Source organism: Brevibacillus daliensis (genome assembly GCF_021245735.1).
Taxonomy (GTDB): Bacteria; Bacillota; Bacilli; order Brevibacillales; family Brevibacillaceae; genus Brevibacillus_B; species Brevibacillus_B daliensis.
Genome location: NZ_JAJISB010000005.1, coordinates 1 through 48,277, shown reverse-complemented (window position 1 = coordinate 48,277; position 48,277 = coordinate 1). Strand labels below are relative to the sequence as shown.

Annotated in this window: 44 protein-coding genes and 1 pseudogene; 11 read left to right on the top strand and 34 right to left on the bottom strand. The window is 40.6% G+C overall.

Annotated features, from left to right (window positions below):
- Positions 1–301: 301 nt before the first annotated feature.
- Both LM917_RS07665 and LM917_RS07660 read right to left on the bottom strand, forming a co-directional pair.
- Entirely contained in the window at positions 302–1,189 is an 888-nt protein-coding gene (locus LM917_RS07665) for a GNAT family N-acetyltransferase (protein WP_232696912.1), read from the bottom strand.
- Between the two features lie 5 nt (positions 1,190–1,194).
- Complete coding sequence (locus LM917_RS07660) at positions 1,195–2,832, bottom strand: long-chain fatty acid--CoA ligase (protein ID WP_232696911.1); 1,638 nt, start codon at positions 2,830–2,832, stop codon at positions 1,195–1,197.
- Positions 2,833–3,141: 309 nt separating this feature from the next.
- Between LM917_RS07660 and LM917_RS07655 the strand changes: the two genes are divergently transcribed.
- The 3 genes from LM917_RS07655 to LM917_RS07645 all read left to right on the top strand — a co-directional run bounded on the left by LM917_RS07655 (position 3,142) and on the right by LM917_RS07645 (position 7,773).
- Positions 3,142–3,489: a DUF952 domain-containing protein gene (locus LM917_RS07655; protein ID WP_232696910.1), complete on the top strand. Its 348-nt coding sequence runs from the start codon at positions 3,142–3,144 to the stop codon at positions 3,487–3,489.
- A 96-nt stretch (positions 3,490–3,585) separates the two neighbouring features.
- Positions 3,586–5,760, top strand: a complete 2,175-nt coding sequence (locus LM917_RS07650; protein ID WP_232696909.1) for a PAS domain S-box protein — start codon at positions 3,586–3,588, stop codon at positions 5,758–5,760.
- 201 nt (positions 5,761–5,961) lie between these two features.
- Positions 5,962–7,773, top strand: coding sequence for a PAS domain-containing protein (locus tag LM917_RS07645; RefSeq protein ID WP_232696908.1), 1,812 nt, complete (start codon positions 5,962–5,964; stop codon positions 7,771–7,773).
- A gap of 78 nt (positions 7,774–7,851) precedes the next feature.
- On the opposite strand, the gene LM917_RS07640 is transcribed toward LM917_RS07645, so the two are convergent.
- Both LM917_RS07640 and LM917_RS07635 read right to left on the bottom strand, forming a co-directional pair.
- Positions 7,852–8,490, bottom strand: a complete 639-nt coding sequence (locus LM917_RS07640; protein ID WP_232696907.1) for a SurA N-terminal domain-containing protein — start codon at positions 8,488–8,490, stop codon at positions 7,852–7,854.
- A 79-nt stretch (positions 8,491–8,569) separates the two neighbouring features.
- Positions 8,570–8,749, bottom strand: coding sequence for an aspartyl-phosphate phosphatase Spo0E family protein (locus LM917_RS07635; protein ID WP_232696906.1), 180 nt, complete (start codon positions 8,747–8,749; stop codon positions 8,570–8,572).
- Positions 8,750–9,092: 343 nt separating this feature from the next.
- Here LM917_RS07635 and LM917_RS07630 point away from each other — a divergent pair, with 343 nt between their 5' ends.
- Positions 9,093–9,950, top strand: a complete 858-nt coding sequence (locus LM917_RS07630; protein WP_232696905.1) for a hypothetical protein — start codon at positions 9,093–9,095, stop codon at positions 9,948–9,950.
- A 673-nt stretch (positions 9,951–10,623) separates the two neighbouring features.
- On the opposite strand, the gene LM917_RS07625 is transcribed toward LM917_RS07630, so the two are convergent.
- The 9 genes from LM917_RS07625 to LM917_RS07585 all read right to left on the bottom strand — a co-directional run bounded on the left by LM917_RS07625 (position 10,624) and on the right by LM917_RS07585 (position 18,837).
- On the bottom strand, positions 10,624–11,748 hold the full coding sequence (locus LM917_RS07625; RefSeq protein WP_232696904.1) for a DHA2 family efflux MFS transporter permease subunit: 1,125 nt from the start codon (positions 11,746–11,748) through the stop codon (positions 10,624–10,626).
- A 15-nt stretch (positions 11,749–11,763) separates the two neighbouring features.
- Complete coding sequence (locus tag LM917_RS07620) at positions 11,764–11,922, bottom strand: hypothetical protein (RefSeq protein ID WP_232696903.1); 159 nt, start codon at positions 11,920–11,922, stop codon at positions 11,764–11,766.
- Between the two features lie 22 nt (positions 11,923–11,944).
- A complete protein-coding gene (locus tag LM917_RS07615; protein ID WP_232696902.1) occupies positions 11,945–12,532 on the bottom strand; it encodes a TetR/AcrR family transcriptional regulator in 588 nt (195 codons plus the stop codon).
- Between the two features lie 127 nt (positions 12,533–12,659).
- Positions 12,660–13,622: an ABC transporter ATP-binding protein gene (locus LM917_RS07610; RefSeq protein WP_304502585.1), complete on the bottom strand. Its 963-nt coding sequence runs from the start codon at positions 13,620–13,622 to the stop codon at positions 12,660–12,662.
- A 132-nt stretch (positions 13,623–13,754) separates the two neighbouring features.
- Positions 13,755–15,386, bottom strand: coding sequence for a peptide ABC transporter substrate-binding protein (locus LM917_RS07605; protein ID WP_232696900.1), 1,632 nt, complete (start codon positions 15,384–15,386; stop codon positions 13,755–13,757).
- 89 nt (positions 15,387–15,475) lie between these two features.
- Positions 15,476–16,492: an ABC transporter ATP-binding protein gene (locus LM917_RS07600; RefSeq protein WP_232696899.1), complete on the bottom strand. Its 1,017-nt coding sequence runs from the start codon at positions 16,490–16,492 to the stop codon at positions 15,476–15,478.
- A gap of 6 nt (positions 16,493–16,498) precedes the next feature.
- On the bottom strand, positions 16,499–17,386 hold the full coding sequence (locus tag LM917_RS07595; protein WP_232696914.1) for an ABC transporter permease: 888 nt from the start codon (positions 17,384–17,386) through the stop codon (positions 16,499–16,501).
- A gap of 32 nt (positions 17,387–17,418) precedes the next feature.
- Positions 17,419–18,351: an ABC transporter permease gene (locus tag LM917_RS07590; protein ID WP_232696898.1), complete on the bottom strand. Its 933-nt coding sequence runs from the start codon at positions 18,349–18,351 to the stop codon at positions 17,419–17,421.
- A gap of 150 nt (positions 18,352–18,501) precedes the next feature.
- Positions 18,502–18,837, bottom strand: a complete 336-nt coding sequence (locus LM917_RS07585; protein WP_232696897.1) for a DUF3870 domain-containing protein — start codon at positions 18,835–18,837, stop codon at positions 18,502–18,504.
- Between the two features lie 244 nt (positions 18,838–19,081).
- Between LM917_RS07585 and LM917_RS07580 the strand changes: the two genes are divergently transcribed.
- Genes LM917_RS07580 through LM917_RS07570 form a run of 3 tightly spaced genes read left to right on the top strand, consistent with a single transcriptional unit; the run spans position 19,082 to position 20,939 of the window.
- Positions 19,082–19,456 (top strand): GntR family transcriptional regulator, encoded by a 375-nt coding sequence (locus LM917_RS07580; protein ID WP_232696896.1) that lies wholly within the window; start codon positions 19,082–19,084, stop codon positions 19,454–19,456.
- Between the two features lie 2 nt (positions 19,457–19,458).
- Complete coding sequence (locus LM917_RS07575) at positions 19,459–20,319, top strand: ABC transporter ATP-binding protein (RefSeq protein WP_232696895.1); 861 nt, start codon at positions 19,459–19,461, stop codon at positions 20,317–20,319.
- Positions 20,316–20,939 carry an ABC-2 transporter permease gene (locus LM917_RS07570; RefSeq protein ID WP_232696894.1) on the top strand — a complete coding sequence of 208 codons (624 nt, stop codon included), beginning with the start codon at positions 20,316–20,318 and terminating at the stop codon, positions 20,937–20,939. Before LM917_RS07575 ends, LM917_RS07570 begins: the two co-directional genes overlap by 4 nt.
- A 109-nt stretch (positions 20,940–21,048) precedes the next feature.
- Here LM917_RS07570 and LM917_RS07565 read toward each other — a convergent pair whose 3' ends face one another.
- The 3 genes from LM917_RS07565 to LM917_RS07555 all read right to left on the bottom strand — a co-directional run bounded on the left by LM917_RS07565 (position 21,049) and on the right by LM917_RS07555 (position 24,060).
- A complete protein-coding gene (locus LM917_RS07565) occupies positions 21,049–22,047 on the bottom strand; it encodes a YutH/CotS family kinase-like spore coat protein (RefSeq protein WP_232696913.1) in 999 nt (332 codons plus the stop codon).
- Positions 22,048–22,140: 93 nt separating this feature from the next.
- The gene (locus LM917_RS07560; protein ID WP_232696893.1) at positions 22,141–23,136 is read right to left on the bottom strand and encodes an aromatic acid exporter family protein; all 996 of its coding nucleotides are present in this window, start codon (positions 23,134–23,136) and stop codon (positions 22,141–22,143) included.
- Between the two features lie 168 nt (positions 23,137–23,304).
- A complete protein-coding gene (locus LM917_RS07555) occupies positions 23,305–24,060 on the bottom strand; it encodes an SIMPL domain-containing protein (protein ID WP_232696892.1) in 756 nt (251 codons plus the stop codon).
- 287 nt (positions 24,061–24,347) lie between these two features.
- Between LM917_RS07555 and LM917_RS07550 the strand changes: the two genes are divergently transcribed.
- Positions 24,348–25,118 (top strand): Cof-type HAD-IIB family hydrolase, encoded by a 771-nt coding sequence (locus LM917_RS07550; RefSeq protein ID WP_232696891.1) that lies wholly within the window; start codon positions 24,348–24,350, stop codon positions 25,116–25,118.
- Between the two features lie 44 nt (positions 25,119–25,162).
- Here the strand turns inward: LM917_RS07550 and LM917_RS07545 are convergent, their stop codons facing one another.
- The gene (locus LM917_RS07545; RefSeq protein WP_232696890.1) at positions 25,163–25,699 is read right to left on the bottom strand and encodes a hypothetical protein; all 537 of its coding nucleotides are present in this window, start codon (positions 25,697–25,699) and stop codon (positions 25,163–25,165) included.
- Positions 25,700–25,843: 144 nt separating this feature from the next.
- Here LM917_RS07545 and LM917_RS07540 point away from each other — a divergent pair, with 144 nt between their 5' ends.
- Positions 25,844–26,938, top strand: a complete 1,095-nt coding sequence (locus LM917_RS07540) for a carbohydrate kinase (RefSeq protein ID WP_232696889.1) — start codon at positions 25,844–25,846, stop codon at positions 26,936–26,938.
- Complete coding sequence (locus LM917_RS07535) at positions 26,935–27,855, top strand: pseudouridine-5'-phosphate glycosidase (protein WP_232696888.1); 921 nt, start codon at positions 26,935–26,937, stop codon at positions 27,853–27,855. Before LM917_RS07540 ends, LM917_RS07535 begins: the two co-directional genes overlap by 4 nt.
- Positions 27,856–27,979: 124 nt before the next feature.
- Here the strand turns inward: LM917_RS07535 and LM917_RS07530 are convergent, their stop codons facing one another.
- From LM917_RS07530 to coaA, 16 genes and pseudogenes are all read right to left on the bottom strand, one after another.
- A complete protein-coding gene (locus tag LM917_RS07530; RefSeq protein WP_232696887.1) occupies positions 27,980–29,389 on the bottom strand; it encodes a YfcC family protein in 1,410 nt (469 codons plus the stop codon).
- 184 nt (positions 29,390–29,573) lie between these two features.
- Positions 29,574–30,785, bottom strand: coding sequence for an acyltransferase family protein (locus tag LM917_RS07525; protein WP_232696886.1), 1,212 nt, complete (start codon positions 30,783–30,785; stop codon positions 29,574–29,576).
- 236 nt (positions 30,786–31,021) lie between these two features.
- On the bottom strand, positions 31,022–31,345 hold the full coding sequence (gene lpdD / locus LM917_RS07520; RefSeq protein ID WP_232696885.1) for a prenylated flavin chaperone LpdD: 324 nt from the start codon (positions 31,343–31,345) through the stop codon (positions 31,022–31,024).
- A gap of 14 nt (positions 31,346–31,359) precedes the next feature.
- A complete protein-coding gene (locus tag LM917_RS07515; RefSeq protein WP_232696884.1) occupies positions 31,360–32,046 on the bottom strand; it encodes a copper homeostasis protein CutC in 687 nt (228 codons plus the stop codon).
- 159 nt (positions 32,047–32,205) lie between these two features.
- Entirely contained in the window at positions 32,206–33,657 is a 1,452-nt protein-coding gene (locus tag LM917_RS07510; RefSeq protein WP_232696883.1) for a PTS transporter subunit EIIC, read from the bottom strand.
- Positions 33,658–33,795: 138 nt separating this feature from the next.
- The gene (gene nagB, locus LM917_RS07505) at positions 33,796–34,560 is read right to left on the bottom strand and encodes a glucosamine-6-phosphate deaminase (protein WP_232696882.1); all 765 of its coding nucleotides are present in this window, start codon (positions 34,558–34,560) and stop codon (positions 33,796–33,798) included.
- Positions 34,561–34,596: 36 nt separating this feature from the next.
- Positions 34,597–35,094, bottom strand: coding sequence for a PTS sugar transporter subunit IIA (locus LM917_RS07500; RefSeq protein ID WP_232696881.1), 498 nt, complete (start codon positions 35,092–35,094; stop codon positions 34,597–34,599).
- 245 nt (positions 35,095–35,339) lie between these two features.
- A complete protein-coding gene (locus LM917_RS24620) occupies positions 35,340–36,197 on the bottom strand; it encodes a PRD domain-containing protein (RefSeq protein ID WP_232696880.1) in 858 nt (285 codons plus the stop codon).
- A 314-nt stretch (positions 36,198–36,511) separates the two neighbouring features.
- Positions 36,512–37,798, bottom strand: a complete 1,287-nt coding sequence (hutI, locus tag LM917_RS07490) for an imidazolonepropionase (RefSeq protein ID WP_232696879.1) — start codon at positions 37,796–37,798, stop codon at positions 36,512–36,514.
- 61 nt (positions 37,799–37,859) lie between these two features.
- On the bottom strand, positions 37,860–39,524 hold the full coding sequence (gene hutU, locus LM917_RS07485) for a urocanate hydratase (protein ID WP_232696878.1): 1,665 nt from the start codon (positions 39,522–39,524) through the stop codon (positions 37,860–37,862).
- Between the two features lie 62 nt (positions 39,525–39,586).
- Positions 39,587–40,561 carry an agmatinase family protein gene (locus LM917_RS07480; protein WP_232696877.1) on the bottom strand — a complete coding sequence of 325 codons (975 nt, stop codon included), beginning with the start codon at positions 40,559–40,561 and terminating at the stop codon, positions 39,587–39,589.
- A 343-nt stretch (positions 40,562–40,904) separates the two neighbouring features.
- Entirely contained in the window at positions 40,905–41,450 is a 546-nt protein-coding gene (locus LM917_RS07475; protein ID WP_232696876.1) for a glutathione peroxidase, read from the bottom strand.
- A 152-nt stretch (positions 41,451–41,602) separates the two neighbouring features.
- Positions 41,603–41,740: pseudogene (locus LM917_RS07470) on the bottom strand (amino-acid racemase); the annotation flags it as partial.
- Positions 41,741–41,820: 80 nt separating this feature from the next.
- Positions 41,821–43,248, bottom strand: coding sequence for an aspartate ammonia-lyase (gene aspA / locus LM917_RS07465; protein ID WP_232696875.1), 1,428 nt, complete (start codon positions 43,246–43,248; stop codon positions 41,821–41,823).
- A gap of 344 nt (positions 43,249–43,592) precedes the next feature.
- Complete coding sequence (gene hemQ, locus LM917_RS07460; protein WP_232696874.1) at positions 43,593–44,345, bottom strand: hydrogen peroxide-dependent heme synthase; 753 nt, start codon at positions 44,343–44,345, stop codon at positions 43,593–43,595.
- Between the two features lie 113 nt (positions 44,346–44,458).
- Positions 44,459–45,412, bottom strand: a complete 954-nt coding sequence (gene coaA, locus LM917_RS07455; protein WP_232696873.1) for a type I pantothenate kinase — start codon at positions 45,410–45,412, stop codon at positions 44,459–44,461.
- A gap of 403 nt (positions 45,413–45,815) precedes the next feature.
- On the opposite strand from coaA, the gene LM917_RS07450 reads away from it, so the two are divergent.
- A complete protein-coding gene (locus LM917_RS07450) occupies positions 45,816–47,453 on the top strand; it encodes a peptide ABC transporter substrate-binding protein (protein ID WP_232696872.1) in 1,638 nt (545 codons plus the stop codon).
- An 83-nt stretch (positions 47,454–47,536) separates the two neighbouring features.
- Here the strand turns inward: LM917_RS07450 and LM917_RS07445 are convergent, their stop codons facing one another.
- Positions 47,537–48,220 (bottom strand): NUDIX hydrolase, encoded by a 684-nt coding sequence (locus LM917_RS07445; RefSeq protein ID WP_232696871.1) that lies wholly within the window; start codon positions 48,218–48,220, stop codon positions 47,537–47,539.
- Positions 48,221–48,277 lie beyond the last annotated feature (57 nt).

Below are 48,277 nucleotides of genomic sequence, written 5' to 3'. Positions count from 1 at the left end.
CTATTGATTCATTCAAACATTTCACTGTTCAGTTTTCAAAGTACAAATCTTGAATTTCTTTCACTCTCAGTCAGCTTCGTTCGCTGCCGACAAGAATTAATTCTAGCAGATTTCGTTTTCAGAGTCAACATCTTTTTTTGAAAAAGTTAGTTAGAAACTCTTTAACATTTTTAACTTTCACCGCCCGTTTTGAGGCGACTTAAGCATCTTACCACGCCACGCAAACTAGATGCAACCTGAAAAATTTTCCATTTAACTCATTTGGGGAGATGCAGAAAAATCCCTCATCTCCCCAATCCATTTATTTGGTTATAGGATACTCCATACATACTTGTTCTAGCCGTATCCGAAACCCTGATTGCCTTGCCAACTCATTTGCAATCGCTTCTTCCTCAACAAAGGAGAGAATGCCTCTCTCTATATCCTTTTCACTCCACATGAAAACTTGTTGAAACAGTTCCTTCCCTGCTAGTAGTGCAGTCTCTTTGTCACACTCGGAATTGGTCCGACATTGTAGTAACGTTATCCCGACTGTTTTTCCTGTTCCATCGAATCTTCTACGGAACAAAGCGTATCCGATCCATTTTCCTTCAGGGGATTCAAGAATAATTGATTCACCATCAGTTAACCCCACAGATTGCAACTGCCATGGAGAGCATTCTTGATATCCATTTAGGTGAAGCACCTCTTTTGCAAGACCTCGTCTACAGATAAAATCGGTCAAGCTAGCTTCTTCAGATAGATCTTGCCACTCTTTATGCTCGTAGATTACCATCCTTCCGAAATGCTTATATCCCATTTTTTCATAAAGACGAATCGCAGCATCATTTCCCACTATTGCCTCAAGTGTAGCATGATCCGCTTCCAATTTCTTATAGATTGCAACCATTTCTTTAATTAATTCTTTTCCTACCCCTTTGCCTCTCCACTCAGGCTTGATTGCTGTTCCTGCATTCCAGACATTTGTCTTACCTTGGATAGTACGAATCCCTGTAGCAACAAAACCAATCGGCTCATCATTCGCATAAGCAACTATTGAATGTGGAAGCGACATATCTTCTCTTGCAAGCCTCTTAACAAAAATCTCTACATCCATTTTTATATTCACTATATATCCACTAAAACACTCGTTCCAGATTTGTACGACCTCTTCTAGTGGTATCTGGTGCATTCTTTTGTACGTGAACATTCTAATTACTCCTTTGTACCTTGAGGTTTTTTTGCATAATATTCGGTCACTTGATCTCGTAATGCCCGTTTTAAGAACTTACCCACTGATGTCTTCGGAATTTCCTCCATAAACAAGACATCATCGGGTAACCACCATTTTGCAAATTGCGGTTCAAGAAAAGCTAGTAACTCTTCTTTCGTAACTATGCCATCATACCCCTCTTTAACAACCACGCAAGCTACAGGTCTCTCACCCCATTCAGGATGTGGAACAGCTACACAAGAAGCTTCTAAAATAGCTTCGTGACCCATCAAGGCGTTTTCCAGATCAACAGAAGAGATCCACTCCCCACCACTCTTGATTAGATCTTTCGTTCGGTCCACTAGTTTGACATACCCTTCTTCATCAATCGTAACTACGTCTCCTGTATATAACCATCCATCCTTAAATGCTTCTTCCGTTCGTTCATCCTTATAGTAACTATCAGCAATCCAAGGACCTCGAATTAGCAGTTCGCCCATTTCTTCTCCATCTGCTTTTACTTCACCATTCGGCCCAAGAATTTTAATTTCCAAACCTGGTACGACCCAGCCCTGCTTTTCTAAGTAATGTAATTGCTCTTCATCAGAAAGCGTCTCTTCCATATGACCTTTCAATTTCGAGCAAGTGACAAGTGGGCTTGTTTCCGTCATACCGTAAGCAACATAAAACGGAATGTTATGTTTTTGACGATAAGCAGCAATCAAACTGCGAGGGGATGGAGAACCTCCACTAACGACAGCTCGCAGGCTGGAGGTGTTATATCGACCTTTATTCAGTTCTTGAAGCAGTCCTAACCAAATCGTAGGAACTCCTGCTGTTATCGTAACTTTTTCAGTTTCAATTAGTTCAGCCAAAATCTGCGGAGTAAATCGAGGCCCCGGTAATACCTGTGTGCATCCAAACCATGTCGCAGCAAAAGGAAATCCCCAGGCATTTACATGAAACATGGGTACAACAGGTAATGCTGTATCTTTTTCAGACAGGCCCAATGTATCTGCAAGTCCTGCTGCCATTGAATGAAGAACAATGCCTCTATGCGTGTACACAACGCCTTTTGGATTTCCTGTAGTTGCAGACGTATAGCACATACCTGCCGGATCTGTTTCTAAAATGTCATCAGGATACTGGAAATTTGGGTCTGCTTCTTGAAGTAGTTTTTCATAAGAGTGGAGGTTCTCTACAGAGGTTGGGGGTAATTCTTCATGGTCTGTCATCATGACAAAAGCACGAACGGTGGGAAGATGAGCTTTCAATTTTTCGACAAAAGGTAAAAATTCTTCATCAAACAGCAGAACCTGATCCTCCGCATGGTTAATGATATAGAGAAGATGCTCAGGTGATAGACGGATATTAATCGTATGAAGTACAGCACCTATGCTTGGTATAGCAAAGTAAGCTTCCAAATGACGATGATCGTTCCAGGCAAGTGTTCCTACCCTATCTCCTCGCTTGACTCCAAGCTTATCCAGTGCACTGGCCAATCGACGTGTCCGATTACCGATTTCCTGATAGGTGAAGCGATAGATGCCTGTTGCAGTCCGTGAGATTACTTGTTTCTTACTAAATAATCTTTCTGCTCGCTCCATCATTGGTCTTAGCGTTAACTGAGTGTTCATCATGGTACATTCCTCCTGCGAAATATATTTCAATCTCGGACCGGAGTTGTTCATGCTGACCATACCGCCTTTTCGAAAACGCTTTCTTGATCTCTATTATTTCTATATATATGATCTCTTCTCCTTTTCTAACCAACTGGATAATTCCATTTTACATGCAATTAATAATAGTCACTTTTTATAAGTAAGTATGGTAATATGAATACACCTATCATTTTATTAAATGAGAATACTTTTCGATCACCTCAGCAATAGAGTAGCTTCCCAATATAGAAGCTTTTTTCTAATTACAACAACAAGGGGATAAATCAGATGACTACCATTGTAAAAATCTCCACAAATGATATGTGGAATGAAGCAGAAAAAGCAGGCGTACTTCTCCATCCTTCCTTGGTAGAAGAAGGGTTTATTCATTGTTCTACTATTGAACAAGTAACAGCAGTAGCTAATCGTCTGTACAAAGGGCATAAAGAGTTATTACTCCTTGTTATTGACCCAGACAAACTAGAGGCAGAACTAAAATATGAACCTGCAAAAAATGGACAGCTCTACCCTCATATTTACGGACCATTGAACCTAAACGCTGTTATAAAAAAAGTCCCCTTTCTTGCTGATAATAAAGGAGAATTTTCACTTCCTCTCGAAATATCTAACTTATAACTTTTTTTTATGTATCTACATAAAAATTTTTTATAATGCACCATCCAGAAATTACAGATGACATGAATACCTAAAGCGAGGCAGGTCATTCATCCTATGAGAAATTTTTCTTTTTCTAATGATTCTTCTGTATTTCAATCGCTTGTAAATCAAGCACCGCTGGGAATTCTAAGCGCCACTGTCTCTGGCCATATAGTCAGCTCTAACCAAGCAGCTTGTAACATGTTTGGCTATTCGGAAGATGAGATTATAGGTAAGGATATCCCGCTGCTATTCCCAGCCATCCATGGCTCATCCTTTGAAGCTTTATTCCACAGTTCTGCGACACCAATTGAATATGGTCATGCTCAAATCAAGAATGTGGAATGGATTGGGTTACATCGAGATGGTAAAAGCTTTCCTGTGCAGATTCAAACCATTTCTCTTTTGGGTTGTAATCCCCAGCTTCTATATTTATATATTGAGAATAAGCAGGGGAAAGCAAATGATGCTTATCAATCCTTATTTGAACAAAATCCATTTGTTGTGTTTTCAACTGACTTGCATGGTCGTATCAACAATGTAAATCCATCTGCCGAGCTTGTACTCGGATATACGAAAGAAGAATTAATAGGCCGCCCTTATACCTCACTCCTTCACCTTGAAGAAAAAGATGAGGCAGAAGCTGAAAAACTGCGATTTCGAAGAATCTTACACGGAGGCCATTATCGATTAGAAACGTCTTTTTGCCCTAAAGATAGTCGGAAAATTCAGCTTTATTTAGCTGTATTCCCAAAAATCTTCGACAATCAGATTATGGGCGCTTACTTTCTCGGTGATGACAATACTGAACAAAAGCAGACAGAACATGCACTCTTATTGGCACAACAAGATCTCAAGATCACCTTGCAAGAACAAGAAGGAATGACCTTCAAGTTTAAGAAGATCAAAGATGAATTTATCTACACAATGGCAAGCGGTGAATTACTGTATCGACTTGGGTTAACTCCAGAATACATGATAGGAAGACGAAGTCACGATTTACTCCCCTACATGTCGAACAAACGCCAGTATTACGAAAAAGCATGGCAAGGAGAAAACGTCACGTACGAAGCAAATGCCATGGGGGTTTGCTACGTCGCATCACTACGACCAATCACCAAGCATAATGAGGTCGTGGAAGTTGTCGGTTCTTGCGTAGATATTACAGAGCGAAAGAAAGCAGAAGAAGAATTACGTGCTACCAAAGACCTCTTAGAATCCTTGTTTACTAACACAAATGATGCCATATATGTTATTGACTTGAAGGGAACAATTCTCCGAATAAATAAAGCATTTAAATCGATATATGGATGGTCAGAGGAAGAAGTAATTGGACGACCCCTGTATGAATTTTTCTCGAATGCTTTTCAACAGATGATTCATGTTAATCACGACAGACAAATTAAGGATCTGATTACCTCATATGAAACGATCCAGGAAAGAAAAGATGGTAGTAAAATCTATGTCAGCATCAGTATTTCACATATTCATGATGCAATAGGAAATATCGTGGGACTAGCCACAATCGCCAGGGATATAACGGAAAGAAAAGAAACAGAACAATTATTACTTAATTCAGAAAAATTATCAGCTATCGGTCAACTAGCTGCTGGGGTCGCTCATGAAATTCGTAACCCCCTTGCTGCCTTACGTGGTTTTGTCCAATTACTTCGTTCTTCCATTAATGATTACCAGCCTTATTTTCAAATCATGCTAACTGAATTGGATCGAATCAACCTAATCGTAAGTGAATTATTAGTTCTGTCCAAACCACAAGCACTTAGTCTTCAACCCAGAAACCTGGAACACCTGTTAGACAGTGTCGTCATGTTGCTCCAAACACAGGCAATCATTAAAAACTTACAGGTTACGCTCTCTTTTCCAGAGCATGATATCTACATAAATTGTGAAGAAAACCAGCTTAAACAAGTTTTTATCAATTTATTAAAAAACGCATTGGAAGCAATGGAAGATGGCGGAACTATTTGTATCGAGGTGAAGCTGCTTAAGGAGCATGTCGTGATTCAAGTGATTGACCAGGGGTGTGGAATATCAGAAGAGCTAATCCCTCAATTAGGCCAACCTTTTGTAACAACAAAGAATAAAGGAACAGGACTTGGTCTCATGATCACCTACAAAATAATAAAAGAACATCATGGCAATATGATCATCGAGAGCCAGGTAGGAAAAGGTACTACAATTACGATTCAACTTCCTGTCGCTAATGGATCTTCCCTTATAATTGAATAAAAGCCTGTATCCTGAATTTTCACGGGAAGCAGGCTGCTTTTGTTATCGTTACAAACGTTAACCTATTCTCATACACTATATTTCATGAAAAAGAGGATTGTTTTCCACTTAGCAATGTTTTACCATTAAGATAAACTTTTCCATTTTGTGATTTGTATTAATAACATTCTAAAGCTAGCTAAAAAGGCAGGGGTGGTGTTAATGAAAAAAATAAAATCACTTTCCGTTTTTCGCTCGGTATCGGACCATGAAATATTAAATCATCTGCCTACTGAAATCATCCAGATTGATGAAAATGGGACAATTGGTTATGTAAATAGTTCTTGCGAAAATTTGCTATCCATGTCTGCTGAGGATTTACTTGGAAAACCGCTTTATCGATTATTCCCATCCTTCTCTTTACAAGAATGCCTCGACTCCCATTCACTTATGAAAGAGAAAAGTCGAGGGGAACAGTATCTCTACACATGGACAAAAGATCATCACTATCTCTATGTAAAGGCAGTCATTACGCCATACACGCGTAAGGAGAAAACCTACTTTCTACTTACACTCTCTCCCACAGGAAAAAAGAAGCGATGGAGACGAGTCTTTGAACAATTCCGCCGTGAACATGCTCCTCTACTAGCTAACACACCAGACGCCTTTTTTTGCCTAGATTTGAACGGATATTTTCGTACAACAAATCACGTCTGTACCACACTGCTAGGTTACACCAAAGTAGAACTCTTACAAAAAAACATTTTCGATCTGATTGGATCTGACCAACGCTGTGATGTAGCACTCTTCTATGAACAAATCAAGAAAAAAGAACCTTGTTCTGCTTCTCTTACTGTCTTTCATCAAGATGGAACCCCCTTGTTATTACATATCATGCTATGTCCGTTGTTATCTCATAACAAAGTAATTGGTTTATACGGTATAGCTCGCGAACAGATAACAGAGCAACAATTGGAAGATGAACTGTGGGAAGCACAGGTGAAATATGATATTCTCGCCAAACATTCATCTGATCTTATTGTTTTTTTAGATGCCCGTGGAAAAATCGTGTTTGTCTCTCCATCTCATGAAGATGCTTTAGGGTACCCCGTTGACACTTTTTATAAAAAGAATATTCTTGGGTTCATACATCCTGAAGATATTCCTCGTATGGAAAAATGGTTTTTCTCTGCATACGGTGAGGTGACTGCATCGGAAGCTGTGGAGTTTCGTGCCTTACACGCAGATGGACGATATCTTTATATTCGACTCACCTGCGTACCTATGCATGGGAAGGATGGAGTACTGCTTGGGTATATTGTTATTGGTCAAAATATAAATGACCAGCGTCTAGCAGAAGAGCTCCTGCGCAGATCTGAAACATTGTCTGTTCTGGGAGAATTAGCAGCCGGAATAGCTCATGAGATTCGGAACCCGCTTACAGCTCTTCGTGGCTTTACCCAGTTATTACAATCGCAGTCGGATGTCAGTCAAAAATATGCAAGCATCATGCTAAATGAACTTGATCGAATACATTTTATTGTTAATGAACTGTTAATGCTAGCCAAGCCACAATCATATCAATTAAATCGAAGAGATATCGTTAGCTTACTTCAAGATGTTATTACCTTATTAGAATCCCAGGCTCTATTAGCCAATGTATCCATTTCTAGCAATTGGGATCAACACATGTTCCCGATTCTTTGTGAAGAGCGCCAGTTAAAACAGGTCTTTATCAATATTATGAAAAACAGTGTAGAAGCAATGCCTAATGGAGGCACAATTTATATAGAAGGAAAACAGCTAGAAAACAATACGATCTTGCTGCGCTTTACAGATGAGGGAAATGGAATGGATGCAAAATTACTGGAACAAGTGGGCAAACCGTTTTATACTACCAAGGAAACAGGTACCGGTCTTGGATTAATGATTAGTACCAAGATTATCCGTGAACATAGTGGTTCCCTTACGCTATCTAGTGCCCCTGGAAAAGGAACCATTGTAGAGATTATTTTGCCGGCTTCCGTAGTTTGATAGGCAAAAAGATTAAGAAACTAAAAATGACAAAGGCCCTCGCTTTCTCAAAAGATAGGGTCTTTTGTTTTTGGATTATTACGTACCTCGTGATACTGTCTCTTTGTATTCTAATTGATTAGTGAAATGTATGTCCGCATTATTTATCAAGGTTTGTAGCCAGTCCTTATAATACTGTTCTCTGTGCTGAATCGTTGCTTTTGTTTTAACACTTTCTTTTACTTCATCATAGGACTTGCCAGAGGGGAACTCATCCCTGTGCTTGTTGAAATAAGCTTGATATTCCTCTTCCTTGATAGGAATTGCTTGTAAAAAAGTCTCATTAGCAAGTAATTCAAAATATATTCTTTTTTTAATCTCTTCCTCAGTAGTCTTTTGTCTTTTCAAATACTGATCAAAAAAATGCTGACCACCCATACTATTTTTACGGATTTCCAATTGTTCACTCACTACAGCTGCATCAATGCGAATTCCCCTTTTTTCTGCTTCCTGTTCAATAGCAATTTGTTCGATCAAAGACAACATGACTTTTTGCTGAATGGGTGATTGGATCTCCCCAAGTAATTGTGAGGTAGTGATAGCTTGTCCATTTACAGTAGCAATTGCCTTCTCATTAGCTTCTTCTTTCTCTGCTTCTTCTTTCTCTACAACTCCCAATATCACAATCGCTAGCAACAAAATCGAAATAGTCAGCATTGAGAGATCGAATTTTTTCATAGCGTGCTCTCCTTTTATTAGATACTGAAAAAGAAGAACAACCTCTTATTTCAGGTTGTTCCTCTTATATTCTTTACGTTTACAGGCACACACCTGTTTTTTTCTGTTTTAACAGGAGCTGTGATTGCAGAATGTAAGTATCCAATTTTTGACTTAATGCTACAACCCGGGAATCTACAAAATTCCCTTTTTCCTTATAAGTTCTCTCCATATCCGCTCTTAAATGCTCAATCTTCGAATGCAATATTACTTCTTCCATAACAACCTCCACATGTAATTCTTCCCTTAGTATAGGAAGATTTGTCGTTTTTTACTAGTAAAATGTTTCGACTTATCATGTAGCATTATAGGGAGGTTTGTCGGTAGTTCAATCGAGTTGATTCTCCGTTTTTTTTGCTAAATGCAAGCAGTATATTTCCTCGGTTTGAGAGTTTTACCTGGTTTCTAGCGTTCTCTTTCACAATATATGATAGTTTCCATCATTCTATACCTCGACGTATGGGTTGCAATCAAAATAGCATTACTTTTTCGTTTTTTGCGTCCAAGGATTTTATCTGGATATACTAAAAAATATGGACAGACGCACAAAGGATGTTTGTGAATTGATCATACGAAACAGCAAGACAAAAAAAATAAAAGGTTTGCGAATAGCCTTATTACTTATTTGTTGCCTCATTCTTTCAATATTTATCATACAAAACAATAAAAGTAGCGATCTACACTATGAAAAAATAGATATAAGCCCACTATTACAAAAAGAGATATTACAAGAGGATGACTACACAACATTGTTTTATCAGACTGGCTTAGGTAAAAGTGCAATTGATACGATACGTAAGCAAGAAAATGCAGATCAAGCCATGTATCAATATCAGAAGAATTTCTTCCATCCCCCAAAAAGTATAAGTAAAAAATTAAACCCGATCACGAAACAGGATGTATTTGTAGACAAAGACGAAAATACGGTTTTTGGGTTTACTCTAGCTCCTATTGAAGAAGGCTACATTTTGCTAACGAAATCTACATATACCTTAACCTATCGTCACGGACATGCCGCAATTGTTGTCGATAAGGAAAAAGGACTAATACTAGAAGCCTTTTCGATGGGAGAAAACTCCGGAATGAACCATATAAACAATTGGACCCAATACGATAGTTTTATGATGCTAAAGTTAAAAGATACTTCCGTTCAGGCTGCACGACAAATTGCTACTTACGCAAAAGAGAATCTCATGAATCTCCCTTACAATCTTTTTACTGGGCTTATCAAAAAGTTCCCACCTATCGATCGACTACAATCGACACACTGTTCCCAGCTAGTCTGGTATCCATTTATGGCTTATGGATATGATATTGATTCAACAGGAGGTAATATCGTTACTCCTAGAGATATTGCCAATAGCCCCTTGTTCGAAATCGTACAAATATATGGCTTTCATCCCTCTACTTTGTGGAAGTGAATTTTTTCGCTACTTTTAGTGAAAAAAAGATCTTCTTCCTACCATAGTGGAGAAAACCAGCTTCTTTTTTCACATTTCGCTAAAAGTCTTCGCCCCCAAGAGGTTAAACTGTCCGCTCCGCACTATTCACCGGGGAAGCTCAAAACGACGTATTCACTGTAAGACTTGCTTTCTTCTCGCTTCTTTCTCCCGATGAATAGCGCTCCGCTGGGTCAGGCTTCGCCAAGTCGCTCTATGTGAAAAGAGAATCTGGTTTTTCATGTTTTTGGTTTTGTTTGTGTTTTTGATTTTATTTTTCCACTGAAGCTCTTTGCAGAAGAAGCACATTTTTTGTCCAGAACTATTTAAGGTCCTACCTAGCTTCTGGGAAAAGAGTGCGGATTAAAAAGTGCAACCTATGAGATACTCCGTAGCATTCTCCTCCTTTTGCACTTTCCGCACTCTTTACCCAGTAGCGGTCCAACCAAGAGATAATCGGCTTTTTGCTAGTAATTTGTTTGTAGTAGTCGAAGTGAGTCTAATGATAAGTCATAATGTAACTTATTCTCCTTCAACATATTGATCCTTTTTCTTTAAAGTTAACGCCAGTACAAAAGAAATTATAGCAAATGCTAATGCTACATAGAATGCAGTCTGGACACCTTGCGTTAAGGCTTCTGTTTGTAATAGCGCTTCATTCGTTAGATGCCTGAATAAAACGTTGTGATGCCATTGTCATAATACTTGTATATAGAGCTGGACCAATTGCACCTGCTATTTGATTAAATGTATTAAAAATAGCAGACCCATGAGCATATAGTGGTTTGGGAAGTTGATTTAATGCAAGGGTCATGATTGGCCCTAGAGCAAGTCCCGCTCCGATAGTGAAAATTGCATATAAGATCATTGCTGTTGTAATTGTTGTTTCAGTTGAAATTGTTGTGAATAAACATACAACAATGGTTACAATAACTAACCCTGATAAAACTAATGGTTTAAACCCTATTTTATCAAATAATTTTCCTGCTACTAGACCCATAAAAGCGAGTATTAAGCTCCCAGGAAGCATCAATAATCCTGTTTCCATAGGAGACATATTTAATGCCATTTGAAAGTAAAGTGGCAAAATTAGCATCATAGCAAATAGGATCATCATAGTGAAAAACATTAATAAAGTAGATTTAGAAAATACAGGTAACGTAAATGGCTTCATATTCAGCATCGGTGAATCCATCTTATTCTGTTGTCTTACAAATAGAATAAGAGCAACGATCCCTATAGCAAGTGAAACCCATACGATTGGATTTCCCCATCCTGCTTCTTTACCAGCTGTACTAAAACCATAGACAAGTCCACCAAAACCAATCGTAGAAAGGATAATAGATGGAATATGAATTTTAACTTTCTTCGTTTCAGTAATATTGCGCAGTTTAAAGGATGCAATTAATAAAACAATTAATCCTAATGCTAAAAGGATAAGGAAGATGGTTCTCCATGAATAATATTGAAGAATAAAACCGGAAACTACGGGTCCTAAAGCTGGCGCGAGCATAATTACAACAGTTACAAGACCCATCATTGTTCCACGTTTACTAACAGGTACTACTAATAAAACCACATTCATTATTAGAGGCATAATCATCCCTGTTCCTAACGCTTGGATGATTCGTCCAATAAGGAGTAATGAAAAAGCTGGAGTAATAAATGCAATCAATGAGCCTATACTAAAAAAACTTATTCCTGTGATAAAAAGTTGTCGTAATGTAAATCTTTGTATTAAGAAAGCTGAAACTGGAATGGATATTCCAATAACAAGCATATAACCGGAAGTTAACTATTGGGCTGTACTTGTGCTTACACTAAATTCTGAAATAATACTTGGCAAGGCCACATTCATGACCGTTTCGCTAATTAAGGATACAAAATTTCCTAAAATTAAAATCATAAGAATTAACTTATTCTGGCTGCTTATCTTTTCTTCTAGTTGTCTCATAAAGTTACTCCTTATCTTTCTGTTAATCGTTTTTAGTAAGTAATTTTAAAATTTGTTCACTGACTGCGAGTATAGGTGAAATGTCTTTTTTAGACAGAGAAAGGACATAAGCCCCTTCAGTCCAGGCTTGAATAGCTACTCCTAATCGTTTCGCCTCTTCTGGGTCGTATCCAGAACTCACTAATTTATCAGCGTATACTTGTTCCCATTCTTCATAAACTTCCTCACAAGCTTGTCGCAATAACTCGTTTGAAGACCACACTTCACTAGACATTGCTGCTAATGAGATATCTGTATTATCTGTATTGCCATTCAGCATTTTGCTCTCCATTTTGATAGCTGCTGTTTTAATATGATTATGAATAGCTAAAGCAGCATCTTCTTTTAATGCTAACGATTCTTCCATATAACTTTTTATTTTTTCACCTGTTTTTTTAATTGCCTCTCTCGCTAATTGCTCCTTCCCCTCTGGAAAGTAATAATAAATAGAACCACGTGGCGCGTTACTCTCCTTTGTGATCTGACTTAAACTTGTCGAATAATAGCCTTGCGTACTAAATAATTTAGAAGCTGCGTTTAGCAGCTTGTCTTTGGTATTTATTTGCTCCATCAAAGATTCTCCTTTTAACTAACTGATAATTATGTTGACCGATCGGTCGACATAATCGATTCCATTATTATAAAAAAAGAAAAACCCCTACCAAGCCAAAAGGGCTTAGACGTAGAGGAAATGCAACTTATTGCTTATATAAATGACAGGCTGTGTAGTGATTTGACTCTATTTCTTGCCATATAGGAACTTCTTCGGCACATTTTTGCATAGCTGCTGGACAGCGTGTACGAAAAACACAGCCACTAGGTGGATTCATCGGGCTTGGTACTTCCCCTTCCAATATAATTCTCTCACGGGTATGTTCCACATCCGGATCTGGAACAGGAATAGCAGACAGAAGCGCTTGGGTATAGGGGTGTTTTGGGTTAGCGTATAGCTGTTCACTGGAGGTTAGCTCTACCAGATTGCCCAAATACATGACACCAATACGATCACTGATATGCTTGACCATTGCTAAATCGTGCGCGATAAATAAGTAGGTTAATTGTTTTTCCCGTTGGAGTTTTTTCATCAGATTAACGACTTGTGCCTGTACGGAGACATCCAGGGCAGAGATTGGTTCATCCGCAATAATAAACTCTGGCTCAACTGCAAGTGCACGTGCAATTCCGATTCGTTGCCGTTGACCACCGCTGAATTCATGCGGAAAGCGTTCGGCATGTTCTCGCCTCAGCCCTACGGTTTCTAGCAGTTCTATCACCTTTTCATACCGTTCCTTAGCTGATCCCATGCTATTTAAGTACAAACCCTCCGCAATGATTTCACCAACGGTCATGCGCGGATTGAGAGAAGCATATGGGTCCTGAAAAATCATTTGCATCCGCTTGGTTAACTCTTGTTTTTGTTTTCCTTTAGCAGTATGCACATTGGTCCCATCAAAAACTACTTCTCCTTCTGATGGCTGATACAAACCAATGATGGTGCGACCTGTAGTGGACTTTCCACAGCCTGATTCGCCCACTAGACCTAGTGTTTCTCCCTGATATATTTCGAAGGACACATCATCTGTCGCCTTCAGGTAGGTTTTACCTCCAATGCGAAAATGCTTTTTCAGCCTCTTTACTTCAAGTAGTTTCTTTCTCATCAACCTCTACTCCTCCTTCTGGCTGCTCCCCCAAATGCTTTATTGATTTTGAAAAAAGGGGGAGGCACGCGACTGCCTGCGAGCTCTCCCCTTATCCATTTTCGTACTACTTTACTCATCAACTAGATGAATCGTTTATTTCTTGTTAACACCCTTCAATTCAAGATATCCAAGCGGGCGAACCGAATAGCCCTCAATATTATCTTGGGTCATAAAAATGTTGTTATAGAAATAAAGCGGTGTGAATGGAGCTTCATCCATCAACAATTTTTCAGCTTGGTACATCAGATCATAACGTTTTGTTTCGTCTGTTTCTTTGTAGATATCCTGAATCAGCTTATCATAATCAGCATTTTTCCAACCTGTACGGTTAAATGTGTTGTTTGACAAGAATCCATCCAGATAGTTAATGGGATCTCCGAAGTCTGGCAAGAAGGAAGAACGGGATAGTTGTAGCTCCAGCCCTTTTTGTTTGGCACCAAACACCTTGCTATCCATAACCTCTAGTTTCACTTCTACACCCAGATTTTCTTTCAACATTTCTTGAAGCGCTTGTGCAATTTTTTGATGAGATGTACTTGTGCTATAGCTGAGCGTTACTTCAGGAAGTGTCGTATATCCTGCTTCTTTCATACCTTCCGCCAGCAATTCTTTTGCTTTTGCAGCATCGAATTTCACTAGTTCACCAGAAGCTTCACGGAAATCTTTTCCGCTAGGATCTTTGAAACCGGGATTTACATAACCGGTAGCCGGTTTTTCTTTGCGCTTGTTAACGAAGTCTACGATCTTTTGACGATCGATTGCAAGCCCGAATGCCTGACGAATTTTCTTATTGTTAAATGGCTCTTTCGTAACATTGAAACGATAGAAATAAGTTCCTGCACCATCAGAAACTTTCAATTTGTTCTCAGCAAAAAGCTGGTCAAGCATGTCAGCAGGAGGCATTCCAATCAAGTCTAATTCCCCTGTCTGATACAATTGGTACATAGTATTTGCATCATCTACCATCTTGAACGTAGCACCAGCTAGTTTAATATTGGCAGCATCCCAATAATCTTCATTCTTCACAACCGTCAATTGGTTGTCATGTTTCCATTCAGAAATTTTGAACGGACCATTCCCTACAAATGTTGTTGCCTCTTTTGCCCAGTTTGCATCTTTCTCAACTGTTGCCTGATGAACCGGGAAGTAAGCAGGGTTGGAAATCATGAGCAGGAAGTATGGCGCCGGAGCACGTAGCTTTACTTCCAGGGTTTTCTCATCAAGTGCCTTGATTGCTACCTTGTCTTTAGATCCTTTTCCATTGAGAAAATCTTCTGCTCCTTCAATCGCTACAGCCAATTGTCCTGCTGGTGAAGCTGTTGCTGGATCAATAAGACGCTTCCAGGCATATTCGAAATCAGATGCTTTTACCGGATCACCATTCGTCCATTTTGCATCCCGCAGTGTAAATTTATAAGTCAGTTTATCATCGGAGATTTCCCATTTTTCCGCCATCGCTGCTTCCGGTTGCTGATCATTGCTTAAGCGTGTCATCCCTTCCATGATATTGTTCAGGATGTCATACGAAACCTGATCAAATCCAATAGGTGGATCTAAAGAAGTTGGTTCCACACCGTTGTTAACATTAAACATTTTGGCTTCTACTGTAGGCGGTGGTGTATCTTTTCCAGGTTCTGCTGTAGGTGCCCCACCAGATGAACAGCCAGCAAGCAATAACGCTAAGGATAATACGGCACTGCCAACAATCGTACTTGCCTTTTTCATTACTTCTCCCCCTTACAAGTATTTATCTATTGATCCATCTGCCATTTGCACAGCTATTGTACAAATGCAGAATGAATGCCGGATACCAATTATGTTCCTGTAGCTTCAGCAAGATCAGGATAAACCTGCTTGGCACGCGGATCTTGCAGCCAACAAGCTACGATATGTTGTGAATCAACTACCGTTTCTTCAGGCTGATGTTCTCGACAAACCTCCAATGCGTATGGACAACGGGCTGCAAAAGCACAGCCTGCCGGCGGAGCAAATAAATCTGGCGGTGTGCCTGGTATTGGAGTAAGCGGAATGCTACGGTCACCATCCAGTCGAGGCATAGATGCTAGTAAACCCTTGGTATAGGGGTGTTGTGGTCGATAAAAAATATCTCGGACAGGACCAGATTCCACTACTTTTCCCGCGTACATGACAGCAATTTTGTCTGCAATCTTGGCAACCACACCCAGATCATGGGTGATGATGATGATAGATACGCCTGTCTTCCACTGGATATCTTTAAACAACTGGATAATCTGAGCCTGAATCGTTACATCGAGAGCAGTTGTTGGTTCATCTGCCACAATAACGGAAGGCTGACATACCAATGCAATGGCAATCATAATCCGTTGTCTCATTCCACCACTAAATTCATGTAAATACTGCTTTAATCGTCTTTCCGGATTAGAGATTCCCACGAGAGTAAGCATCTCAATCGCCTGTTTTTTGGCTTCACTTCTAGAAATCTTACGGTGTCTTATGATTCCTTCTTTTATCTGCTCCCCTATGGAGATGGTAGGGTTAAGTGCAGTCATCGCATCCTGAAATATCATGGCAATGCGTGATCCACGTATCTCCCTCATCTGCTTTTCCGTTAGGTTTAGTAGTTCTTTTCCTTCTAGCTTGATGCTACCTTGCGAGATTTTACCTGAATGTTCTGGAATTAGTCGCATGATACTGCGAGCAGTTACGCTTTTTCCACAACCGGATTCACCTACGATTGCCAGCGTCTCCCCTTTATTCAGCGTAAAATCAACCCCACGCACTGCCTGTACCGTGCCACCAGTCGTTTGAAACGTAACGTGCACATTTTGAAGTTGTAATAATGGGTCCATTTTTCTCTACCTCCTCTGCTTTGGATCGAGTGCATCACGCAACCCATCGCCCAGCATATTAAAGGCAAGCATCGTTATTGAAATAAAGAAGGCAGGATAAAACAGTCGCCACCAATGCCCCGAAAGGATCGTAGACAAGCCATCATTTGCCATTACACCCCAACTTGCCAACGGTGGTTGTACACCTAGACCTAGAAAACTGAGGAATGCTTCAGCAAAAATTGCTGACGGAACAGAGAACGTAAGATGTACGATGATAATACCTAGCGTGTTAGGAAGAAGATGACGCCAGATAATATAGCCCGCTTTTGCTCCCATTGTACGAGCTGCCAGAACGTATTCTGAGGTTTTAAGCGATAACACCTGTCCGCGAACAGTCCTCGCCATACCAATCCAACCTGTAGCACTTAAGGCAACGATAATCGTAAGAAGACCTGGCCCCATTACAACCATCAGTAGAATGACCATTAATAGATAAGGAATTCCATACAGAATCTCAACAATCCTCATCATGAAATTATCGATGCGTCCTCCCAGATAACCGGCAAAACCGCCATAAATGATGCCAATTACTACGTCAATTAACGTTGCCACCAAGCCGATAAATAATGAGATCTTCGCTCCTGCCCAAATCCGGGCGAACATATCTCTCCCCAAATCATCCGTACCGAACCAATGCTCGGCACTAGGTGCCTGATTGGAGTTTATGAGCGCTTGTTTAGAATAGGAATAATCGGTCATAAAAGGCCCAACCATAGAGCCTAGAGCCATCAAAAGAATAATGATCAAACCGGCCATTGCTAACTTGTTTTTCTTCAATCTTCTCCATGCTTCCTGACCAAAAGAAAGTTTAGGACGAACGATTTCATCCGTATGTACGCCCTCTTTTTTCATTGGGACAAATAAATCATTTGCAACCGCCACCCTTATCCCTCCTTCTTGTGCAGCTTGATCCGCGGGTCGACGATGCCATATAAGACATCAACCACGAACATCATAAAGATCAAGAGCATGCTGTAAAAAACGGTTGTTCCCATGATTACGGTATAGTCACGATTATTAATGCTATCAACGAAATATTTCCCCATACCTGGTATGGCAAAAATCTTCTCGATAACAAAACTACCTGTTAGAACGTTAGCTACCAACGCTCCAATCAAGGTGATGACAGGTAACAACGCATTGCGCAAAGCATGTTTGACCACGATAACAAATGGCGATAACCCTTTTGCCCTCGCTGTCTCAATATAATCCTGCGTCAGTACCTCCAGCATATTGGAACGGGTAAGACGTGCAATAATAGCAGTTGGTCCAAAGGAGAGTGCTAATGCTGGAAGTATTATGTGCTTCCATGTTCCCCATGTTGCTGGAGGCAACAACTGCCATTCAACAGCTACGTACTTGATCAAAACTGTTGCCATAACAAAGTTGGGAACAGCTAAACCCAATACGGCAAAAAACATCGCAAAATAATCAATCGCTTTATTGTGGCGAAGGGCAGCTACGACCCCAAGTCCGATACCGCAAATTATAGAAATAAAAATGGCAACGAATCCAAGCTGAGCAGATACAGGGAATGCTCGCTCAATCATCGTGTTCACCGTTTGAGGCGAATAAAAAATGGATGGGCCCAAATCAAACTGAACTAAGGAAGTTAAATATGAAAAATATTGAATATGTATGGGTTCGTCCAGATGATACAAAGCATTCAGATTATGCAAGACCGCTTCACTCATCTTCGTCCCATCTCGGTCAAAAGGTGAACCTGGAACAGCATGCATGAGAAAAAACGTAACCGTAGTAATGACCCAAAGTGTAATGATCATCGATAAAAAACGTTTTAAAATATAAACTCCCAATATTTTTGCCCCCTCTCGTTGTATCTTTCAAATTTTTTCTTTATACGAAAAAAACCAGTAAATGACCCTAAGGATTCTCCATAGTTCATTTGCTGGATTTTACTTACGTGTATGGTAACCATACGAATAAATAAAGCAGCTTCTCAAAGCTCAATTTTGTAGTTGTCCTCTTGTTTGTAGAGCCCCCTTATATTTTTTTTGGGCATCTTTAAATGCAACCACTAAGGCTTTTTGGGATGAACCAAAATAACGTAACCGTATTTCATTCTCAATGGTCTCGTTGTCGAACATGTTGTGATTGAGGAATAAACTCTTTACAAAATCAGAGGTTATCAAAATTGTGGCTGAACATCCGGCATCGATGATCTTATGGTTAGTGGTATCGATCACCAAGCCGATGAAGAATGAATTGAATTGTTGCGTGATAGGATTATTGTTGGACGCCTGGGCATCACCAATGATATAAACGGTATCTGTGTTAAACAAATGTCTAACCTCACTTCACTTGCGTAATAGACCGAGCTACACGAGATATAAAAAGGGAAGCTTTTTATGATCGTAGGCTCGTTTACGATTGATTCCATATTACCAGAATTAAAAGTATATTGTAAATAATCTGAATAAAAAGGGGAAATGTTTTTTCTCCTTGTGTTACATTGACTAGAAATTATCAACCTGATATATTGTATATATAGTATATATACAATATAATGACCTGAGAGGTATTTCCATGGATATCATTATCAGTAATTCAAGCGGTAAACCAATATATGAACAAATATCATCTCAAATAAAAAATCATATTATCTCTGGAACACTCCTGGAAGGAGCTGCTCTTCCCTCCATGCGCCTGTTAGCAAAAGAACTGCGGGTAAGCGTAATAACCACGAAGCGTGCCTATGAAGATTTAGAAAGAGATGGCTTTATTGAAACCGTAATGGGAAAAGGAAGCTTCGTAGCTAATAGAAACATGGAATTGATCAAGGAAGAACAGCTGCGAATAACAGAAGAACATCTGCAAAAGGCTGTCCATGTTGCAAAAAGTAGCGGCATTACCCTTTTGGATCTACACGAGATGTTATCGATGCTTTATGAGGAGGAGTAAAAATGGAAACAGTCCTGGAAGTAAACCACCTATCTAAACAATTTGATACCTTTTCTCTTGAAGATGTTAGCTTTCAATTGCCCAAAGGAAGCATTATGGGATTCGTAGGGGAAAATGGAGCAGGAAAAACAACCACAATTAAGTTAATATTGAACCTCATTAATAAGAATAGTGGGCAAGTTAAAATGTTTGGGCTTGACCACATGAAAGATGAAAAACAGATCAAAGAACAAATCGGTGTCGTTTTTGATAATAGCCATTTCCATGATCATTTGCGTCCTGATGATATCGCAAAAATCATGCGTAACATCTTTCAAAATTGGGACGATGCTCTCTTTACCAACTATCTCAAAACATTTAAGCTACCACTTAATAAAACAGTAAAAGAATATTCAAAGGGCATGAAAATGAAGTTATCCATTGCTACTGCCCTCTCCCATCATCCCAAGTTATTACTATTAGATGAGGCAACGAGTGGGCTCGATCCTATTGTTCGAAATGAAATCCTGGATATTCTCCTTGATTTTATTCAAGATGAAGAACGGTCCATTCTTCTTTCGTCCCATATAACGAGCGATCTGGAAAAGATTGCAGATTATATTACTTTCATTCATGACGGAAAGATTGTATTCAGTGAGTCTAAGGATGAGCTGATCTATGAGTATGGGATTATGAAGTGCGGCATTGAGGATTTCAAAAAGATTAGCAAGTCAGATATAGTCGGATACCGAAAGGGTCAGTTTGGTTACGAGGTTCTTGTGAGAGACAAGAAAGAGATGGAAAAGAAATACCGTGGCTTTGTCATTGACCACACAAACATCGAGGAAATTATATTATTTCATGTAAGAGGTGAGGAACAATGAAAGGTCTTTTGATCAAGGACATTTTAAACTTGCGTAAGACGTTTCGCACGACCCTATTTATTTTAGTCTTTTATGGATTGCTGGCATACAGCATGGTGGATCCCAGTTTTCTCAGTGGTATGGTTGTTTTACTCTTTACTATGGTGAGCATTACCTCATTCTCCTACGACGATTTGGCAAAATGGGATACCTTTGCCCTATCCATGCCTGTTACCAAGAAAGAGATGGTCGTAAGCAAATATTTGTTATCCATACTCTTAGCTGTTATGGGTACGCTTTTCTCTGTGGTATTTGGTGCTCTTATGGTACTCTTCAAAGATACCAGCTCCATCAGTGAACAGCTCCTTGTCTCCTACGTCTTATTTGGAATAGCGATTCTCTTTGTTTGTATCATGCTCCCATTGGTTTATAAGTTCGGAGTTGAGAGAAGTAGAGTCATGATGATTGCCATATTTGCCATTCCTACTTTTATCGCATTTGTCCTAAATCGGTTTGGGGTTCCGATGCCTACAGAAGAACAGTTCTTTCTTTTGGTAAAACTATCACCTCTATTCCTTGTACTTTGCATCGTTCTCTCTTATCTTATTTCGTATAAAATCTATAGGAACAAGGATATGTAGAAAAGTGATGGGAATAAAATAGCGTGCAGGAAGCTCCATTCAGTTCCTGTACGCTATTTTATATTTTCCAGATACTTTTCATAGCGATCTGTTCTTCCATTCCCTCTACCTACATATGAAGTAGCTGTTCACTTCGTTCGTACTCTCGTTCCAATAATTTTTCAATCTGTGAAGCAGACATTTTTCGATATAAATTGTGCTTTAGCAAGCGTCGCACCCCATGTGGAAATGTCAGGTCTTGATAAAGTAACCAGCGTTCTTCACCCTTTAGTGGATTATGATTTAAATAGGAGTGAATTAACTGATCAAAGGCCTTATTGTTCCAGGTATTCAGCTTTTTTACCATCAGGTTAACCAGACGCTCCACATCACGGGATGGAAAGTCATGTCTAGTAAACTCCCAATCGATCACCCAATATTGAGAGTTACGTTTCCACACATTTCCCCGGTGATAATCCCCATGACAAACCCATTGCTCTGAAAGCGGTCTGTATTTCCAGCTTTGATAATAGCTTGAAGCGTTCAATACCTTTTGGACCAGTTTGCCTACGCCTTGAAAATAAGGCAAGTACTCACATATTATTTGTTTTTGCTCTGAAGAACTCTTACTATTCTGTTCCATCCATTTTTTTAGATATCGCACCCATGACTCGTATTGATCATCCCACTTTAGTACCCCATTATATAATCCACTCATTGGAGTAGAAAAACCATATGAGGCTGTATGGATATCTCCAAGAAGCGCTGCTCTATCCAGCAAATCACGCAGATCTGTCTTCCCCTTGTCAGTATCCAGACCAGGTTCTTCCGGAATATATTCTTGAAGCAGATAATATTGTCCATCCCACGTGAAATAACTTTTATTATCTCTGGTTGGCAATATGGTGGGGATCCTTATCCCCTTAGCTCGCAAATGATTCTCTACTGCCAAAATAAATTGCAATCGTACCTCATCCAGAATAATACGCTTACAAACATACTCACCTGCGTTTGTTTCTAGTTGTATCACAATCGTTCGACCTGTATCGTGCAGAATTTCCGTATCATGAATCGTAAATGAATACGTATCCTCCACTTCTCGCAAGAGCTGTAGATCCAAAAGAATCACTTCCAATCCTTTGATTCTTCTTCATCATACGCTGCACCTTGCATATCGGTCGTTTAATTGGGCTTAAAAAAACGCTTGTTTTTTTGGTCCTGGTTACGAAGAGGAGCCTTTCCGATGGCGTTGCAATATTTTAGCCTCTTCTCGTTCTGATTTGATGTAGTTATGTTTTAATAGAAGGTATTGTTCTATTTCACTTAACAGGAAAAACAAGGATGCTCGCACCTCGAACTCTTCCCGTGTTTTAGGTAACTCTTCTAGCCGAACCATATTCCTGATTTCCCGAATACCATCTAGATACACATAAGAGGTATTTCCGGGATGAATATGAGTACTTAACTCATCCATAAAATCTGCAATCTGCTTAGCCTGAGGAACTTGCAAGGATAGAGAAGATACTACTGGTAACATGCGTTCCAATATCTCAAACTGCTTCTCCCTCACTTCGAAATAGCGATAGATGGTTGGTTCCTTTCGCAGTAAATTATTTTCCACGATTGTCAGCGCAATATCCTTTGCAGTTTGGATCATGACAGGGGTGTCTACCATCTCTTGACCAGTCCAATCGCCTTCTCCATTACGAATGTACTGAGCCAGTTCTCGTAAAATATTAGAAAAATTCTGTTCCACTTTTTGCTGAATCTCCCACAATTCTCGGTCTCTGTTCGGCATGTAAAGATTCATGATTAATCCTACACCAATACCCACAATTACCAATTGAACCTCGTTCCAGATAAAAGGTAAGCTCAAATCTTGTGTCAGATAAATATGCAACATTATGACGCAGCTGGTGACAAACCCCTCTATTGCCTTTAAACGAACAAGTACTGGAATGAACAAAAGTATAATGATCGTGATGGTTATTGGAGTAAATCCAATGATGCTGAAAAAAACAAAGCTAAACAGAATAGCACCAATACAGGAGATTAGACGTGACGCTGCTGCAGTTAGGGAGGTTTTTCTGGTCACTTGAATAGATAGAATAGCAAGCGTTCCCGCAGACGCATAGAACTCCAATCCCATCAGTTCTGCGATGAAAATAGCCAGTCCAGCTCCAATAGCTGTTTTAATTGTGCGATAACCAATTGACATTCTTTTCTCCCTTCCTCTCCAACTCATTATAATATGAGTACTATATCTAGGGAAAACCTCACAACTTTCATTTAACATGGAAAAACGGCGCACCGTCAAGCCAAATTCCTTCTCTTGCAGGGAATTTAGCTTTGACGTGTACGCCGTTTTTAGTAAGTAGAATTTGCGCTATTCAATTTCATACTGGATCGTTATACGTGCTTCCAGCTCAATCTGTCCTTTGGAGATAGACGCAGTTGGCTCAGCACTTTTCGCAGCTGCATTGTCCATCATTAGAGACTCCATCATCATAAATGGTCGATTGGTGACATTACTCTCCGTAATGGTCAATACCTTATTCACTTTTACCCCAGCAGCTTTTGCTAGTGTATCCGCTTTTGTGTTTGCATTTTTCACAGCCAGCTCCAATGCCTGTTGCTCATATACTGCCTGTTTTTCTGTGCTAAGCTGGACGCCATCAATTCGGTTAGCTCCTGCCTTCGCAACGTTGTCTAGCAGTACCCCTACTTTGTCTAGGTCACGATAAGTAACACGTACCATATTAGTAGTCTCATAACCGATTACTTTGCGACCCTCTTTTTCATCATAAGTGTACTGAGGATTCGTACTATACTGCTGAGTAATGATATCTTTTGCAGGAATTCCTTCCGCTTTCAGAGCTTGTTCCACTGCTGCAAATTGCTTGCTATTCTGGGTTTGCGATTCCAGTGCAGTCTTTGCCTCTGTTTGCACTCCGATGTTCAAATATGCCACATCAGGAGTAATAAACATGCTGCCCAGACCTGAGACAGTGATATTGCGAACACTATTCGCCTCAACTGCTGCATATGCTGTTGGAGCAAAACTACCAACTGACCCAAATACCAGCGTACCTACTACAAGAACCGATGAAAGTAGTTTGAGTGTGTTTCCATTTTTATTCATAATGATTGCCGCCCTTTCTCTAAATAGCTTAAATGTATAATAAGGAACCAGTATTTACTACTACTCCTTCTGTTTTTTTGACGTTACGATCTGGTTAACGTTTCACCTTTTGTCTAAAGAATTCGCAAACTATTTTCAACATATTTTTAATTATCCTCTTGACCTGAAATGCTTTTCATAAATTATTCTACTCTTGTAAGACCTCCTTCTATTCGGCGTAACCGGAAGGGCGTGACGTGTAGAAGAGAGGTTGCAACTGATGATACTAGCTTATGGGGGATAAATCATTGAAAAAAATTGTTTTTTTTGATGTAGATGGTACTTTGCTTACGGAACAAAAAAAGATTCTGGATAGCACGCGAACAGCTATCAAACGATTACACGATCAAAACATCTATGTAGCAATCGCAAGCGGTCGTCAGCCGAGCCAGATTGAAGATCTCTGTCAGGAATTAAATATACGCTCTTATGTATCAATAAACGGACAATTTGTCGTATTCGAAGGGGAGGTCATTTACGATAACCCGATTCCACTTCCCATCTTACAGGAAGTAACCTCCCTCGCAGATAAAAATGGACATACACTTGCTTATGTACATCATAACAGTCTCTGTGTTAACCGAGCTGATGATACACAGGTGGAAGAAATTTATCAGGAATTAAAACTAGACATGCCAGCCCACCTTCCTGAGTTTTATCAGCACAATCCTATTTACCAGGGAATCATTTTTTGTGCACCTGAACAGGCTGCTTCTTATTCCGAGCGATTTCCTCATTTAGAGCTGGTTCGTTGGCACCCATATGCGTATGATATATTGCCTGTCGGATGCTCCAAAGCGGTGGGAATTGAACAACTCGTCAAGCGAGGCCATTTTGCCCTTGAAAATACTTATGCATTCGGAGACGGGCATAATGATTTACAAATGTTGGCAACCGTAGGTCATGGTGTCGCAATGGGAAATGCAGTTGCTGAAGCAAAAAAAACAGCCCGTTATGTCACCTCCTCCTGTGATGAAGATGGCATTCATAACGGACTGCAATTGGTTGGTCTTATTTAACTGATTAGAGCTCGGCAATAACAAAACACCTGCGCCGATATAGATTACTGTAATAGCTGCCTGATTTTTTTAATCATTTCCTGTGGGGTAAGCCGTCCTAATTCAGGAAAACCAAGTCCTGTGATTGTAACCGTTCTTCCATCAAAAACTGGATATATTCCTTTCCATGAGCCGATCACGTTATAGTGGTCGGCTTCACCTTTTTTAAGAAACAAAAAGTAATCACCTGAGCCTAAAGGTCCTGGATACTTTTCATTAAGCGGGTCTTGGATTCGCGGTTCAGGTACCAATCCAATTAACTCTATTTTTATTTGGGTAATAGGCACACCTTTTATTGTCTGTTTCACCTGGAAGATCTGCCTGAACTTAACAACTCGCTTTCCTTCAATCAACTGGTTTTGGGGTTCTCGCTCAAGGGGCTCGATTGGAGTAGCCAAGATAATTTGGTCTGAATTTTTGGCTAGATCCTGTGAAGTATGAATGCCTGTTTGTACAGGTATCACAATGGGCTGCATGTTAGGTAGCACAGCTTCTGCTTGACTTGTGAGCATACTAGCAACTAACAAGATGGAATACCACATGTATTTTTTTGCTCCTTCCGCGTATGTACTCCCGTTAGTATGTGTTAGGAGAAGTTGGGTATGTAGAAAACAGGAAAAAGTATTATCTACTTTACAAACTTTTGTTTGCGTGATAAACTTTTGTTGAAAGGAGGGGTTTCATATATGGATAAGGAGACTTTGATCTTACATCACATCCGCTCCAATCCCTTTGTTAGTCAGCAAGAATTAGCCAACAAAGTAGGGATATCTCGTTCTGCTGTAGCTGGCTATATCGCTAATCTGACGAAACAAGGTCAAATAAAAGGGAGAGCCTATGTACTGAAAGATGAAGCCTCAATCACCTGCATAGGTGGTGCTAATCTGGATCGCAAAGCACATAGCAAGGAGCGCGTGGTTCTTCACTCCTCCAATCCTGTTACCCTCACCCAGTCATGTGGCGGTGTTGGACGTAACATTGCTGAAAATGTGGCAAGGCTTGGCTGTCCAACTTCTTTGATTACTTCTGTAGGAGAAGATAAGGAAGGCGAATGGGTCCTGTCTGAAACAAGGCGTCATGGCGTCAATGTCAGCCAGGTTTGGAAGCTGCCTGCCGAACAGACGGGTACGTATACTGCCCTTCTGGATGTAGATGGCGAAATGTTTGTCTCGCTCGCCAATATGGACATTTATGAAAAAGTAACGGTTGAAATGATTGCTGAAAAATGGACGCACATCGCCTCCTCAGAGATTGTCCTTCTGGATACCAATTTGAGTAAAGATGTGATTTCTTATGTAATGGATCGCTGTAACGAAGAAGGTATCTCTCTCTACGTTGATCCTGTCTCATCCGCCAAGGCGAAAAAATTGCCAGAATCTCTACAAGGAATTACAACCATTCTTCCTAATCTGGAAGAGGCTGAATTGCTGTCTGGCATGAAAATAACAGATTTGGAAGATGTACCACTAGCTTGTGAACGCATTAGAGCACGTGGGGTTACCAACGTCATTGTCACAATGGGAGAACAAGGTATTTACCTTTCTACTCCTGGGCATGAGGAGCACCTTTTGCCTTATCCGGTTGAAGTAATCGATGTAACCGGCGCAGGCGATGCCTTCGCTTCCGGACTACTGTACGGTGTGTTGCAAGGTGAATCCTTACTGGATGCTTGCCGTCTCGGACTAGCCGCCTCCGCCCTTACCCTTGTATCGGAAAGCTCAGTTTCCCCTGAACTACAGCCTGATAAACTATACCAACTCGTAAAGGAGAATGAACAATGAAACAATACCTTACTTTTACAGATGAAGTGAAACACGCACTGGAAAATAAAATGCCGATCGTCGCTTTGGAAACAACAATCATCTCTCACGGTATGCCATATCCGCAAAACATTGAGATGGCAAAAGAAGTAGAACAAATTATTCGCGATAACGGTGCAGTACCTGCAACAATCGGTATTATGGACGGCAAAATCAAGATTGGTCTGAACGAAGAAGAGCTGCTTGAGTTCGCAACGAATAAATCTGTATTAAAAGTGAGTCGTCGCGACTTCCCTTATGCGATGGCAACAGGCAAAATGGGTGCGACTACGGTTGCTGGTACGATGATTGCTGCTCAGTTGGCTGGCATTGAGATGTTTGCTACTGGTGGAATCGGTGGTGTGCATCGTGAGGGTGAAGTAACGTGGGATGTTTCCGCTGACCTGACTGAATTGGCTCATACAAATGTAGCTGTTGTATGCGCAGGCGCGAAGTCCATCCTGGATATCGGACGTACATTGGAATACCTTGAGACACAAGGGGTACCCGTAGTAGGATACAATTGTGACAAGTTCCCATCCTTCTTCTCCCGCGAGAGCGAATTCGGTGTAGATTACCGTCTGGAATCACCTGAAGAGGTAGCTGCCGTAATGGACAGCAAGTGGAAATTGGGATTAGACGGCGGAATGATCATCGCTAACCCGGTTCCAGCAGAATCAGAACTTCCTTATGAAGAGATGGAGAAAGTTATCAATGGAGCGCTAGCAGAAGCAAAAGAAAATGATATCGCTGGTAAAAAAGTGACACCATTCCTTCTTAGCAAAGTAAAAGAAATGACAGCGGGCAAGAGCTTGGAAACAAACATTGCACTAGTGAAGCACAATGCAGAAGTAGCTGCGAAAATTGCTGTAGCTTTGAAAAAGAAACAAAACGCATAATAAGAGTAGTTGTAAACAAACAGGCGTCGGTATTTAATCCGACGCCTGTTTGTTTCATTTTCGCTTACATTTTCGTTCCTACTATTGCCCTAAAACAATTAGTCTTTATTTATCCCGTCCTCATTTAAAACGGACCATACCTAATTAATTGAGCAATGACCACAGCACATGCTCCAATGATGAACTGGATACAAATCAATGGCCAAATCCACTTTATCCAGCGTCCCCAAGGAATTCTTGCAAGAGCAAGTCCAGCCATAAAGTATCCCGATGTAGGCGTAACAATATTGGTTAAGCCATCACCAAATTGAAAGGCAAGTACTGCTGTTTGACGAGTAATCCCGACCAGATCAGCAAGTGGAGTCATAATCGGCATCGTAAGAGCTGCTTGACCGCTTCCTGATGGGACTATAATACTTAAAAAGCACTGCAGAATAAACATTCCTACTGCGGTGAAAGCGGCGGGTATATTTTGTATCGCCAGTGCAGAGTAATACAAGATCGTATCCATGATCATTCCATCCTGTAAAATGATCAAAATCCCTCTTGCAAACCCGATGACAAGTGCTCCCTCGATCAAGGTGCTTGCCCCTTGCATGAAGGACGTTACAATCTCTTTACCGCTAAAACGACAGACGATACCTGCAATCAATCCCAACAGCAAGAAGATGGATGCAATTTCTGTGATAAACCAACCATTTTTCATCACGCCAAACGCAATCATCCCCAGTGCCATTAGAAAGCTAAGTAAAACCAGTTTATGTTGCAGTGTTACCTTATTTTTCTTAATCTCTTCCATATCGATCTGATATAAACCACTATCTACAAAGAAACCTCGTTCTGGATTCTTTTTCACCTTCATCGCGTATCGATATACAAACCATACACTCACGATATAAAGTACGACAAATAGACAGATACGAAACACTACGCCCGAAAACATGGGAAGTTCTGCAATCTGCTGAGCCACTCCAATGGTAAAAGGATTAATAAGTGCTGTGCTAAAACCAATTTGTGCCCCGATAAGTACAATGGCTGTCCCTGTAATAACATCAAATCCAAGTGCCATAGCAAGTGGGATCATCAAGGCAAGATATGGCAAGGTCTCTTCAGCCATCGCCATGAGTGAACCACATATCCCGAAGAAAAGCATCATAATTGGAATGAGCCATTTTTCCTGGTTGCGAAGTCGGAGAGCCATTTGAGCAACCAAACTTTCCATTGCCCCAGTTTTGTTTAGAATTCCATATGTACCGCCAACCATTAAGACGAAAAAAATAATCCCTGCTGATTCCTCCAACCCTCTGTGGATGCTGGTCAATAGGTCAAACGGATGAACAGGAGACGACTCGACAAAATGGAAACTGTCAGCATCCACCACACTGCGACCATTTACTTCCAAGCGAGCATATTCACCTGCTGGTATCAGATAGGTGAAAAGAGTCGCAATTACTAATATCCCCATCAATAATACAAAAACATTCCATTCCCTTTTCTTAGTGCCACTCTCAATCAAACTACCTTTTCTGTTCATAATATATTTCTACTGAAAAATCTTTCGTAGAAGTAAGCGCCTCCTTTAAATAATATTCATGCAAAGTAGAAACATAATAAAACCCTCTTACGCGATTTACTATTATAACGCGAAAGAGGGTATTATCAACTATGTTCATTTTGACAATTTTACTAACCTATTCAAATTCTTTTTGCCTGCTTCTTCACAGCTCGTACATTTTGACACGAACTCGCTGATTTTTCTGTTGTTTTGCTTCTAGTTTTTGGCCCAACAACTCGTGATAGAGCTGGGAGGACCACCTCATTGCTTTTTGATCAACGTATCTACTCATAATGGAAGAACCAAGAATCATAACAGGCATAGAAATCAACACGGTAATAACAAAGCTGATATGATACGGGAATTGCAAAATCAGCACTTCGAACACATAACTTGACAAGCTAGTTAGAATGGTAAAGTGTAGCAGATAAAGGGAAAAAGAGATTTCCCCTAAAAATAGCGGCATCCGTTTTGAAAAGAAGCTTTGTAATCCGGGAGATGCCACCATCACATACATCAAAATAAAAGCCGCAATGATATGATAAAACTGAAATTGATTAAACGGAGCGCCAGAAAACGTAATAAACTGATGAATGGTCAAATTAGCATTGCTATAAGGATACGACCCCAAATATAGACCCACCGCCAACAACCAGAGAATGACATGGATACGCAGGTTAAAACGCCCTCTTGCATGATGATACAGATCGCACAAAAACATACCTAAAATAAATGCAAGATAATACGACTCAATAAATACCAGTGTCAGTATTACATACATAATAAACCGATACTCCTGCTTGGCGTTACCAAAAAAAGCTAGGAAAAGAAATACCATAAATGATCCCAGTAATTCATAAGTCATCGTCCAAAGAACAGGATTATAGCTAGAATCATAAAGGAAAAAAAGATCGATCAGCGCTGTTTTTATCATCGTAAACACGTCTAGTTGATCTGAATCAGTATAATTCCCAATCGTAGAGAATGTATATGAGCTTAAATGCTGGACATGAAAAGCATTAGCCATCATCAATCCATACACCAACAGAACAGATACAAACACAGGGATAGCTAGCCGTAGATACCTTTTACTTGCACCTGATATCAGAGTTGTTCGTTTTTTTTGCTGAAAATATTGATAGCTAAGTACAAATCCACTTAGGACAAAAAAGATGCAAACAGCAAAATTACCATTATAAAAAATATTTAAAGGCGTACTGCCGATCAAAAGCTCCCACTCATAATGTGACTGATCCTCTCGCAGGCTAAAGAGTGCCGGATAGAATAGCTGAACAAAATGAGATACGACCACAATCAAAGCAGCTACACCACGTAACCCATCCAGATAGGTCAGTTTTTGAATACCATTGTTCATTTCATCCTCCTTATTCCCTATTTTTTAACCAGTCGATCAATTATCTAATGATATACTCAAATAATTGATAGTTACACCGTTTTCCAAAACCTTATCAATAATAACATTATTTTACAATATTTCAATGAATATCGTTACACGTTCAGTACCACACAAAAAAACAGGAGATGATCAAACCTAAATGGCTTGATCGTCTCCTGTTTTCTATCTATGTTACACATGTTATGTTTTACTCGTTATTCCTTTTCTAACTCCTCTTGCATCGCCTCATGCACGGTTTTTACCGCAAGCATAATCTGCTCCTTGGATGCATCTGGAATATGTATACCTACTACGGTCGTTACTGTCCGCTTGTATTGTTCACAGGCAAGTCTGGCACATTCTACAGCCAATTGATCTTCCTTGTGCCCAGGAACCGTACACAATGTAACCTGTACCTCATTTTCATGCCAGTAGGCAGTTGCAGAGGCGCCAATATGAGTAACGCCACCACCAATCAGGTAGACCAAGTCCCTTCCCATTTCCAAACGTCTAATCTCGATGTCAAACGCACGCTTCACCTGTCTTCACCTGCTTATGAAGTAATTAATCGTTTTAGCTCTGCTACTTTTTGTGGGTCAACTGGCTTCAATGCTAGCCCCTCTTCACGCACACCTGTCCCAAAATGAATTTCTACTACTCCTGTTTCCTCCACAAAAGAAGAAATGGAGTCCATTTTCAAACCGCTTCCAGCTAGAATGTTCAAATGGGTTTCTTTCGTACATTCTACCATCTGCTTAATCTCATCCTTAGCATTGAGCGCACTTGGCTTTCCGCCAGAGGTAAGAATACGATTGATTTGTTGATACGTAAGCAGTTTCTTAAGCGTCTCCATTTGATTTCGTGCTTCATCAAATGCCCGATGGAATGTTACATCCATGTTCCCCGACTCTCTCAGAAGTTCTTCCAGCGCAGGTATATCGATCTCACCTGCTGGTGTCAGCATACCCATAACTATCCCTGTGGCACCCAATTCACGAATGACTTGTACATCTCTCTTCATGACAGCTACATCATCACTTGTATAACAAAAAGATTGACTATGTGGTCGTACCATCACGTTTACAGGGATGGAGACCTGCTTCACTACTTGTTCGATTAAGCCGTAGCTTGGCGTGACTCCGCCTTCTAGGATGCCTGTAATCAATTCAAGACGATCTGCGCCGCCTGCTTCTGCTCTTTTTGCATCATCCAGTGTTGTTGCGATAACTTCCAGTAACATACTCTGCCCCACTCCTTTATGATTCTGGTACATTATCTGTTTTTACTTTAGCATGTGTTAACTAGCATGCTCAACTTGAGAGAGAAAAAGGGCAAGACCGTAATGAACGGCCTTACCCTCTCACATGGTTGAGAAGCACCTGACGGTAGCTACTCTTTCTTACAGCTTGTTAATCTCGTCTTTTAGAGCTTCAGATTGTGTACCGAATACCACCTGAACGCTACCTCCACCAAGACGCATAACACCTGCAGCACCTAGTTGTTTCAGTGCCGCATCGTTAACTTTTTTATCATCGTTTACTACCAGACGAAGACGAGTAATACACGCATCAACGCTCTTCACATTTTCTTTACCGCCAAGGTTAACAAGAACTTTTTCCGCTTTATCCTTCATTGGAGAAGCACTAGTTACTGCACCTTCTTCTCCAGATGGATCTGCCATGAAGTCATCCTCACGACCTGGTGTTTTCAGGTTAAACTTCTTGATAACCAACCGGAACAAGAAGTAGTACAATACGAATGTTGCAAGACCAATTGGCCATAAAAGAAGCGGTTTGGTCGACCATTTGAAGTTAATCCCATAGTCGATAAGACCAGCAGAGAAACCAAAACCTAGTCTTACACCCATCTCTACAATGATGAAGCTGATAACCCCGGTTAATACTGCATGGATACCATACAATACTGGAGCTGCGAACATGAAAGCAAATTCAACTGGCTCTGTGATACCTGTCAAGAACGCAGCGATTGCTGTGCTCATGAAGATAGAAGCAACCGTTTTGCGGTTTTCAGGTTTTGCAGAATGCACGATGGCAAGGGCGATACCTGGCATTGCGAACATCATGATTGGGAAGAAACCTGTCATGAATAGGCCAGCGCTTGTATCACCAGCGAAGAAACGGTGCAAGTCACCTTTTATCAGTTCTCCTGCTGCATTTGTAAATGTACCAATTTCAAACCAAGCAATCGTGTTGATAACATGGTGAAGACCAAATGGAATCAAGAGACGGTTAACAAAACCGAACACACCAGAACCTACTGCACCCAAGCTTACAATGTAGTTACCAAACGTGTTAAGCGCTTCTTGTACAGGACCCCATACAAGACCGCACAACAGACCCACGATAACCATGGCTGATGATGTGACAATCGGAACAAATCGTTTTCCAGAGAAGAAGCCTAACCAATCCGGGAGCTTGATATTATGATACTTGTTGAAGAAGTAGGCTGCGAGACCCCCGGATAAGATACCTCCAAGTACGCCCATGTTCAGTACCAAGGCATCGTCAATAAATGAGAATGCACCCGGAACCGCTTTCAAAACGTTAAGTAAAACAAGCTGAGCGATAACAGCAGCAAGTGCAGCTACGGCATCTCCTGCTAATCCTATGGCAACCCCAACAGCAAAGATTAAAGGTAAATTATCAAAAATTGCTGAACCACCTGCTGCTAGGAATGGTGCCACATACGTGTTAATGAATTCCCCGCTCGTACCCATGCCAAAATCTTTTACGTAGTCGATGTTACCAAAACGAAGTAATATTGAAGCTGCTGGCAATGATGCAACTGGTAGCATGAGTGACTTACCGATTTTTTGCAAGAATGCTAACATGCAGTAACCTCCTTTTAATGAATTTTTATATTGTAACAGTGAAGCCTCATATGATATTCACATAAGGCTTCACGAATCACCTTACCACGTGTGCTCATACGTCAGTATTAAGTATATTACTGTTCCTGCTTTACAGGACTATCCTTGTAATACAACCTCGCGAGAATCCTCATTTAATGGTAGTAAGTCTGCTGTTTCACGATCAACCAGAATGGTCAGATTCGGATGAAGCTGTAGAATAGAAACAGGTACTTGAGGATCTACTTTGCCACTAAACAATTGACGAACTGCTTCTGCCTTACTCTTATCGTTCACAATCAGCAACACATGACGTGCTTTCATGATTGCTCCAATTCCCATTGTTACGGCTTTCTTAGGAACCTGAGATTTCTCTTCGAAGAAACGAGCATTAGCTTCAATTGTTTGTGATGCTAACTCGATTACATGTGTAGAAATGGTGAATGAATCACTTGGCTCATTAAAACCAATATGCCCATTATGACCAACACCCAGAATTTGAATGTCGATACCACCCTTTTTGGCTACTAGCTTCTCATAGGAAGCACACTCCGTAGGTAAATCAGCGGCTATTCCTGATGGAATGTTTGTTTGCTCTTTCATAATATTTACATGAGAGAATAGGTTATCCCACATAAAGTAGTCATAGCTTTGGTCGTGATCAGGAGTTAGTCCCACATACTCATCCAGATTAAAGGTAGTTACTTTGCTAAAGTCCACTTTCCCATCCTTATTCATGGCAATTAGTTCTTTATACATGCCAATCGGTGTGCTGCCAGTAGCTAAACCAAGTACGGATTCAGGCTTTTTGTTGATTTGTTCTGCCATAATCTCCGCTGCTTTTTTACTCAGATCTTGATAACTTCCAGATACGATTACTCTCATTTTTATCCCTCATTATCCAGTAGGTATTTTGGTCAGTTAGGCTTTTACAGTAATCTCTAATACGTTCCCTTGACCGTGGGTAACTTCACCTAAATGTTTCTCCATTTTTTCAACAACATCACCATTTGTGATAATAATTGGTGTAATCAGTGGATATCCTGCGTTTTTAATAACCTCAATATCAAATTCAATCAAAGCATCCCCAGCTTTTACTTCTGAACCGATTTCTACCAAGGCTTTGAACCCTTTTCCTCCCAAGTTAACGGTATCGATACCTAGGTGCATCAAAATTTCCAAACCATCTGCTGTCTGAAGTCCGATCGCATGACCAGTGTTAAATAAATGGATAACTTTGGCATCAACAGGTGCTACCAACAAGCCTTCAGTTGGTTCGATTGCTATACCGTCACCAGCGATTTTTTGTGAAAATACAGGGTCAGGAACTGCTTCTAACTGAACTGCTTTACCAGTTAAGGGAGCTACGAAGGTAACTGCACCTTTATCTTTATTACGAGAAAATAATTTACCAAACATAGTTAGTCCTCCTCAGGAAGTTATATCATTTGTTGTTTTCTAACCAAACGGTCATGACCGTTTGGTTGGACCGCAAGCGGTCACATCCAATTTTGTGAAAAACGTCTAGACGTTTTTCACAGAAAAAAGCACGAGCAAAATGGAATGGGCATGTACCTATATCATTAGATATAGAATGCACCATCTTCATTCGCTCATGCCTAGTCGTACTAGTAACACGCGATTTATTTAGGTTATTAATGTAATTAATCTTTTACTAATTGGAACAAACGGAATAAATGCATCGCCATGTATCCAATTTCATCCTCAGAAACAGTGACTCCCAGCTTCTCTGTAATCAGCTCCGCCAATTCTTCTGCTAGCTGATATGCCTCAGGCAACATACTTTTTACTCGATCAAGCAACGGGTTCGTAATCGTCTTACCTTCGACCAATCGTTCCAGGACAAAACGAAAATGTGTGATCGTTCTGGAGTGAGACAAGCTATCTTGTGCTAACTTCAGGTTGAGTCTCTTCTCTACCGCGTCAACCATTTCTCGAATTAAAGTAGTATGCTTAACTGTCTGGGCAACCGGTATATTACTGATTGCTGAATGGATATGCAGAGCTAGAAAACCGATTTCACTTTCAGGAATATGAATCTTAAAAGTATCTTCTATCAGATTTCCTGCTCTTTCCGCTAACAAATACTCTTTTTGGTATAACGCTTGAATCTCGAACAAAAATGGATTTACAATCTCCATGTTATTCTCTATGCGTTGTAGCGCAAACTGGATATGATCGGGTAATGCCACATGAATCGATTGGTTAATATCCGAGGTAATCTCTTCACTAATCCATGATATGATCTCTGCTGCCAGTTCAATGACAGTTTGATCAATTTGAGAAACCAACGATTGATATTGCTCCAAATGATCCTCGTTATCCATTCGGAATCGTTTCTCAATCCGTACATCGTTTCGTGGTACGGAATGTCCTGTCTTTTGACCGAACCCCAGTCCTTTACCTAGTAAAATTAGCTCCGCGTTTGTCGCAGAATCATTTACCAAGATAACGTTGTTACTAAGGATTCTAATAATGTTATAATCTTGGTTTTTACTCACGCAGACACCACCAATTTATTAGATAAAGTGTGAAGCCGGTGCTAAAAAAGTGATTAATACGTGTACTGTAGTAATTTTAATGAAAAAAAGAGCCAACAATGGAAAATCTTAACCCTTCACTGTTAGTGTCAGAGCTAACTTCCTTTGTGGGCTCATGCCTGTCATATTGAATAACAGTAACACGCCTGCTACTACTTTATTCGCTTCATTTTCATTCTACTACATTGTTGATAAAAGTCAATATCATTAGTACTTTCCTTGGAAAATATGAATGTGAGAAAGTTCATGGTACCTGATATTCTCTTTCCACTCTACTATCCATATAATAATGAGCCATGTTTTACCACGATTTGGCCATTTTTTATGACCGTATCGACATGGTTAATCCCAAAATGATACGGCAAATAGGCGAGGGTTTTTGCCTCTTTTTGATACATGACCAGATCAGCCCTCTTCCCTACCTCAAGCGTGCCTACCTCTTCCCCTTTTCCGATTGCCCACGCTGCATTGACGGTCATTGCGGTCAGAACTTCTTCAGGTGTCAGCCCTAAATGAAGGCATCCCAATGTCATCACTAACGGAAGAGATTCAGTAGGAGAACTGCCCGGATTATAGTCGGTAGACAACGCTACAGGGACTCCTTTTTCAATCATGCTACGAGCCCTTGCATGTTTGGTTAGTCTTAGATTAAAAGAAGTGGCTGGCAGGCAGACACCGATCACTCCTGCCTTAGCCATCGCTTCCAATCCAGCATCCGTTGCTGCCAATAAATGCTCTGCAGAGATACATCCCATCTCCGCTGCCAGCTCTGCTCCGCCAAGCGGTTCGATTTCGTCTGCATGCACTTTTAACCCGAAGCCTAAATCCTTTGCAGCTTGCAAGATTCTGCGTGTTTGCTCTACGCTAAATACTCCGTGCTCACAAAACACATCACAATACTCTGCCAGCGCAAGCCTTTTTACCTCGGGAAGCATTTCGTTAATAATCAACTCGGTAAATTCATCAGCTCTTCCCTTATATTCGAGGGGTACAGCATGTGCACCCATAAAAGTAGAAACAAGATCTACAGGATGGGTATCGTGTAAGCGCTTAGTTACCCGTAATTGTTTCAATTCATCCTCGAGCGTTAATCCGTATCCACTCTTTGCCTCTACTGTAGTAGCGCCGCATAAAAGCAGACGATCCAGACTCGTTTTCGCCTTTTCGTACAACTCATCTTCCGTAGCTAACCTGGTTGCCCTAACAGTGGACAAAATGCCTCCACCTTGCTCCAGTATTTGCAGATAGGAAACACCCTTTAGCTTCATAGAAAGTTCATTCTCTCTTGAACCTGCATGTACCAAATGGGTATGTGGCTCAATAAGACCGGGGGTGACCAAACGTCCCTTTGCATCCAGTTGCTCCATGATTACAAGATCACTGATTCGTGACCAGACCTCTTCCTCAGGGCCGCAAGCATAAATACGCCCATCAGCAATAGCAATAGCTGCTTGTTCAACCGGGGATACTTGAGACATGTCTGCACCTGTTCGAGGACCGTTCTTTCCCGCCATGGTAAGCAACGTGCCAATATTATGAATAAGTAGGTCAATTTTTTGCATGGATGTAAACCTCCTTGCCTTGATGTTCAGCTTCATGAAACATGATGTAAGAAAAGATGTTCTATATGTCTAGCATTGGCACTCGCACGTCTCTCTCTTTGGCAGCTTCGATTGCTTCTTCATATCCGGCATCTGCATGACGAATAATACCCATTCCCGGATCAGTCGTGAGGACTCTCGTCAGGCGCTCCTCCGCTTCCTTCGTTCCATCTGCCACCACAACCATTCCGGCATGCAGAGAATAGCCCATACCTACACCTCCGCCATGATGGACAGATACCCAGGTAGCTCCTGCTGATGTATTAACGAGTGCATTCAGAATGGCCCAGTCCGCTACTGCGTCGCTTCCATCCTTCATATCTTCTGTCTCCCTGTTAGGTGAAGCAACAGAACCGCAATCCAGATGATCACGTCCAATTACAATCGGGGCAGAGATTTCACCGCTTCGCACCAGTTCATTGATAGCAAGACCCATTTTTACCCGTTCTCCATAGCCTAGCCAGCAGATGCGAGCTGGCAATCCCTGAAAGGCTACCTTCTCTTGTGCCATCGTAATCCAGCGGCGAAGATGTTCATTTTCAGGAAAAAGCTTTAACACAAGCTCATCCGTTTTACGGATATCTTCAGGATCACCCGATAATGCAGCCCAGCGGAAAGGCCCTTTTCCTTCACAGAAGAGAGGTCGAATATAAGCTGGTACAAAGCCTGGGAATGAAAATGCATCCTTAACTCCTTCATCAAAAGCTACCTGACGAATGTTATTCCCATAATCGAAGACGACAGAGCCAGCCTTTTGCAAGTCCAGCATCGCCTGTACATGTGTCGCCATCGATTGCCTGGCAAAGCGAATATATTGATCAGGGTCTGTCTCTCTTAGATGCACAGCTTCAGTCAATGTATATCCCACTGGAACATAGCCGTTTAATGGATCGTGGGCTGATGTTTGGTCTGTTACGAACCCAGGAATAAGCCCTTGCTTCACCATCTCAGGGAAAATATCTGCGGCGTTTCCTATTAGACCAATAGAAAGAGCTTTACCTTCGTGCTTGGCTTCTGTTGCCAGTTTCCATGCCTCGTCGAGCGTATCAACCATCACATCGCAATATCTGGTATCGATCCGTCGTTGTATACGTGACGCATCTACATCAACTACAATCGCTACGCCATCATTCATCGTAACAGCTAGCGGTTGTGCTCCTCCCATTCCTCCCATTCCGGCAGTCAAGGTTATGGTACCTTTTAATGTTCCGCTAGCATGCTGTCTTGCTGCTTCGGCAAAGGTTTCGTAAGTTCCTTGCAAGATTCCCTGTGTTCCGATATAAATCCAGCTTCCTGCAGTCATTTGTCCATACATCATCAAGCCCTTCTTATCCAATTCACGGAAGGTCTCCCAATTCGCAAAGGCTGGGACTAACACGGAATTGGATAGCAACACACGAGGAGCCATCTCATGGGTACGGAAAATTCCTACAGGTTTACCAGATTGAATTAACAAAGTTTCATCGTTTTTCAGGTTTTTGAGACATTCAACAATCTTATCAAAGCTCTCCCAATTACGGGCTGCCTTCCCGATACCGCCATAAACGACTAGATCTTCCGGGCGTTCAGCTACATCAGGGTCCAAATTATTCATTAACATACGTAAAGCCGCTTCTTGTTGCCAGCCTTGAGCATGTAAGGTTGTTCCGCGTGGAGCACGAATTTCTCTTTTATTGGTTGTAGTCATGGGAGGGTCACTTCTCTTTCCTTGTATTTTGGTCACAAAATGAAAAAAGAGTGTGTATACATCTATGATGAGGGGCGTGAGGTATATCCAGTTAAAAAGGTTAGCATGGTGTAGAGAGCTGTCCGCACAGTGGCGCGACGTGAGTCTTGTACCGGATCAACGCAAACAATGTCTACTCCTTTAACCATAGGATGTTTACCTAATAGATAGGCAGCATCAAGCAACTGCCATGAGGTCATTCCCGCAGGTACCATCGCTGGAACTCCCGGTGCAAACGATTGGTCCAGTACATCCATATCAATCGTGACATATATGGCTTCCGTACCGTTTCCGGCAATCTCCAAAGCTTGGTGAATCAAAGGCTCAATTCCTTCTTTTGCTACTTGTCTGGCAGTAAACTGAGAGATTCCTTGTTCTTTGGCATATTCACGGTATGGCTTGGAGTTGGCAAAGCTATGTAACCCGATCTGAGCGATATGTCTTCCGTTAACCGTACCAGACTCAAGCAGTCCTCTTATTGGAGTTCCGTTTGACGGGCCACCATCCTGAAGATTGCGGACATCCATATGGGAGTCGAGCTGAACGATGCCAATATTTCCTTCATAACGCTTGGAAAATGCCTTAACAGATGGGCAGGTAATGGAGTGATCTCCACCGACTATGATGGGGAAAATCTTAGGAAAATGCGAATAAAGCTCAGTCATTCCCGCCTCGATATTGGAGTGGCAGCGGGCAAGATCTGTGACATGCATCTGGATGTCACCCAAATCACGGGCGATTAGATGCGCCAGATCTATTTCGTAGTCTATGTTGTAGGTTGTTGCGGCAGTAAATAGTTCACGCAGTGCATTTGGTGTCTGAGAAGCCCCGGAAACACTAATCGAGGTTTTGGATAGAGGAACACCGACCAAGCCAATCTCGATCTCTTCTTCTCCATCCCAAGGAACAAGCCATTGTACCACTTTTGTTTCATAGCGATCTCGCCAGTTGCTTCTACGGATAATTTCAGGTGGTCGTATCAACTGGAATTCTTTCATGAACAATAAACCTCCTGTAGGGAATGAAATGTCCTACTTACTTGATGAAATCATTGCATGGTTGTATACAGTTGGTGAAAGGAAGACCTAACCCTAATGTTATCAGTCTTTTCGGAATTTGTTAACCATTTGCAACAACCGATAATAAAAGATCGTTTTCTTCCAACTGTCGGGAAGAAAACCAGCTTCTCTTTTCACCCCTCGCTAAGAGTCTTCGCTCCCTCGCGAGACCTTACCGAGTTCACAGACAAAAAATGTGCTTCTTCTGCTAACCACTACAGTAGTCATTAAAAGAAATCTTCAAATAAAAAAAGAAGGGACTCGCCCTCCTTTTCATGTCAGCTTATAACAGTTGTTTAATAGCTTCTTCCATATCAAGTGGATCTACAGCAGGCTCAAAGCGCTGTACAACATTACCGTTACGATCCACCAAGAATTTTGTAAAGTTCCATTTGATTCCGTCACCCGGCAATAATTCTGGGTGCTTGCTTTCAAGGACTGCTTGAAGTAAACGTCCGCTTGAATTTGTTTGATCAAAACCTTGGAAAGGAGCTTCCTCAATCAGATATTGATAAAGAGGATGCGCCTGTAGACCACGCACATCAATTTTAGCAAATACACGGAAGGTAACTCCGTAGTTTAGCTGACAGAAGGATACCGCTTCTTCACTCGTACCTGGTTCTTGTTCAGCAAATTGATTGCATGGAAAACCGAGAATTTCTAACCCCTCTTCTTGATAGCGTTCGTATAGCTTTTGCAAATCGCTATATTGAGGCGTCAATCCGCATTTACTTGCGGTATTTACAAGTAACATAACTTTTCCCTTGTATTTATCTAATGGAATATCACGACCTGCTGTGGTTTGAGCTGAAAAATCATAGATAGACATCGTGCAAACCTCCTAGGAATTAGTGAAGAAAAATATGTATTTATTTTCATATAATAATTATTATAAATAATATCACAGATTCATACATTTTGAAAAGAGCGGAATTCTATACCACTATTCATTACTTGAAAATGATAAATACTTGTTTACCGCGTTGGACATGAGTAAATCATCATATGAGGAAAATCGATGTCATATTTGGCACCGTAAATCTTTTGACATTGTTCAACTACTTTATCAATAAATGGACCAGTAGATTTTGGTCCCATTCCCCCTAATATTCCAATCATAGCTAAACCTCCTTATACCCAAATTCATATGGAAAAGCAGCCTGACTATTTTCAGTCAGACTGCTACTATATTTACTATCTTATTCCCGATCTAGTAATACTTTACCAGCAATCCCTGGATGCGTCATTTCATACGGGTCCAGAATGATATCCAATTCTTCTTCTGTTAAAACGTTATACGCTAGGCATAGTTCACGAACAGAGCGTCCTGTCAGCGTTGCCTCTCGTGCAATACGAGCTGCTGGTTCGTAACCCAAGTGTGGGTTAAGTGCAGTAATGATGCCAACGCTTTTCTCTACATATTCACGGCAATGCTCTTCATTCGCTACGATACCTTCCAGACAGAACTCTTGGAAAGCTTTAAACGCATTGTTCATGATGCTAAGAGACTGAATCAAATTGAATACGAGGACTGGTCCCATTACATTCAACTCTAACTGACCTGCTTCTGAAGCAAGGCAGATCGTGTGATCGTTCCCGATAACCTGGAATGCCACTTGATTAATCAATTCCGGCATTACTGGGTTTACCTTACCTGGCATGATAGATGAACCTGGTTGACGGGCTGGCAAACTAATCTCGCCAATACCTGCACGTGGTCCTGATGCCAAGAAACGAAGATCATTAGCTATTTTAGACATATTGATCATACATACTTTCAAGGAAGCAGATACTTCTGTATAAGCATCTGTGTTTTGTGTTGCATCTACCAGATTCTCTGCACTAACTAGTGGAAGCTGTGTCAGTTCAGCCAAAATCTCTACAACACGCACAATATATTGTGGGTCGGCGTTCAATCCCGTACCGACTGCTGTTGCCCCCATGTTAACCTCATACAGATGCTCACGTGTCTGACTGATTCGCTTGATGTCGCGTCCTAGTACACGACTGTAGGCTTGGAACTCTTGACCCAATCGAATTGGTACAGCATCTTGTAGATGAGTTCGTCCCATTTTAATTACATGGTCGAATTGTTCGGATTTACGTGTAAATTCGTTTTTAAGTGACTCCATCGTCACCAACAACTGGTCAATTAGACGCAATACTGCTATATGAATTGCTGTTGGAATCGCATCATTTGTCGATTGTGCTTTATTGACATGCGTGTTGGGGCTTAGAGAGAAATAATCTCCCTTTTCCTTACCCATAAGCTCCAAAGCACGGTTGGCAATTACTTCATTGGCGTTCATATTGATTGATGTACCTGCACCGCCCTGAATTGGGTCTACAATAAATTGTTCGTACCACATGCCATCGATAATTTCCTGGGAAGCCTGTACGATTGGTTCGCCCAATGTCGAATGAAGTTGCGAAGTCTCCATGTTGGCAAGAGCTGCTGATTTTTTCACATATCCTAATGCTTTAATTAATTCTACGTGCAATTTATAACCTGTTATCGGAAAATTTTCTACAGCTCGTAACGTTTGAATACCGTAATAGGCATCCTTGGGAACTTCTTTTTCACCTAAAAAGTCTTTTTCCATTCGAATGTTTAGATTATTACTCATTATGATCCCCCGTCTTTAACAGATAGCATCGACTTATCCATGGTTGACATATTTTTTTACTTTTCATTATCATTTATCTTCTTACATTCATGACATTATAACGCAGTAACTTGATTGTTAAATGAGTAAGAAGAGTTACACTTCCTGCTTTCCTACTACACACATGAATCTAAGTATTCCCATATAATAAGAAAACTTCTGCTAGTTCTTCTTTAGCGGATGTTTTTCATGCTTATAAGGAAGCGTAGTCTAGGAGCTTACACTTTCTTATACGTAAAAAAAGGCGTGAAAAAACCGATATCGATTATCACGCCATTCTATATAGTTATGAATCGTAGTCTAATTTAAACCTGAAGCATTTTCTTAACAGAGTCGGTATCTACATAGTTACCAACTAGGAAATCACCGAATTCACCGAATCTAGCGCTTACCTCGTCGAATCTCATCTCATATACGATGTGCTTCAAATCAAGTGGATCGTGAGCGAACAAGGTAACACCCCATTCCCAGTCATCATAGCCTACAGAACCACCAATGATTTGTTTGATTTTCCCGGCATATTTACGACCAGTTAAACCATGAACGCGCATTAAATCACGACGTTCTTCCATCGACATGGAGTACCAGTTTTCTTTTTCTCCACGTTTTTTGTTCATTGGATAGAAGCAGAAATGATTCCATTTAGGCATGACCGGATAGAGACGCTCTCGAACATGCGGATTCGCTTTCGGATCTTCTCCAGGATTATTCACATAGTTACTCAATTCTACAACTGAAATGTAAGAGTAGTCTGTAGTTGTATAATCGGCAAATCGCGATTTATTAAAAGCGGTCTTCAATGCCTCTAGCTCATTTATTGTTGGACGCAAAAAGATAAAGCTAAGATCTGCCTTATGACCAAGTACGGAATAAACAGAAGTACTTCCGTCTGTCGCTGATTCATCATCCTGCCAGGTATTCATTAACGTCTGCAATTCATCGATAGCAGCTGTGCGTTCTTCTTCGGAAGCGGCTTTCCACTTACCCCAGTCAATCTTACGAAAATCATGGTAGGAAAACCAACCCTCCAGTGTTAGCAAAGCTTCATTCGCGCTCATCTAACCCAGCTCCTTTACCTCAATATGTAGAGATTATGCTTGTCCTTCTCATCTTACTGGTAGCCCTGCTAAAAGACAATGCCACTAAACAGTTTCAGTATATCACCGAAACCTCATAATTTGCGTAATTTCACCTGTTTAACCGCATGGTTTCCACCTTTTAAGAGAACTAGATCCGCCCGATATCGGGTAGGTAAAATGTTTTGCTGTAAATTAACCGCATTAATTTCTCTCCAGATACCTCTCGCTACATGCACCGCTTCTTCATCCGTTAATGTAGCATATCGATGGAAATAGGAAGCAGAATTGCGAAAAGCAGTTTCTCTCAAGAGTAAAAAACGATCCAAATACCACTGTTCAATATCTTTTTCTTCTGCATCCACATAAATAGAAAAGTCAAAGAAATCAGAGACGAACAATGGTGGTTTCACCTCAGATTCTGTTCCTATCTGAAGCACATTTAATCCCTCTACAATCAGAATATCAGCATGTGAGACAAGCTGTTTTTGATCGGGAACGATATTATAGGAAAGATGAGAGTACAAAGGACAGGATACTTCTTTTACTCCTGACTTGATATCCGCCAGAAATTGAATCAGCCTCCCGATATCATAGCTCTCGGGGAACCCTTTCTTTTGCATCAAACCACGCTGTTCCAGAAATTCGTTCGGGTAAAGGAAACCGTCCGTAGTAATCAAGGCTACCTTTGGATGGTTAGGCCAATTTGCTAACAAGGACTGAAGTACGCGCGCAGTCGTGCTTTTTCCAACAGCTACACTGCCTGCGATCCCTATGATAAAGGGAACCTTTTCTGTCTTGCTTCCCAAAAAAGTGTCCGTTGCCTTGAACAGCTCCTGGGATGCCCCCACATATATATTCAATAGACGAGAGAGTGGCAAATATATTTCTTTAATTTCCTGCAAGGATAATTTTTCATTTAAGCTCTGCAACTTTTGTAGGTCTTGTTCTATGAGGTACTTAGGCGTCTCATTACGTAACCTTCTCCACTCATCCCGTGATAAAGTACGGTATGGGGAATATATTTTTTTATCGGCAAATTTCGCCACGATGTTTCCTCCTTAAGAAAAACTTCTATGCGAAGTCCATTCGAAGAAGATGATTCTTCTTTAGCGGTTGTTTTGTCATGCCTATCAGGAAGTAATCCCTTGAAGTTCTTTAATATTATCCATCATTTTTCTTCTATTTCAACTAAAATAAACGACAAAACTCTCTACATATTGTTACCCTTTTTTACATAATACTCTTCCAGCCCTTACGATTCTACAATGGATTTGTCAAATCCTGCTTTATTTTGATACTTTCGATTTGTCATACAATTTTGATTGACAGTATCGTTTCTTTATACTATCTTTACTTTATATTTTTTTATTTAAATATATGTAAAATTATTTATCATTATATAAAAATTGGCCTATCTGTTTCAGATTCGCTAACCAGGGGGATTAATGAATGAAAAAAGTAATTAGCAGTTTAGCAAGTCTCTGTCTCCTCTCAATTAGTATTTCTGCTTGTTCTACACCTGCTTCTCCACAAGTAGAAGGAAAAAAAGAAGAGACGGCACCAGCAGAAACGGCAAAAGGTGGCGAAAAAGTACTTCGCTACACCATTAATGCAGAACCACCAACTGCTGACCCAGGTATTGCTACAGATTCAAATTCTTTTGATATTATTTATGCCATGTTCGAAGGATTGACCAACTATGACACCAAGGGTAATCTCATCAATACAGCAGCAGAAAATTATAAAATCTCAGAAGATGGAAAAACGTACACATTTACACTTCGCCAAGGTATGAAGTGGAATAACGGTGATCCTGTAACTGCACACGATTTTGAATATGCGATTAAGCGTAATCTTGATCCGAAGACAGCTTCCGGCTATGCGTACCAGTTGTATTACATAAAAGGTGGCGAAGAATTTAATACAGGTAAAGGCTCCGTGGATCAAGTGGGGGTAAAAGCGATTGACGAGCACACACTAGAATTCCAACTGAAAGCACCAACACCCTTTTTCCTTGAGCTAGTATTCTTCCCAACCCTCTTCCCACTTCACAAAGCATCAGTGGAAGGAAATCCTAACTGGGCAAACGAACCAAAAACAATAGTAAGTAATGGTCCATTTAATATGGAAACATGGGAACATAAAAGCAAAATTACTTTCGTGAAAAACGAAACTTACTGGGATAAAGCAAATGTACCTCTTGATCGCATTGAAATGACTATCATTGAAGACAGTAATACTGCACTTTCCATGTTTGAACAAGGTGAAACAGATTGGGCTGGCTATCCTGCCTTCACTCTTCCTGGTGACGCTATTCCACAATACAAAAAGGATAACAAACTGGAAGTTGCCTTCAATCCTGGTTCTATGGCAGTTACCTTTAATACGTCAAAAGCACCTTTTAACAATGCGAAAATCAGAAAGGCATTTGGATATGCTATCGAACGTCAATCTCTTATTGATAATGTGGTTCAAGTAGATGTCCCACCAGCATATGGTTGGGTACCAACTTCAATGGGTGTCAACCCTGATGGTTACTTTAAAGAAGATGCTGCAAAAGCAAAACAACTTTTAGAAGAAGGTATGAAAGAAGCAGGACTAAGCACGTTCCCTGAGGTCACCTACTACTTTGATAACGATGCGATTAACTTAAAAATAGCTCAAGCCCTGCAAGACCAATGGAAAAAGACCCTAGGCGTTGATGTTAAACTGAAATATAACGAATATAAAGTATTCTATGCTGATAGAAAGAATGGAAACTACGATTTTGCTTACTACAGATGGGGAGCAGACTTCAACGACCCAATCAACTTCTTAGAAATCTTCAAGGACAAGGAAGGTGGTAACAACATAGCAAAATGGGAGAACAAAGAATTCGCTTCTCTCTTAGACAAGAGCTACAATGAAACAGATAATGAAAAACGCAAACAATTATTCTTACAGGCAGAAACTATCTTGATGGAAGAAATGCCTATTGCACCTATTCATTTCCGTGGCAATCCTTTTGTAAAAACGGATAAGGTTAAAGGCTTTGTCATTTATCCGCTTGGTGGTTCTTACTTTAAATTTACTGATATCGTGAAATAGAGGCATAAACTGAAGAAAAACCTGGAGTATTTACTCCAGGTTTTTTTATAAACAATTGGCTTGATCAAGAAAATAGCTCCACGCTACGCTTGGTGGGATTTCGCCAAATTGCTTTGTGAGGAGCTATTCTTCTTTTTTAGAGCTGATCGTATGTATACTTCAATTTTTCTCACTACGCTTTCGTAGTAGGCATCCTCATGAGGGACGAAGCTATCCTTCGTTACGTTCTTATCTACCGGCAGTCTCTCTCCATTTTCATCGATGATAAATCCTTCCACTCTGATCTCTTCGTTAATTCCGAGCCACAGATCATAAAAATCTTGGAACGTAGCCCTCACTATTCCTGACACTTCTTCTCGTTGTAAGGTGTATTCATCAAATGTCTTGCTACTGGCATAGATAAACGAATGAGCTAGCTCATTATCAATAAATTCTTCTTTTGTGTTGGTGTACTTGATGATTCCCAATGGAACTAGCTCGTCAAATGTAACTTCAATCCCAACCTCTTCCTGAATTTCCCTGATTCCATCCTCCACAGTTTCATGAGCCATAATATGTCCAGCCACAGTAATATCCAGTAGATTAGGATAATCCTTTTTATCATCACTTCGTAGTTGAAGATAAATATAGTCCACTCCCGCTTCATGCGTAATAAACCAGCAATGGATTGTTTCATGCCAAATCCCTAGTCTATGAATCTCTTCACGGGTTGCTACGCCTGTTCGTGTTCCATCTTCATCAAAGATGGCTAACCATTCATCTTCCATTATGTGTTCTCCTTTTTTTGTAACATAACTGGTAAACGCTTATCATTGAGGTCTATT

Excerpts from the sequence above, each read along its gene's own strand:
- LM917_RS07600 (WP_232696899.1), bottom strand. The coding sequence starts at position 16,492 with ATGGACCCATTATTACAACTTCAAAATGTGCACGTTACGTTTCAAACG.
- LM917_RS07530 (WP_232696887.1), bottom strand. The coding sequence starts at position 29,389 with ATGAACAGAAAAGGTAGTTTGATTGAGAGTGGCACTAAGAAAAGGGAA.
- LM917_RS07500 (WP_232696881.1), bottom strand. The coding sequence starts at position 35,094 with ATGTTTGGTAAATTATTTTCTCGTAATAAAGATAAAGGTGCAGTTACC.
- LM917_RS07605 (WP_232696900.1), bottom strand. The coding sequence starts at position 15,386 with ATGAAAAAGGCAAGTACGATTGTTGGCAGTGCCGTATTATCCTTAGCG.
- LM917_RS07615 (WP_232696902.1), bottom strand. The coding sequence starts at position 12,532 with ATGGAGCAAATAAATACCAAAGACAAGCTGCTAAACGCAGCTTCTAAA.
- LM917_RS07645 (WP_232696908.1), top strand. The coding sequence starts at position 5,962 with ATGAAAAAAATAAAATCACTTTCCGTTTTTCGCTCGGTATCGGACCAT.
- LM917_RS07635 (WP_232696906.1), bottom strand. The coding sequence starts at position 8,749 with ATGGAAGAAGTAATATTGCATTCGAAGATTGAGCATTTAAGAGCGGAT.
- LM917_RS07620 (WP_232696903.1), bottom strand. The coding sequence starts at position 11,922 with ATGAGACAACTAGAAGAAAAGATAAGCAGCCAGAATAAGTTAATTCTT.
- aspA (WP_232696875.1), bottom strand. The coding sequence starts at position 43,248 with ATGAGTAATAATCTAAACATTCGAATGGAAAAAGACTTTTTAGGTGAA.
- LM917_RS07525 (WP_232696886.1), bottom strand. The coding sequence starts at position 30,785 with ATGAACAATGGTATTCAAAAACTGACCTATCTGGATGGGTTACGTGGT.
- LM917_RS07510 (WP_232696883.1), bottom strand. The coding sequence starts at position 33,657 with ATGTTAGCATTCTTGCAAAAAATCGGTAAGTCACTCATGCTACCAGTT.
- LM917_RS07555 (WP_232696892.1), bottom strand. The coding sequence starts at position 24,060 with ATGAATAAAAATGGAAACACACTCAAACTACTTTCATCGGTTCTTGTA.
- LM917_RS07545 (WP_232696890.1), bottom strand. The coding sequence starts at position 25,699 with ATGTGGTATTCCATCTTGTTAGTTGCTAGTATGCTCACAAGTCAAGCA.
- hemQ (WP_232696874.1), bottom strand. The coding sequence starts at position 44,345 with ATGAGCGCGAATGAAGCTTTGCTAACACTGGAGGGTTGGTTTTCCTAC.
- hutU (WP_232696878.1), bottom strand. The coding sequence starts at position 39,524 with ATGACTACAACCAATAAAAGAGAAATTCGTGCTCCACGCGGAACAACC.
- LM917_RS07575 (WP_232696895.1), top strand. The coding sequence starts at position 19,459 with ATGGAAACAGTCCTGGAAGTAAACCACCTATCTAAACAATTTGATACC.
- LM917_RS07665 (WP_232696912.1), bottom strand. The coding sequence starts at position 1,189 with ATGTTCACGTACAAAAGAATGCACCAGATACCACTAGAAGAGGTCGTA.
- LM917_RS07655 (WP_232696910.1), top strand. The coding sequence starts at position 3,142 with ATGACTACCATTGTAAAAATCTCCACAAATGATATGTGGAATGAAGCA.
- LM917_RS07535 (WP_232696888.1), top strand. The coding sequence starts at position 26,935 with ATGAAACAATACCTTACTTTTACAGATGAAGTGAAACACGCACTGGAA.
- LM917_RS07660 (WP_232696911.1), bottom strand. The coding sequence starts at position 2,832 with ATGATGAACACTCAGTTAACGCTAAGACCAATGATGGAGCGAGCAGAA.
- LM917_RS07445 (WP_232696871.1), bottom strand. The coding sequence starts at position 48,220 with ATGGAAGATGAATGGTTAGCCATCTTTGATGAAGATGGAACACGAACA.
- LM917_RS07540 (WP_232696889.1), top strand. The coding sequence starts at position 25,844 with ATGGATAAGGAGACTTTGATCTTACATCACATCCGCTCCAATCCCTTT.
- LM917_RS07560 (WP_232696893.1), bottom strand. The coding sequence starts at position 23,136 with ATGTCAATTGGTTATCGCACAATTAAAACAGCTATTGGAGCTGGACTG.
- LM917_RS07480 (WP_232696877.1), bottom strand. The coding sequence starts at position 40,561 with ATGAAAGAATTCCAGTTGATACGACCACCTGAAATTATCCGTAGAAGC.
- LM917_RS07625 (WP_232696904.1), bottom strand. The coding sequence starts at position 11,748 with ATGCTTGTTATTGGAATATCCATTCCAGTTTCAGCTTTCTTAATACAA.
- LM917_RS07580 (WP_232696896.1), top strand. The coding sequence starts at position 19,082 with ATGGATATCATTATCAGTAATTCAAGCGGTAAACCAATATATGAACAA.
- hutI (WP_232696879.1), bottom strand. The coding sequence starts at position 37,798 with ATGCAAAAAATTGACCTACTTATTCATAATATTGGCACGTTGCTTACC.
- LM917_RS07450 (WP_232696872.1), top strand. The coding sequence starts at position 45,816 with ATGAAAAAAGTAATTAGCAGTTTAGCAAGTCTCTGTCTCCTCTCAATT.
- LM917_RS07640 (WP_232696907.1), bottom strand. The coding sequence starts at position 8,490 with ATGAAAAAATTCGATCTCTCAATGCTGACTATTTCGATTTTGTTGCTA.
- LM917_RS07650 (WP_232696909.1), top strand. The coding sequence starts at position 3,586 with ATGAGAAATTTTTCTTTTTCTAATGATTCTTCTGTATTTCAATCGCTT.
- LM917_RS07515 (WP_232696884.1), bottom strand. The coding sequence starts at position 32,046 with ATGTTACTGGAAGTTATCGCAACAACACTGGATGATGCAAAAAGAGCA.
- LM917_RS07570 (WP_232696894.1), top strand. The coding sequence starts at position 20,316 with ATGAAAGGTCTTTTGATCAAGGACATTTTAAACTTGCGTAAGACGTTT.
- LM917_RS07595 (WP_232696914.1), bottom strand. The coding sequence starts at position 17,386 with ATGAAAAAAGAGGGCGTACATACGGATGAAATCGTTCGTCCTAAACTT.
- LM917_RS07475 (WP_232696876.1), bottom strand. The coding sequence starts at position 41,450 with ATGTCTATCTATGATTTTTCAGCTCAAACCACAGCAGGTCGTGATATT.
- nagB (WP_232696882.1), bottom strand. The coding sequence starts at position 34,560 with ATGAGAGTAATCGTATCTGGAAGTTATCAAGATCTGAGTAAAAAAGCA.